The organism is Collinsella aerofaciens ATCC 25986, assembly GCF_964259375.1.
In the GTDB taxonomy this organism is placed as follows: domain Bacteria; phylum Actinomycetota; class Coriobacteriia; order Coriobacteriales; family Coriobacteriaceae; genus Collinsella; species Collinsella aerofaciens_BO.
Map to the genome: position 1 here is coordinate 1 of NZ_CAXVJM010000009.1, position 57,671 is coordinate 57,671.

Consider the following 57,671-nt stretch of genomic DNA (forward strand, 5'->3'; position numbering starts at 1 on the left):
CCCGTTGCCTCGCTTCTATGAAGCGTTGGCAACGGGGGCCTTCGCGCTGCGGAATGATTTTGGAAACTAAGTACGGGGACCCGCCCAAGCCGTCCTGCTCAATCGCCCTTGTGGCGTTGGAGCGGAAAGGGCGGGGCGCGCTGGGCGCTTTGTTGATGAGGGGCTAGTATGCCCGGGCTTGGTTGGGGAAGGTTTTGTCTAGGGATGCTTGGAGCTTTTCGAACGATGCTCGCAAGTTGTGGCTCTGGTTGGTTGAGCGTTTGGCTTTTGTGGTGGGGGAGTCGAGGAGGCCGTCTCTCTGTGTCGGGGGGAAGGAGAAAGGGTCTGCATGTTTTAGGGATGGCTGCTGTGTTGCGTCATTGGAAGAATGCATGCTTATGCGGCCTCCTCGATGTCCACCAAAAGGTTGCGCACGGGGTGTGCTGCTAGGTCCCGTGCGTTGGCAGTATTATGCCGCGGCTGCTGCAAAGAAGCGCTAAAGAAAGGCTTAACCTGGTTTGGTGTTACGATGAAACTGCAGGTCAGAGGTATCGAGTAACACTCTTGAAAGGTTTTGAGCTTAAGGGCTTTCTAAGGTTTGTGGCGCGGATGTGGCTCGCTTGTGTGGGGCGTGTGGATGGCTCGTTCCTAGCGCTGCGGCCCTGCGGCCCGCACCTGCTCGATGACCTTTTCCATGGTGGCGTCGATGCGGTCCTTTTTGAGTTCGCATTCCCAGATGGTTATGGGCGTCCAGCCCATTTGAGTGAGTGCTGCCACGGCAGCGCGGTCGCGCTCGACGTTGCGACGGAACTTTGCCTCCCAAAACTCAACGTTGCGCTTGGGCTGGCTCGGATTGCACTTAGGGCAGCGGTGCCAAAAGCAGCCGTTGACAAAGATGGCGATCTTGCGGCCGGGGAAGGCGATGTCGGGCTTGCCGGGAACCTTCCATTCCAAGCGATAACCCGTAAGGCCCGCTGCGCGCAGGCGCTGTCGTACGAGCAACTCGGGCTTGGTGTTGGCGCGCTTATTGCCCTTCATGGACTTTTTGATGGCGGCGCGACGGCGGACGAGTTCGCGCTCGTCAGCGGAGAGGTCCGAGGTGTCGATGCCGTCCAGCAGGCCGGGCTTGGGACGCTTTTTGCTGCGGCGCTTAGGTTTACGTTTGGGCTTGGTAGCAGATTCGTCTGCCGCGGTGGCCTCAGCGCCGTTAGCCTCAAGCCGATCTTCCTTTAATTCAATCAGAGCATCGATAAGCCCCTTGTCGGCGGGCATCCACTCAACGGTGGCAAGCGAGGTGCGCGGAATCCAGCGGATATCGAGCTGGCGGTCGTGCTTCTGGGGCTCATCGGATTCATCGGCGAGCGAGCAGTAGTAGCATTCCATGGAGAGATGAAAATCGGGGTAGTCGTACTCAACGGTATAGAAATCGCGTAGGTTGGTGACCTTCACCTGCAGCTCTTCCATAAGCTCGCGGCGCACAGCGTCCTCGGGCGTCTCGCCGCGCATGAGTTTGCCGCCGGGGAACTCCCAAAGTCCCTGCATGTCGCCATAGCCGCGCTGCACGGCAAGCAGCTCATCGGATCCTTCCTTGCGAATGATCCCAGCGGCAACATGAACAGTCTTCAACAGGAGTCCTCTCTCAACATCAACAAGTGACAGGCTAGCTACCCGTACCTTACACAACGGTAAGGCAAGCGTAAGCCATATCGATGGTAGCCGACTCGGCTTCTTGCGACTATAGATGCCGTAGACTAATCGCAAGAAAGGACTCGGTATGCAAACCACGCACATGGCGACCCCGGTACTGGAGGTCGCGCATCTCGAAAAGGTATATGGCGCGCTGGGCAATGTGACCCGCGCGCTCAATGACGTCAGCTTTACCGTCAACCGCGGCGAATTTGTTGGCATCATGGGCGCCTCGGGCTCGGGCAAGTCGACGTTGCTCAACTGCGTGTCGACCATCGATAGCGCCACAAGTGGCACGATCCGCATCAACGGGCAGGACGTAACACGCATGAAGCAGGCTAAGCTTTCGCAGTTCCGCCGCGAGGAGCTCGGCTTTATCTTCCAGGACTCCAACCTGCTCGATACGCTCACGGCACGCGAGAACATCGCCCTGCCGCTCACCATCGCCCGCACAAACTCGGCAGAGATCTCGACCCGCGTGCAGGATGTGGCCGCGCGTCTGTCTATCAGTCAGGTGCTCGACAAGTATCCCTATCAGATGTCCGGCGGCCAGCAGCAGCGCGTTGCCGCGGCTCGCGCGCTCGTCACCGACCCCACCATGATTATGGCCGACGAGCCCACCGGCGCCCTCGATTCCAAGAGCGCTCGCCTGCTGCTCGAGAGCCTGGAGGCCCTTAACCGCCGCCTACGCGCCACCGTGCTCATGGTCACGCACGACAGCTTTGCCGCCAGCTACACGAGCCGTGTGCTGTTTATTCGCGACGGCAAGATCTTCACCGAGCTGCGCCGCGGCGACACCGACCGCCGAGAGTTCTTCGACCGCATTATGGAGGTCGTTGCCATGATGGGCGGTGAGGGCTCCGATGCTCTGTAAACTCGCTTGGGGCAACGTCCGCCGCGCCGGCCGCGACTACCTCGTCTACCTTTTGACGCTCACCCTGGGCGTCACGGTCTTCTATGCCTTTAACACCATCTCGATGCAGGTCGACATCGCCGGAATCGATGAAGAGGGCTTGGCGCAGGTTATGGGCAGCATGCTCGGCTACCTGACGTACTTTTTGGCCGGTGTCATGGCCTTTTTGATGGTGTATGCCAATAACTTCATCATGAAACGCCGCAAAAAGGAGTTTGGCCTGTACCAGGTACTCGGCATGGGGCGTGGGCGCGTCGCCACGATCATGGCGCTCGAGACCGTGATAGTATCGGTCGTGGCCTTTGTCGTCGGCATTGTGCTGGGTGTGGGACTCTCCCAGCTCATGACATTCTTTACGGCCTCACTCTTTAAGACGCAAATCGCCAATTTCCACTTCTTTTTCTCGGTGCATGCGTTCAACCTGACCCTTGCCTGCATGCTCGTGATGTTTGTGCTCACGCTACTGCTGAACCTTCGCGCCGTGCGTCGTACCAAACTCATCGAGCTTATGGGTGCCGAGCGTCGCAACGAGAGCATCAAGACACGCAACCCCTGGATCGCGATTGCCATCTTTGCCGTGGGCGTGGTGCTTGTGGGCGTGGCCTATTACCGTCTGCTACGTGATGGGTTCCCGCTAACCGCGACGGACAGCAAGCTGCAAGAGGCCATGAACCAGTTTGGTATTACGACCGCTATGGTTACCGTGGGCACCTTTGCCCTGTTCTGGGGACTCTCGGGCATGCTTATCAAGCTGCTGCAGAGTCTGCGCAGCGTGTATTGGCGCGGCCTCAATATGTTTACCGTGCGTCAGCTTTCGGCCAAGGTCAATACGGTGTGCTTTTCGATGGGCGTCATCGCGATGATCCTGTTTTTGGCCATCACCTCGGTGACGTGCGGTATGTCTATTGCCAATGTGATGAACGAAAACCTGGAGCGCTATAACCCTGTTGACGTGTCTCAGACGTATGTCTATTACACGCCCGAAACGCTCGACTACTACAAAGAGTATGTCAATCCGTCTGAGGCCGATCGCATGGTGTTGGCCGATACAACGGTCGATTTGTACTCCGCATGGCACGGCGATCGTATCAATTCCGATAACGTTGCAGACGGTATTAAGGGCAAGTCGGCGGACAACAACGACGAGACCGGCAAGAAGGTCAATATCGCCGATGTTGCCGGTGAGCATGTGCAGATCGATTCGTATCTGAGTTACCCGCTTGGCGGCTCGGGCCCCTCGGTGGTGGCGGGTGAGATGTGCAAGGCCATGGGAGAAAAGCTCCCCAAGGCGCTCGAGGGAAGCAACGCCGATGCGATGGGTCTGTATGTGACGCCGGCGAGCCAGTACAACAAGCTGCGCCAGATGATGGGCGAGGAGCCGGTGAGCATTGGCCGCGACCAGTATCTGCTCACGTGTGATATGGGCGGTGAGCTGGGCGACCTGTACACCAAGTATATGGCTGGCGGCCATGCCCTTACCTTGGGCGGGCATACGCTCAAGCCCGCAACCGATAAGGCGGACGAGGACACGGCGGCCATCGCCAACTCGGCGATGGGCAGCAATCCCGGCACCGTGGTCGTAGCCGATGAGCTGCTGTCCCAGCTTAATCTGCAGCCGTATGCCAGTAATCTGCTCGTTAATTACAAACAGGGGATGGATACGACCGAGGCAGACGAGAGCATTAAATACACCTTGCTCGACGATCTGCTCGTTGACGGCAAGGAGCCGGGGTCGTGGGGAGTCTTCATCAAGCGCTCCGAGATGTATACGCAGGCGGCGCAGATGAACGGCATGATTAGCTATCTGGCCATCTACATTGGCTTTGTACTGGTCGTTGCATGCGCGGCGATTCTGTCGATCCAGCAACTCTCCAACGTGGCCGACGGCAGCCGCAGCTATCGTGTGCTGGCACAAATCGGCTGTGACGACCGCCAGATCCGCCATTCGGTGATGGCGCAGCAAGCGGTGTTCTTCCTGTTCCCGCTGGCAGTGGGCCTGGCGCACTCCTTTGTGGCGCTCAAGGTGATTATCGAGCTGGTGAGCATATTCGGAGATATGAGCATCGGCGGCACCGTGGGCCTCACCTGTGCAATCTTCCTGGCGGCCTATGGTGGCTACTTCCTGGTGACCTACCTCATGAGCGCCGGCATGGTACAAGCTGCCATCGCCACCCGCTACAGCGAGTAACAAGCGGACAAAACCGTCGCAAAACCAGTGCGAACAACCGCCGCGAAGGGAGTCCAGCCCCCCTTCGCGGCGTTTTTTTGTCTGACTGATGAGTCTCAAGGCCAAGTGAGTAGACTTTTTTGGATCTGTCGAGCACATCGCGGGTGGCGCCCAATAAAACCGCAGGTCAGAACTGTGGCGCATTTGGTCGTGCTTCGCCTCCTGCAAAAAGTCTACTCACTCAGTTTTTTCTGTTAGAAGATCGCCGCGAGGGAAAGCAGCTCTCCTACGGCTGTTGACGTTTGCCCAGATAAAACCTGCCAAAATAAACCCGTCCCTTTTTGGTCGGTGTGGGTTTTTGGACGCTTGCCCGACGAGAGTGGATAATCTCCCACTTTGAGCGCGAACATGGGCCAAAAACGGGAGATTATCCACTCTCGTGGTGAGCGGGCCCTTGTGTCGATTCATTCCCTTTTTAGTAGGCTGTGCTTGCACTTTAGCGTGCGACAGCGGATAATGCCGAGCACTCGACAATACGCTTATTGCTCTCTCTATAGATTGAGGAGGCCCCTATGGCCATGGATTTCAAACGCAGGCTGCCGATCCCCATGGAGATCCGCGAGGAAATGCCGCTTTCCGCCGAGCTTACCGCTAAGAAGCAGGCATTTGACGCCGAGGTCGCCAAGGTCTTTACCGGCGAGGACGCGCGCAAGGTGCTCATCATCGGCCCGTGCTCTGCCGATCGCGAGGATTCGGTCCTCGAGTACATGAACCGCCTGGCCAAAACCGCCGAGGAGGTCAAGGACAAGCTCATTATCATTCCGCGCGTCTACACCAACAAACCGCGCACTAAGGGTACCGGCTACAAGGGCCTACTGCACAATCCCGACCCCGAGGCGCCCGATGACCTGCTCGAGGGCGTCAAGGCCATTCGCCACATGCACCTGCGCGTCATCGAGGAGACCGGCTTCTTTACCGCCGACGAGATGCTCTACCCCTCTAACTATCAGTACCTTGTCGATCTGCTGAGCTACGTCGCTGTGGGCGCGCGCTCGGTCGAGAACCAGGAGCACCGTCTGGTGTCGAGCGGTATTTCGGTGCCTGTGGGCATGAAGAATCCTACTGCCGGTTCCACCACTGTCATGCTCAACTCCATCTACGCCGCTCAGGCGCATCAGAGTTTCATCTTCCGCAACTGGGAGGTCGAGTGCGACGGCAATCCGCTCGCGCACGCCGTTATGCGTGGCTACATCGGTCTCGATGGGCGCACCTACCCCAACTACCACTACGAGCACCTCGAGCGCCTGGCCGAGCGCTATACCGAGCACGCCGGCTATGCCAATCCGGCAGCGGTCATCGACTGCAACCATGACAACTCGGGCAAGCGTCCGCTGGAACAGTATCGCATTTGCAAGGAGGTGCTCGACAGCTGCCGCCGCAACGAAGCTATCTCCAGGCTGGTCAAGGGCTTTATGATCGAGTCCTACCTTGAGGACGGCAACCAGCCGGTCGACGGCGGCGTCTTTGGCAAGTCGATCACCGACCCGTGCCTGGGCTGGGAAAAGACCGACTACCTCATTCGCGAGATCGCAGAGCGTATCTAGGTTCCGCCGTTCTACCGAACGGCGGACCGGCCGACGCTGCGCGCCGCCCAGAGCGACAATTTGTCATTCAAAAGGCAAGGCATGACCAGAAGGTCTATGTCTTGCCTTTTTCATGCCAACTTGTTCGCTCTGGACGGCGCTCGCTGTCCGTTCTCCACCTGCGGCGTTGTCTTGCTCCGAGCACTCATTGGGGACGTAATTAAATGAGTAGTCGTTGGGGACGTTCTTGTTTGACTGGTCGTTTAAGAACGTCCCCAATGACTACCCTGTTGGCCTTCTCCAGGCCCTGTGGGCAAAAAATGGCAAATATGAGTACTGTTGCTATCGTAGTGCCATATTGCCGGCATAAGATAATAGACATAACAGAAAATATGTTCATTAACCTCAACACATATAGGCCCGCTATAGAGCTATTTGAGTAATTTAGGGGCGCTTGCAAGCCGTGTGGGCAGCATTTGGGGCTGTTTTGGTTGTTACTAAAAAGGTAACAGTACTCATATTTGCCCTTTTTTGCCCACGGGGCCTCGAAGGGGCTGTCAATCAGGTCCCAGGGGAGGCGGCTCAAGGGCCGCAGAACAAAAACGGGGGCGCAGGTTGTCCTGCGCCCCCGTTCTCGGGCGTTATTCGTTCCCTGCGGCAGAATTTACGCCGCCTCGTCGAACTGCGAGTTGTACAGGTCGGCGTAGAAGCCGCCCTGGGCGAGCAACTCGTCGTGCGTGCCCTTCTCGACGATGTCGCCGTCGCGGATCACCAAGATCACGTCGGCATTGCGGATCGTGGACAGGCGGTGCGCGATGACAAAGCTCGTGCGGCCCTGCATTAGCGCATCCATGGCACGCTGAATAAGCTCCTCGGTACGAGTGTCAACGTTGGAGGTCGCCTCGTCCAAAATCAGCGCCGGACGGTCGGCCAAAATGGCACGGGCGATGGTCACGAGCTGGCGCTGACCCTGCGACAGGTTGGTGCCCTCCTCGTTGATCGTAAAGTCGTAACCGCCGGCGAGCGTATGGATAAAGTGGTCGCAGCGTGCGGCGCGTGCGGCGGCCTCGACTTCGGCATCGCTCGCATCGGGGCGTCCGTAGCGGATGTTTTCGCGGATGGTGCCGTTAAACAGCCAGGTATCCTGCAGCACCATGGCAAACTCGCCGCGCAGTGCCGCGCGATCCCAGTCTCGCACGTCGACACCCTCGACGCGCAGCGAGCCGCCGTCCACATCGTAGAAGCGCTGCAGCAGCTTGATGAGCGTAGTCTTGCCAGCGCCGGTGGGACCGACGATGGCAATGGTCTGGCCGGGCTGCGCCTCGCAGCTAAAGTCGTGGATGATGGTCTTGTCGGGCGTGTAGCCAAACTTGACATGGTCGAACTCCACGTGCCCGGGGCGCTTCTCGGGAATCTGCGCGTCGGCCTTCTGCTCCTCCTCGGGCGCGGCCAGGAACTCAAAGACGCGCTCGGTGGCAGCGGCCATCGACTGCATCGTGTTGCTCACGTTGCCCAGCTGCTGTACGGGTTGCGTAAAGTTGCGAACGTACTGGATAAAGCTCTGGATGTCGCCGGGCGTGGCATTGCCGGTCAGCGCGAGCTGCGCACCCACCACGACAACGCCCACGTAACCCATGTTGCCCACCAGGCTCATAAGCGGCATCATCAGGCCCGACAGGAACTGCGAACGCCAGCCACTAATAAACAGGCGGTCGTTTTGACGGTCGAACTCCTCGATTGAGGCCTCGGCGCGGTCGAACACCTGAATGACGTTCTGGCCGGCAAAGTCCTCCTCGATAATGCCGTTGACGGCGCCCAGGACCTGCTGTTGCTCGCGGAAGTACGGCTGCGAGAAGTGAATCATTACGGTCAAGATAATCGCGGCGGCCGGCAGCGTGAGCACGGTGACGCCGGTAAGCGGCAGGCTGATCGACAACATCATGACGAGCACGCCGATAATCTGCGTGACGGACGTAATAAGCTGCGTCACGCTCTGGTTGAGCGACTGGCCGAGCGTATCGACGTCGTTGGTGATGCGGCTGAGCACGTCACCCTTGCTGTGACCGTTGAAGTAACTCATCGGTACGACGGCAATTTTGGCGGCGATCTCCTTGCGCATGCGGTAGCAGATCTTTTGCGTGACACCGGTCATGAGCCAGCCCTGGATGAGGCTGCAAACAGAGCTTGCCAGGTACAGGCAGAGCAAAAAGCCGAGCGTCTTGGCGATCCAGTTAAAGTCGACATCGCCGGTGCCGTTGACCTTGGCAACCAGGCCCTCAAACAGCTTGGTCGTAACCTGGCCGAGCACCTTAGGCCCCACGATATTAAAGATGACCGAGCACACGGCAAAGGCGACGGCGGCAAACACGGCAATCTTGTGCTGGCCAATATAGCCGAGCAGCTGCCTCATGGTGCCCTTAAAGTCCCTGGCCTTTTCGCCGCGGCCCATGCCACCCATGCGGCCCATGGGACCGCGCTGGCGGGTGGGCTTGGGGATCTGAGTCTTGGTTTCGTCTGCCATTAGCGCTCGCCTCCTTCCATAACGGCTGCAATTTCTTCTTGGGTGAGCCCCAGCTCCTTGGCGGAAAGCTGCGATTGTGCGATCTCCAGGTACGCCGGGCAGCTATGCAGCAGCTCCTCGTGCGTACCGGCGCCCACCACGTGACCGTCGTCGAGCACGATAATCTGGTCGGCGTGCATGATAGTCGCGATGCGCTGGGCCACGACCACGAGTGCAGCGTCAGTGACGTTTTTGGCCAGCTCCTCGCGCAGGCGGGCGTCAGTCTTGTAGTCGAGGGCGCTAAACGAGTCGTCGAACACCACGACCTCGGGCTTTTTGGCCAGGGCGCGGGCGATGGCCAGGCGCTGGCGCTGACCGCCCGAGACATTGGAGCCGCCCTGGCTGATGGGGGAGTCATAGCCGTCCTCGCGCTCGGCGATAAAGTCCTCGGCCTGGGAGATGCGTGCGGCCTCGTGCATGTCCTCGTCGCTCACCATGTCGCCGGCAAACTTGAGGTTACTCTCGACGGTGCCCGAGAACAGGCGCCCCTGCTGCGGGATGTAACCAATACGGCGGCGCAGCTCGGAAAGGGTCATGTCGCGCACGTCGATGCCGTCGAGCGAAATGCTGCCGCCCGTGACGTCGTACAGGCGCGGAATCAGCTGCACAAGTGTGGACTTGCCCGAGCCCGTGGAACCAATGATGCCGAGCATCTGACCGGCGTGCGTGGTGAAGTTTACGCCGCTGATGACGTCGGCGCGGGCATCGGGATACTGGAAGCTCACGTCGCGGAAGGTGAGCTCACCGCGCGGCGCGCTGGCCGCGGGCAGTTTGGGCGAGACAGGGTCGTTGATGCTGGTGGGGCAAGTGATGACCTCTTCCACGCGCTCGGCTGCGACCTCGGCGCGGGGCAGGATAACCGAAACCATGGTGAGGATCATAAACGCCATGACGATCTGCATGGTGTAGGAGATAAACGCCATCATGTTGCCGACCTGCATCACGCCGTCGGACACGCCCTGCGCGCCAAACCAGACGATAAGTACGGTGATGCAGTTCATGACGAGCATCATGAGCGGCATCATAAAGCTCATGGCGCGGTTGGTGTAGAGCTGCGTGGTCATCAGGTCGAGTGATGCCTTGTCAAAACGTTCGAGCTCATGCTCCTCGCGGTTGAACGAGCGGATGGGCATCAGGCCGTCGAGCAGCTCGCGGGCGGTAAGGTTCACGCGGTCCACAAAACTTTGCATCTTTTTGAACTTGGGCATGGTGAGGCCCATGAGCACGCCGACGACAGCCGAAACCGCGATGATGGCCACAGCGATGGTCCACTCCAGGCCGGTGTGGTTGGCCAGGACGCGCATGACGGCGACGATGCCCATGACGGGGGCCATGAGGCACATGCGGATAAACAGGGTTGCGGCCATCTGAATCTGCTGAATGTCGTTGGTGCAGCGGGTGATGAGCGAGGCCTGGCTAAACTTGCCCACTTCGGCCGGCGAGAAGTGCATAACCTTGTTGAAGGTCTCGCGGCGCAGGTCGCGGGCGATGGAGCAGGCGGTGCGCGAAGCCACGGCACCGGTCAGGATGGTGGCGACCAACGATACCAGACACAGACCAAACATCGTGGTCGCCATGCGGCCCAGGTAGGCGTTCTGCACGTCGGCGGGGTCGATACCCTGCGCCTTGTACTCGTCTTGCACATAGCTCACGGCGCGTTGGGTCACGATGGAGCCCGACATGGAGCCCATTTTGTCCGCCATTTCATTGGTGCCCTCGACGAGCTTGCTTTGGTCGATTAGGTCGCCTTCAACGCCTAGACGCAGACTCTTCATGGTGATCTTACCGCCGTCAGCATCAATCTGCTTTTGCATATTCTGCGCCGCTGCGGCCTTCTGCTGCATCTCGGCGAGCTGCTCGGGCGTCATTGCTGCCATCTGCTCGGGGGTGGGCATGGACGGGGCGGCGTTGTTGCCCTCCTCGCTGGACGTGCCCATCATGTCGCCCATGGAGCTGGCGTCGATGCCTTGGTTGAGCGAAAGGACGACGGTCTCGGGCAGGCTCATGATATCGGCGAGCTTGCTGCCGTCGGCGCGCTCATCCTCGGTTCCCCTGTACGTGCGAATGCCGTTTTTGTCTGCCTTGCCAAACGCAGCTTCTACTGTCTTGGCGTCCTTGGCGCTCATAAAGAGTTCGAGGTCGTCGAGCGATTCGGCACGAATGGTGTCGGGCACGGGCGAGGCGATGCCGCCTTGCTGCACGCCCACGTCGACGATGTCGCTCATATAGGTAGGCAGTGCCAGATCGGCGTTGCAGCTGATTACGATAAGTACGATAGCTGCGAACAGTGCTGGGACATGCTTTTTAAAGAGCTTGAGAATCCTCACTCGGCATCTCTCCTTTCTTGATTGCGGTCGATAATTTCGTTGGCGCGTCTTAGAAGGCGCACCATCTCTTGGGTATCTGTTTCGCCGAGCTGCTCGAGGAAGGCCGCGGTGCGGTTCTCGAATTCCCGACGTTTGCTTTCGAGACCTTGTCGGCCTTTATCGGTCACCGTGACGTGCACGCGACGACGGTCGGTTTTTGAGTGCTCACGCTCAACCCAGCCCTTGGTTTCGAGAGCGCGTAGGATATTGGCGATGCGGGCGCTCGAGACCCAGGCGCGATCAGCGAGTTCGCTCGGCGTGAGCGTGCCGCCAGCGAGTATGAGGGCGCGCATGACAGCCATCTCGCCGCCGAGAGCTTTGTCCGCAAAGCGCGAAATGCGCTGATGCATGCTGCCAAACTCAGCTAAGAGCTGACGCCCAAGCTCATGGAAATCGGTATCTTCCACCGAAAACCCCTAACACTAGAAACTATTTTCGGTGAAAGATGATACCATGTGCGCGCATCCTAACCGGCAGATTTTGAGGCATGTCCCAAAAATCTACGTGGCTGCCAGTCAATATAAAGAGCGTATAAAGACTTAAAATCATTCAATAATTGTAGCGTTTCAAAGAATTATCATGTACGCGGTTAGGCGAGGGGTTGTCACCACCATGACGACTGGGACTCATATAATCGCCACGTGCGATGCTCCAACTTCCCGCAAGGAGACACCTTATATAAAGGGGGATGGAGTCATGGCATTTGACTTCACGGGCAAGACCGCGATTGTCACGGGTGGCACTCAGGGCATTGGCCTCGAGATCGCCAGGGGCATCGTCGCGGGCGGCGGACACGTCGCGCTCATCGCAAGGAACGCTGCCAAGGGTGAGGCCGCCGTGGCCGAGCTTGGCGAGGGCAACAAGTTCTATCAGCTCGATGTTGCCGATGCGCCCAAGGCGCGCGAGACTGTCGAGCAGATTTTCACCGATTTGCCGCAAACCAACATCCTGATCAACTGCGCTGGCGTCATCAGCACCAAGAAGTTCGACGAGATCGATGACACCGAGTGGCGTCGTACCATCGACATCAACCTCAACGGTACCTTCACTATGATGAATGCTGTGTACCCGCACTTTAAGGCGGCCCATGCCGGCACTATCGTCAACGTGAGTTCCGTTGCGGGCAAGATCGGTGGCGGCCTGCTCGGCACCGCGGCTTACGCGAGCTCCAAGGCCGGTGTTAACGGTCTAACCAAGGCAGTCGCCAAGGAAGGCGGCAAGTTTGGCGTCCGCTGCAACGCCGTGTGCCCGTCGCTCACCCTTACCGATATGACCTCGATTCTCTCTGACGAGAACTCTCAGCGCATCATCAACGGTATTCCTCTGGGCCGTGCCGCCCAGGCAAGCGAGCCTGCGCAGATGGTGCTGTTCTTCGCTTCCGACCTCGCCAGCTTCGTGAACGGCGAGATCGGTGACTGCGACGGCGGTATCGTCCTGGACGGGTAATACCCCGCGGCGATCGTTTGGCGGCGACCCTGGCGACTCGGGGTTGTCGCCTTCTTTCTGACATAGGCGCGTGCGGCCGCGTGTCACACGCATCAAAAGGAGATATAAATGAGTGAATCGACTGCGGTGGAGGCGCCGGCGGCAAAGGAGCCGTTCTTTAAGATGTCCTCCATCCCGGGTGCCAATATTTTGGTGCCGCTTTTGCTGGGCTGCCTGCTCAACACGCTGTTCCCCGACCTGTTCAAAACGCTCGGCAGTTTTACGCTCGGCATGACCCAGCAGGGCGCAGGCCCGCTCGTGGGCGCTTTTTTGCTCATCGTCGGTACGACGATTTCGTTTAAGAGCGCTCCTGCCGCCGCTGCCCGCGGCGCCATCATCATCGCCGTCAAGCAGATCGTGGTCGTTGCCGTGTCGCTGCTCATCCTTTATGTGTTCAACGACAACCTGTTTGGTATCTCGGCCATGGTGATGCTGGCCGCTTGCACGGGTGCGAACAACGCTATGTACGCTGGACTGATGGGCACCATGGGCAATGAGGCCGAACGTGGTGCCGTCGCAATCACCACGCTGGTTGTCGGCCCTCCGGTCACGATGATCGTGCTCGGCGCTGCCGGTCAGGCTCCGATCGGCTGGTCGCTCGTGGGCGCCATCCTGCCGATCGTCGTCGGCATTATTCTGGGTAACCTCTTCCCGAGCTTTAAGAAGATGATGGCACCGGCACTTTCCGCCATCATCGTGCTCGTCTTCTTTGCCATGGGCTCGACCATGACCTTTGGCCAGCTTATCAACGGTGGTCTTCCCGGCATCCTGCTCGGCGTGATCTGCTCGGTGGTCTTTGCAATTCCCGTCATCGCGGTCGATAAGCTCACGGGCGGTACGGGTGTCGCAGGTGCGGCCATTTCGAGCTGCGCCGGAGCCAATGTGGCCACGCCTGCTGCCATGGCAAGCGTCAACGAGGCCATGTACGGCGGCGCGGTGCTCGCGACGGCTACGGCGCAGGTCGCAGCATGTGCTATCGTGACGGCCATTTTGACCCCGCTGGTCACCAGCTGGTGCTACAAGCATTTTGAGGGTCAGGGCCACAGCAAGGCAACGACCGACAAGGCCGCCGCAGCCGCCTAATGCCAAGCGGCAATCAAAGCTAAATAACTAACCATGCCACAGGGCGGTCCCGGGGGAAATCCCGTGGCCGCCCTGCAGTTTCTGCGGGGTCTCTGGGGCACTTTACTCTGCTAAAGCTGGCATAACAGCTAGAGCGAACGTCGTACAAAGGCAAGGAAAAATACCAAACAAATCGGTGAACGGTAGTTGCTCGCGCTCGCATTTCCTGCGGATTTGTTAAAAACGCCCTAATGGTATAAAAAAAGAAACATATAACAGCCCTGATGAAGGGGGTGGCTATGTTATCCTTCTCAAACGGGTGAAATCTTGGGTTTTGGGTTGCAGTTCCAAGGTGGACAAACGTTTTTCCCTGTACCAACGTGTGGTGAAGAACGGAAGAAGCCGGTAGTGCAAGCCGATAATTCAAGAATTCAATAAGCAGCGGTGTGAGAGAGCGCCGCATTACACGTAACTAGGAGCGTGGTTACACAATGCAGGAGGCATGGGAAGGCTTCAAGGAAGGCATCTGGACGGGAGAAGTTGACGTCCGAGACTTCATCCAGAAGAACTACACCCCCTATGAGGGCGACGAGTCGTTCCTCGCCGGTCCGACCGAGCGTACCAAGGAGCTGTGGGGCGAGGTTCTCGACCTGCTGCTCAAGGAGCGCGAGCAGGGCGGTGTCCTCGATATGGACACCAAGACTGTCACGGGTATCGTGAGCCACCCCGCTGGCTACATCGATAACGCCCACCGCGAGAAGGAGACCATCGTCGGCCTCCAGACCGACAAGCCGCTCAAGCGCGCGCTGCACGTCAACGGTGGTATCCGCATCGCTTGCCAGGCTGCCAGCCAGCACGGCTACAAGGTCGACGAGAACGTTGTCGAGCGCTACACCTTCGAGCGCAAGACCCACAACGCTGGCGTCTTCGATGTCTACACCCCCGAGATGCGTGCTTGCCGCTCGGCTCACATCATCACCGGTCTGCCCGATGGCTATGGCCGCGGCCGCATCATCGGCGACTACCGTCGTGTCGCCCTGTACGGTGTCGACTACCTGATCAAGGACAAGGAGGCCCAGAAGGCTTCCACCCCGACGGTCATGACCGCCGACAACATCCGCGATCGCGAGGAGCTGCAGGAGCAGATCCGCGCCCTCGGCGAGCTCAAGATGATGGCCGAGACCTATGGTTTCGATATTTCCAACCCTGCTACCAACACGCAGGAGGCCATCCAGTGGATGTACTTCGCCTACCTCGCTGCCGTCAAGGAGCAGAACGGCGCCGCTATGTCCATCGGCCGTACCTCCACGTTCATCGACATCTACGCTGAGCGCGACCTTGCCAACGGTACCTTCACCGAGGAGCAGATCCAGGAGTTCGTGGATCACTTCATCATGAAGCTCCGCATGGTCAAGTTTGCCCGTACCCCCGAGTACCAGGCCCTGTTCACCGGCGACCCGCAGTGGGTCACCGAGTCCATCGGCGGCATGGGTGTTGACGGCCGTACGCTCGTTACCAAGATGAGCTACCGCTACCTGCACACGCTCGAGAACATGGGCACCAGCCCCGAGCCCAACATGACCGTTCTGTGGTCGACCCGTCTGCCCGAGAACTTCAAGAAGTTCTGTGCCAAGACTTCTGTCGCCAGCTCCTCGATCCAGTACGAGAACGACGACCTCATGCGCGTTTACCACGGCGACGACTACGGCATCGCCTGCTGCGTGTCCTCCATGCGCATCGGCAAGGAGATGCAGTTCTTCGGCGCCCGTGCCAACCTGGCCAAGTGCCTGCTCTACGCGCTCAACGGCGGTGTTGACGAGGTCTCCAAGAAGCAGGTCGGCCCCAAGTACCGCGCCGTCGAGGGCGATACGCTCGATTACGACGACGTTGTGGCCAAGTACAACGACATGATGAAGTGGCTCGCTGGCGTGTACGTCAACTCGCTGAACATCATTCACTACATGCACGACAAGTATTGCTACGAGCGCATCCAGATGGCTCTGCACGACAAGCACGTGCACCGCTGGTTCGCTACGGGCATCGCTGGCCTTTCCGTCGTGGCTGACTCCCTGTCCGCCATCAAGTACGCCAAGGTCCACCCCGTCCGTGATGAGAACGGCATCATCGTCGACTTCGAGACCGAGGGCGAGTTCCCCAAGTACGGTAACGACGACGACCGCGTCGACCAGATCGCTCACGACGTTGTGCACCAGTTCATGGAGTACATCCGCATGAACGACACCTACCGCAACTCCGTGCCCACGACCTCGGTTCTGACCATTACCTCCAACGTCGTGTACGGTAAGAAGACCGGTTCCACGCCTGACGGCCGCAAGGCTGGCCAGCCGTTCGCCCCGGGTGCTAACCCCATGCACAAGCGCGATAGCCACGGCGCCATCGCTTCGCTGTCTTCGGTTTCCAAGCTCCCGTTCCGCGATGCTCAGGACGGCATCTCCAACACCTTCTCCATCATCCCGGGTGCGCTCGGCAAGGAGGACCAGGTGTTCTTTGGCGATATCGACCTTGATCAGCTGGGCGAGTAACTATTGTTAGTGCTATACTAACAATAACGATTACTGATTAGCGCGCCGGTTTCGGCCGGCGCCTATCGATCGAAGGAGACACATTATGAAGGTTTCTGAAGTTTCCGAGACTCAGGCCGATAACCTGGTCCACATGCTCGACGCTTACGCCGAGAAGGGTGGCCATCACCTGAACATCAACGTCTTCAACCGTGAGACGTTGCTCGATGCTCAGGCTCACCCCGAGAAGTACCCGCAGCTGACCATCCGCGTTTCCGGCTATGCCGTGAACTTCCACACGCTCACCAAGGAGCAGCAGGACGAGGTCATTTCGCGTACCTTCCACAACAAGTTCTAAAGGGATTTAACTCCTGTAGGATTACTGGGGCCGGTTTTGGGTTATTTTCCAAAACGTCCTCGGACATGCAAAGAGGCTCCGCTGCGCGCGTTGCGCGGCGGGGCCTCTTTGCGTCCTGCGGGATGTTTTGGAAAATAACCCAAAAACGGCCAAGCGGGGTTCTTCGGAGTCACCCTTTAGGCGGAACTCTCCTAATTAGTTGGATGAGTCGTTTACTTACTTGTGCTGTTACCGTCTTCCCGCTGTTGTTGGGGTATGCTTTGTTCGTATGTAAACGTATGACATGTTGATGGGGGAGGGTGCTATGGCTCGCGAGAGTGCTCGTTCTAAGGATACGGCTAAGCCTGGCATCAAGGAAGTTGCGGCGGTGGCGGGGGTTTCGCCTACTACGGTATCTCGCGTGCTTAATAATCGCGGCTATATTAGCCAAGAGACCCGCGATAAGGTCCATGCCGCGATGGAGCGCATCAACTATACGCCCAACGATATCGCCCGTGCCATGCTCAACGGTCGCCTGAATCTTATCGGTATGATCGTTCCCTTTGTGAGCAGCCCGTTCCATGCTCAGGTTGTGCAGGCGGTCGAGCGCACGTTAGCGGAAAACGGCTTTAAGATGTTGCTGTGCAACAGCGCCAATCGACCCGATCTTGAGCGTTCCTATATTGACATGCTCCGCCGCAATATGGTCGACGGCGTCATCGTCAACTCCCTCAATATCGGTGCCGAGGCATATGCCGAGATGGGCTTGAGCCTGGTTGGCATCGACTGCGATCTTGGCGAGGGCTCTGTCCAGATTGCAAGTGACAGCTATGGCATTGGCGAGCTCGCCACGCGCCGTCTGATTGATGACGGCTGCAGGCGTATCCTGTGCCTGCGCAGCAATAGCCGCATGCGCATGCCTGCCAATAAGCGTACCGATGCCTACCTCGATGTTGTTGAGCAGGCCGGTTTGTCCGCGCTTGTCCGTGAGGTTGAGTTCGTTAAGCCCGACGACGAAAAGGGCGCGGTCGTTGCGAAGATCCTCGATGAGAATCCCGATATTGACGGCATCTTTGCGGGAGACGATACGATGGCGGCCATCTGTCTCAACGTGATGAAGCAGCGCGGCTTGAGCGCTCCAGACGATATTAAGGTCGTGGGCGCGGATGGTGCCCGCCGAACTATGACGTTTATGCCTGACTTAACAACCGTACGTCAAGATATCGATCGCATCGGAGAGCTCGCGGCGCAATCCATCATCGCTCTTATTAACGGCGATAATCCCGAATCGAATATCAAGCTCCCCGTTGAACTCATTGAGGGCAAAACCGCGTAGTTCATCCCGTGCCAAAAGAATTCCTCAAACGCCTCTGATGACCGTTCATCGGCATATGTCAACCGTTTGCCGACGACTGGAACTGCGAAAAGACGTATTGGTGTGAAAACGTTTGACATATGAAAACGATTGACATATCTTGCCATTGTACCGAGTTAGTATGTCGTGGAAAGGAAGTCTCGGATGCACAAGGTGTATTACCAGCCTGAGGGAATTTGGGTAGGCGACATCATGCCGTACGGCGAGGACGGCACGTTCTATCTCTATCATCAGCGTGACACGCGTAACCCCGAACCTTTCGGAGAGCCGTTTGGCTGGGCACTCGCTACGACCAAGGATTTCGTCAACTACAAGGACTTTGGCGAGAGCCTTGAGCGTGGCGGCGACGAGGAAGTCGACCAGTACATTTATGCCGGCACGGTGTTTAAGGTGGGCGACAAGTACCATGCGCTCTACACTGGTTGCAATCGCGATAAGGTCCGCGCACGTTTGATGAAGCAGGTTCTTCTTCACGCAACGAGCGACGACGCCGTCAAGTGGGAGAAGAACATCGCCGAGACGCTGCTTCCGCCCCAGGAGGGTTACGATGACCGCAACTGGCGCGATCCCTTTGTGCTTTGGGATGAGGAGAACGAAGAGTACATGCTCATCCTCGGCACGCGTGTGGGCGAGGACAAGCGTCTGATGACCGGCCGCCTGGTCAAGTTCACCTCCAAGGATCTGACCAACTGGGAGTTCCAGGGCGACTGGTGGAACCCGGGCCTGTACACCATGTTTGAGATGCCTGATCTCTTTAAGATGGGCGACTGGTGGTACCTCGTCTTTTCCGAGTACAGCGACGGCAACAAGACCCGTTACCGCATGTCCAAGTCCATCAACGGTCCTTGGATTACCCCCGCTGACGACTCCTTCGACGGCCGCGCGTACTACGCCGCTCGCACCGCATTCGATGGCGAGCGTCGCGTTCTCTTTGGTTGGGTTCCTACGCGTGACGAGGGCGGCGACCCCAGCTCTTACCTATGGGGTGGCACCTTTATGCCCCTCGAGATCGTTCAGCGTGCCGACGGAACGCTCGGCACCAAGCTCCCCGACAGCATGCTTGGCGCCTTTGGCGAGGCTAAGGCAGTCGAGACCTTTGAGCTTTCCTGCGAGTCGGGCAAGGTCGAGCAGGTGCTCGCCGCGGATGCCGGCTCCACCTACTTGCTCGATGCCGACATTGAGCTCGGCGGTAACGCTGCCGGCTTCTCGGTCAAGTTCGCCGAGGACGCCGAGACCGGTCTTGCCTATGAGTTCCGCGCCAACCTGCGCGAGGGCAAGCTCGAGTTCACGCCGGCTCCCCAGTACCCGTGGTTCCAGGTCAACAACATGGGCCTCGAGCGTCCGTTGTTCTTTAAGGGCGAGGGCACTCACCATGTGCGTCTGGTCGTCGACGACGACATCGCGACCATCTTTGTCGATGATGTTGCGCTCAACGCTCGCTTCTGCAACAAGCAGGGCCAGGGTGTGGCGCTTACCGTCACCGACGGTGCGCTCAAGTGCGCAAACGCAACGATCGCGTCTCTGTAGCGGCAACGAACCGTTTTATGATTTAGAAAAGGAATGGAGAGGAACATGGACTACAAGGCAGTGTCCCAGCAAGTCGTCGACAACGTCGGCGGACTGGAGAACATCGAGGGCGCCACGCATTGCGTGACCCGTCTGCGTCTGGTGCTCAAGGATACGAGCAAATACAACAAGGCCGAGCTCGAGAACATCGATGGCGTCAAGGGCGTGCTGTACAACAGCGGCCAGCTCATGATCATCTTTGGTACCGGTACCGTCAACAAGGTTTACGATGAGTTTATGGCTCTGACGGGCGTCAAGGAGATTAGCGCTTCCGAGGTCAAGGGTGCCGAGGCGGACAAGAAAGGCAAGTTCTTCTCGGTCCTCAAGGTGTTCTCGGACATCTTTATCCCCATCATTCCTGCCTTCGTCGGTGCCGCTATCATCATCGGCCTTAAGTCGTTGATCGTTGCCAACGGCCTCTTTGGCATGGAGGGCAGTCTCGCCGATCACAGCGAGTTCCTCAAGAACCTCGCAAGCTTCTTTGCCATTATCGCCACCACGTTCGACTACCTGCCTGTCCTGGTTATGTACAGCGCGGTCAAGCGTTTTGGCGGTAACCCGATCCTGGGCATCCTCGTCGGTATCGTCATGGTTCACCCGAGTCTTATGAACCGTAACACGTTCGTTATGGACCCGACGGGTGCTGAGTACTGGAACTTCGGTCCGCTATCCATTCCCATGGTTGCTTTCCAGGGCGGTGTGTTCCCTGCAATCCTGACTGCCTGGTTTATGGCCAAGGTCGAAAAGATTGCCCAGAAGTACATCCCCGAGGTCGTCTCGTTTGTCTTTGTCCCGACCGTTACCCTGATTCTTGCTAACGTTGCCCTGTTCACCGTGTTCGGCCCGCTCGGCAACCTGATCGGCGACGTCCTCGCTGGCGTAATCGATGTCCTGTACAACAGAATGGGCGTCTTTGGTGCCTTTGTCTTCGCCGCGTTCCTGCAGCCGCTCGTCGTTACCGGTACGCATCAGTTCATCCAGGGTATCGAGGCCAACCTCGTTGCCACGACTGGCTTCAACTACATCCAGGCCATCTGGTCGGTTTCCATCATCGCCCAGGGCGGCGGCGCCATCGGCATGTACCTCATTCACAAGAAGCACTCCAAAGAGCGCAACATCTGCATGTCGTCCTTTATTCCGACGCTGGTCGGTATCTCCGAGCCCGCTATCTTCGCTGCAAACATGCGCTATTCGATCATTCCGTTCATCTGCGCATGCATCGGTGCAGGCTGCGGCGGTGCCTTCGTGAAGTTCTTTGAAGTGCGCGCTATCGGTCAGGGTCTGACCGGTGTGCTTGGCCTGCTCATCGTTACGCCCGAGACTCTCGTGTGGTATGTGGCTGGTAATCTTATCGCCTTTATCGTGCCGATCTTCTTGATCTTTGCCTACAACAAGGCAAAGGGCGTTCCGACCACCGATGAAGAGGGCGCTGGTGCTGGCTTCGATGTCAGCTTCTAGTTGAGCCGTTCAGCGTAATGTGCGGATAAGTCCATTTGAGGAAGGGCGCTCGGCTCGTGCGAGTCGAGCGTCCTTCCCTATAGACGAGAAAGTCAATGGCGATGTTTAATCAAAAAAATAAGGTGACACGCGCGGACTATGATCAGTGGCGTGCCGGACAGGATGAGACGGCTGGTCGCATCGCGTCCGACCCCGATAGGCTCCTGTTCCATGTGGAGCCTGAGCTTGGCTGGCTCAACGACCCCAACGGTTTGGTTCAGATTGGTGATACGTATCACATCTATCATCAATACGATCCGTTCGATGCTGCGCATGGCGGTCCAGTGCTTTGGAACCATCTGACGACAAAGGATTTTGTGACGTACGAGAATCACGGCCCTGTGCTGTTCCCCGATTCCGATTTGGATTCGAACGGAGCGTATTCTGGTTCTGCCTTTGTACGCGATGGCAAGATTCACTACTTCTATACCGGCAACGTCAAGCATTTTGACCGCGATGATTACGACTACGTGTTGACGGGCCGTGAGCAAAACCAGATTCATATGGTTGCCGAGAATCCCGACGAATTGGGCGAGAAGTGCATAGCTGTTGGACCGGTCGATTACCCCGACGATATCGGTACGCACGTGCGCGACCCCAAGATCCTTGAGCACGATGGTATCTACTACATGGTTCTGGGCGCTCGTACGAAAGACGACCGTGGCTGCGTGCTTGTCTATACCTCGCGCAATCTTGAGGACTGGAGCTATGCGACGCGCATTGAGTTGGGCGAGAAGTTTGGCTTTATGTGGGAGTGCCCCGATCTGTTTGAGCTCGATGGCGAGCTTATTCTCGTTTGCTGTCCGCAGGGTGTGCCTGCCGATGGTTGGCGTTACCGCAATCCGCATCAGTGCGTGTGGTTCCCCATCGAGGCCGATTGGGAGGCGCCGAGCTTTAAAATCGTCGGGCAGGGCATGCCCCCGATGGTCGATGCCGGTTTTGATTTCTATGCTCCGCAGTCCTTTGAGGATGCTGCAGGCCGGCGTTTGATGATCGGATGGTCGGGTTGCCCCGATGCGACGGCAGAAAACCCGACGGTGGCGCGCGGGTGGCAGTGCGCGTTGACGGTGCCGCGAGAGCTGAGCATGCGCGATGGTAAGCTCTGCCAGCAGCCGGCGCACGAGATTGAGAGGATGCGCGGCGACTGCGTTCGCGCGACAGGCGGTGAAACCGTTGAGGAGCCGGGACGCCTGTTTGATCTTGTGGTTTCCTGTGAGGGCGCCAAGATGGTCGAGCTCGAAATCCGCAAGGGTGTCTTTGTACGTTATGCGGACGGGATGCTTACCCTCGACATGGGTGACGAAGGCTATGGGCGCGACCAAAGGTCGATCGAGCTCAGCGAGCTTCGCGACCTGCGCGTGCTTTCGGACACTACGATGGTCGAGATTTTTGCCAACAGCGGCGAGGCGGCACTTACGAGCCGTACCTATTCGCCGGCGGTTTCGGCGATGGGGTTGCATGCCGAGGGTGCGGCGTCGATGGGTTTCTACCGCCTCGCGCATTAACCGTGCGTGGAGCACGATTGGACTTGCCGGGTGGAATGTGTCGCAGTTGCCGCAGCGAACTACCGTTTATCGTGTATAGCTACCGTTTGCGGAGTAAGTAACACTCATTTATAAACCGTGTAAAATCTCAGTTAAGCACGGAGTTTTCCAGGGAGACGCTGTCCTTTGCTATGTGCAAGGGACGGCGTCTCTTTGGCGCTTGGACGCTGTTGTGCAGCAGTGCGGCGGCGCGTGTCATGTATTGAAAAGCCAATGTCGAGATGGGTCGTGATAATAATGGGCAAGTACGTAATCGTGGTTGAGTCTGGGTCGGATGTGACGCCGGAGCTCTGCGAGCGCTACGGCATCGTGCGCGTGCCCATGCATGTCACGATTGGTGACGAGACCGTCGAGGACGGCTCCATCGATCCGCTCGAGATTTACTCGCGCTGCAACGAGTTTGGCGTGATGCCCAAGACCAGTGGCTGTGCGCCTGCGGATTTTGCTCACGTGTACGACCGCATTCACGCTGAGCAGCCTGACGCGACCATTTTGCATCTTGCGTATTCCGAGGCCACGACCTGTTCGCATCAGTCCTCTAAGATTGCAGCAGAGGGGCGCGACTACGTGTTCTCCATGGACACGCGCTTTGTCTCGGTGGGCCAGTCGCTCGTTGTCGTCGAAACCGCTAAGTATATCGAAGCCCATCCAGATGCTACCGTCGACGAGATCTTTGCTTTTACGAATTCCGTCATGGACCGTGTGCTGCTGGGCTTTGTTCCTACCGACCTAGCCTTCCTTAAGGCGGGCGGTCGTCTGTCCAACGTGGCATTCCTTGGCGCCCACCTGCTCAAGATAAAGCCCTGCATTGAGGTAACGGGCGGTAAGTTTGTGGCGACCAAGAAGTTCCGCGGCTCTATGCTCAAATGCGCCCGCGCCTTTATTGACCACATGGTTGAGAAGGGCGAGATTGACTACTCGCACATTGGCCTGGCGTATTCGGTAGGCCTTTCCCAGGAGCTGCGCGACGACATGGAAGTCTATGCGCACGACCTGGGCTTTAAGGACGTTACCTGGACTCAGGTCGGTGGCGTCATCTCGAGCCATTGCGGCCCGACCGCCTTCGGTGCGGTGCTCACGCTCAAGGCGTAAGGTCTGGCGTCTATCGATTTCTATTGCCTCGGCGGCGGGCGGGTTGCGACAACCTACCCGCCGCTCTTGCGTGGGGTCAAATAGAACAACCCAATTGACCGCTAAACCGTTTCGCCATCATGCATATGGGCTAGAATGACTCTGGCATTTATGTAGCTAAAACCAATGAGAGGCAAGGTAGCGGGAATGGCTGAGATGACGCTCGAGGGTGTGGACGCTCGTCCTGAGGACTCTGCGTTTGTCCTGGGCCGCGTGCATTCGATTGAGACGATGGGAACGGTCGATGGACCCGGCATCCGCTTTGTGGTGTTTGTTCAGGGCTGCCCCATGCGCTGTGCGTATTGCCACAACCCCGATACCTGGTCGGTTAACGGCGGCACCATGGTGACCGTCGAGCACCTGATGGACGAGTTCCAGAGCAACCATGAGTTTTACCGCAGCGGTGGTATTACGGTATCCGGCGGCGAGCCGCTCCTGCAGCCTGAGTTTTTGGCCGACCTGTTCCGCGCCATGCACAACAACCCCGATGGTCGCGTGCACACCTGCTTGGATAGCTGCGGCTATGCGTTCGACCCCTCGCATCCCGAGAAGTTCGATGCCGTGCTCAACGAGACCGATATGGTGCTGCTCGACATTAAACACGCCGATCCCGTCGAGCATAAAAAGCTGACCGGTTGCGATCCCGCACGCATCCTGGCGTTTGGTGATGAGCTTGCGCGCCGCAAGATTAAGGTCGTTATCCGCCACGTGGTGGTGCCGGGCATTACCGATACGGTTGAGGAGTGCGAGAAGCTCGGTCGTCTGATCGCTCCATGGCACAACGTGGTGGGCCTGGAAATGCTGCCGTATCACACGATGGGCGTTGTCAAGTATGAGCAGCTGGGCATTCCCTATAAGCTCGAGGGCGTGCCCCAGATGGATACCGCGCGCATGCCCGAGCTGCGCAACGCCGTCATGACGGGCATGAAAAAGCGCCGCGACGAACTCAAAAACGCCATCGGCTAGCGAGCCATTTTCAGGCACTCATTGGGGACAGACTTAAATGAGTGCCCCTGGGCACCAAGTTGATTGCCAAAGAGCCCCGTCCTTAAAAGACTGCTCTCTGGGTTGCGGTGAGATGCGCAACAGAATCGTGCCATTTGGATAAATACGCTTGTGGTTTCTTTAAAGACACCTTAAACGCCGCTGAATATCTTTGGAAAGAAATGCCTGCTCGGTATCATACTGCTCGTATATAAACGGTGGCAGTCAGGAGACCACGTGCGAAACATCGCATCGCGGGACGAGTATGTGCCGCAGCATGGCAGCAGATATAAGACGAAGGGCACGTCTTCGCGTGGCCTTGCCGGCGCTCGCATCCGCGTGAGGAAGATTGCCGCCATTGGGATGCTAACGTCGGCGGTTATTATCCTCGGAATTACCGTTAAAACCTACGCCTCGGAGCGAACGGTGCGCCCAGATGCGTCAACGGTACAGCTGCAAAACGAGAAGGTTTCAAAGTCCAAAGCGTCGGCAGATCAAGCTCTGTCGATGGCAGATCTCAAGACGAGACTTTCGAAGGCGGACTTCAACGATATCCCTTCGGGTGATACCGTTCGGACCTTCTCGTTGGTGGATAACAAGACTCCTGCCTTGGAGGATGAGAGCCTTGCCTCGCTCCAGGATGCCCTGTGTCGGGCGCAGGAGCTGGGCGACGTGGGTGTAGTGTTCTACGACCTATCGAGCGGTAGGGGCGTGACGTATAACGCCGATGTCGAGGTGTATGGAGCGAGCAGCTACAAAGCGCTGTATGCGCTCTATATTTGCGAGACGTTGGTCGAATCGGGGCGGGTGTCGCTCGATGGGCCTTTAGCCACGTATGGTGGTTGCAGCATGGGCTGGCAGACGGTGCGCGACCTTATCGAGAATGCCGTCGCCAACTCAGACAACGATTCGTTTATCGCGTTACGCGCGGCGTTTGACCATGATGGCTATGAGGATTGGATTGCCAATCTGGGTGTTGATGACGAAACGGCACTGGATCCGATGAGTGATTTTCCGACCTACTGCCCGCGCACTTCTGCGAGGTTATGGCGTGAGATGAGCGAGTATCTGAGCATGGATACCGAGACTTCACAGTGGTTGTCGGGCCTTCTGACATCAACATCGCGCTCGTTTATTCGCGATGGCATTGCGGACGAGCAGGTTTTGGTGCGCAACAAGGCAGGCTGGATTAGCGAGGACGGTTACTATTCGACATGCGATGCAGGCCTCATCGACATCGATGGCCGTACCTATGTCATGAGCGTCATGACATCGATGCCATGGAGTGACCGTTCGAGCGAGGTTACGGCCGCGATTGCAAAGGCTCTGTTTGATACGCGAGCTGCACTGGCTTAGCGTGTTCGTTTGGCGAGGTCAAACAAAATGCTGGTACCATACCTTGGTTGAGAATTTCGTATAGGTTTGGGGAATGGTATGGCTACCATCGCGATTATCGGTGCGCTCGAAAAAGAGATCATGCAGATTAAGGAAGAGCTGAGCGACGTTTGCGAGGCACGGGAGGCGGGCTTGACCGTTGTGAGCGGTGAGCTCGACGGCCTGACAGTTGTCGCCACAACGGCGGGCATGGGCACGGTGAACGCCGCCGCTGCAACACAGCACCTCATTAGCAAGTATGCTCCGCAGGCTGTTGTGTTTTCGGGCATTGCGGGCGGTTTGAACCCCAAGCTCCATATCGACGACGTGGTCATTGGCAAACGCCTACGCTATCTGGATACCGATACCGCGCTTATCGCCGAGTCCGCACCGGGGCTCGAGGAGTTTGGCTCGACGCCCGCGCTGGTCGATATTGCCGCCGAAGTGCTTGCTGAGCGTGGGTTTGTTGACGCTTCGACAAATGCAGTCGCTTCGAATGAGGGCACCAAGCAGTTCCTGGTCGGCACGATTGCCACGGGTAACCGCTTTGTGACGGGCGCCACCATGCGCAACGACGCTATCGAGGCGACGCATGCCGATTGTGTCGGCATGGAGGGCGCGGCAATTGCCCATGTCGCAACCAAAAATGGTGTCGATTGCCTGGTGTTGCGCGCTATCAGCGATAATTGTGACGAGGCGTACGATGCAATTTGCGAGCGCGAGTTCGATCTGTTCGAGTACGCGCGTGTCGCAAGTGACATCACGCTCGATATCGTCCACCGCATTGCCGCTGCGCAATAGCGCGTCTATTTGTAAGAACCTGCGACCAAGGAGTGTCCATGGCCGATTCCATTAACTATCAGCTTGCCAAGTTCGTCGCCAGCTACGGCAAGGTTTCGCAGATCCCCGAGTCCACCTGCCCCGAGGTGAGCTTTGTCGGCCGCTCCAACGTGGGCAAGTCGTCCATCATGAACAAGCTCTTTGGCCGCAAGAACCTGGTGAAGGTTTCGAGTACGCCGGGCAAGACGAGCAACATCAACTTCTTTGAGGCCGATGACGTGCATTTCGTGGACCTGCCGGGTTACGGTTTCGCCCGTCGTTCCAAGGCCGAGCGCGACCGCTGGGCCGAGCTCATCGGCGACTTCTTCGACTCCGAGCGCAGCTTTAACCTGGTTGTGTCGCTGGTGGACATTCGCCACGACCCCAGTAAACTCGACCATGACATGATCGACTACCTGCAGGGCAACGAGTTCAACTTTATCGTCTGCCTCACCAAGGCCGACAAACTCAGCCGCACCCAGCAGGCCCGCCAAGCAGCAGCCATCAAAAAGCAGCTCAACGTCCCGGCCGAGAATGTAATCATCACGAGCTCCCAGACCGGCGTGGGTATCGACGAACTAAAAAAGCGCATCGCCGAGGCCTGCCTCTAGTCAGGGTTAAACCGTCAAAAGCCCCCGTTCATATCACCCCAGTGATAGTTATTGGTAAACTATCACTGGGGTGATATTTTTTAGGAGGTCGATATGGAGCTTTGGCACGGGTCGGAGGTTGTTGTCGGGCATCCATCGTTGGATAAATGCAGGCAATTCAATGACTATGGGCGCGGGTTTTATTGCACACCGCATGAGGAAATGGCAATGGAGTGGGCATGTCGGACCGAGTCTGATGGCATTGCCAATCGATATGAGCTTGATTTAGATGGCCTTGCGATTTTGGATTTGGAATCAGGTGAGTTCTCGATTCTCAACTGGCTTGCAATTCTGGCGAATAACAGAGAGTTCAATGTTTCAACGCCAGTAGCACGCGAGGGGCTTCGTTATCTGCTGGATAACTGCCTGATTGATATTTCTCCCTATGACGTTATTCGAGGCTATCGTGCAGACGATTCCTATTTCTCGTTTGCAAGACAGTTTGTCAACGGCATGATCTCGCTCAGGCAATTGCAGCGCATTATGTTTTTGGGGGATTTGGGCATTCAATATGCGCTTATGAGTGAGCGTGCGTTCTCGGCGATTAAGTTCCGCGATTGGAAGCAGGCTTCGGGAGCTGAGTTTTATCCCAAACGATTTGAGCGAGAACAGAACGCTCGACGAAAGTACCTGGATACGGTAAACGGATTTGACTCTGATGGTGTCGACATTAGGGATTTGATGGCAGGGAGGGTTGATTTAAATGATCCAAGAGTTAACGGATCGTGGGCCGAGTAGGACATATCCCGTCTATTACCTTGAGGACGCAATGAACAACCTCGGGGATTGCTTCGACTATGCCGTTAACGATTACGGAGCAGAAGGATCGGAAGTTGCTGAACTCTTTTGCCTGAGCGGCGTAGCTCGCGAGTTCGAACGCGGCAACGCATGGGTAGTGTCGGGAAAGTCGGGCGTTGAACTATTTGCGCTCATCTCCGAAAGATCTGGTTACCAAACAGGGTCGATGCCAGATCGGACCTACCGATTTGAGAAGACACCAGAATATTGGACGGGCTGGATACTGGCATATTTGCAGTGGCGCCTAGGGGGATCGTTCGAAGATCTGCTTCATGTTGTTCCATTTGATGCGCTGCGAAACCTGTACTACCCCTGGCATGAGGCCTCGGAGGAGCGCGTGGCGCGCCTTGTCTGTGATATGGCGAAGAAGGCGCCGCGTCAGACTAAACTGGCGCTAGCAAGAAAGAGGATTAAAAAAACCCAACAAGACCTGGCATACGAATCGGGTGTATCGCTCCGTTCAATCCAAATGTACGAACAGCGCCAGCGAAACATCAACGAAGCCTCGGTAACGACAGTGAGGGATTTTGCAAAAGTCCTACACTGCAACATCGAAGACCTCCTAGAACCAGTCTTCGAATACAAAGAAACAAGCGCAGCGTAAACCAAGCGCACAGGCGAAGCCTGTCACTAGTAAGTGCCCCTACCTAGCAAGAGCCCCTACCAATAAAAAGCAACTATCAGCCCGGCGCTTTTACAAAGCGCAGGTCCCTGTAGCCGCCGTCAGCGAAGCTAACGTAGGGGAGGCCAGGGGCTTTGCCCCCAAATCTTTCCGCAGGACGGCAGGACCCCCGCCGCACGAAGTGCGCAGCGGGGGTCCTGCCATGTCCGAGGACGATTTGGGGGCAAAGCCCCTGGCCTCCCCGGCGAGTATACGGGACGGCGACTACAGGTATTCGATCTGGGCGCCTTCCGTGTCGCACGTCAGAATATGCGTATCGCACTTGGGGAACTGCTCGCGCAGCTTGACCTGCAGGAACTTTGCCACGATGGTGTCGTCGGTCACAGCCATGAGGGTCGAGCCCGAGCCGCTAATCCAGATGGTCTTAGCGCCGCCGTTAAGGCAGGTGTCGCGCACGGCGTTGTAGTCGGGAATCAGACGGCGACGATAGGGCTCCTGAATACGGTCGTCATTGGCGGCGGCAATCAGGTCCAGATCGCCGGTCTCGAGACCGCGCGTCATGCCGGCGATGCGGCCCATCTGCCATACGGCGGTGGAAAGCGGAATCTCCTGCGGCACGACCTTGCGCGCCTCACTCGTGTGTACCTCGTAGGGCGGAATCACGGTAATAAAACGCAGGCGATCGCTCACCTCGTAGCGCAGGCACTGGGGGAGCGAATCGGTCGGCGTAAAGGAGCAGACGGCGCCGCCCAGGATAGCGGGGGCGACGTTATCGGGATGACCCTCGACCTCGGTGGCAATGCGGACGAGTTCGGCGCGGTCGACGGTGTGGCCCGTCAGCGCGGCGGCGGCCATGATGCCGGCGACGACGCAAGTGGAGCTGGAGCCCAGGCCGCGAGCGACGGGCACGTCGGTTTGAATGTCGATGGCAACGGGAAAAGCCGGCTCGCCCCATGCGGCCAGTGCATCGACAAAGCTCACATAGACCAGGTTGTTCTCGTTTTGGAACTCCTCGGGGCATCCGGTGATGGTGAGCTTATCGGCGCGCTCAAAGGTAAAGTGCGAGTAGAGGCTGACGGCCATGCCGAGGGTGTCGTAGCCAATGCCCAAGTTGGCGCTCGTTGCTGGGACGGTGATCTTGATCATGTGGGTCCTCCTGGCGTGCCTGGCTGTTTAGTTCGCTGCTCGGACAGTCCTGCGCAAGACGGAAAGCACATTAAGTGCTTTCCTTTGCGTGCGGAACTCGCGACGAACTAAACAGCCAGGCACGCTGTGCGCGTTCGTCATCATCCCGGGGGTTATCTGATGAAAGAAGGTGCGCCGGCTTTCGCCGGCGCTTAATGAGGGATCTAGTTGGTGCTCATTCGTTTTGCTGCAGACTCGACGTAGCTTGCCATCTCATCGACGTCACAGACGTCTTCGAAGCGGACGGGTTTGGATTCGAGTTCGGCGAGCTGGGTCGGGGCGACCGTGTTGGTGGCCTGCTCGAGCACGCGCATGGCTTCAAAGTCGTCCTCGGGAACGTCGAGCCCCAGGGCGTCGCAGCAGGCGCGCGGGAACTTGTAGGGGCTGGCGGTCGAAAGCAGGACGCGGGCCTTGGCGCCCTCGGCGGGGGCGACCTGCTCAAAGACGTGATAGCCGCAGGCGGTGTGCGGGTCGATCACGTAGCCGTTCGCGTCCCAGCAGCTCTTGATGGCAGTGCGTACCTCGTCCTCGCTGGCCCAACCGCAGCCAAAGACGCTCTGAATCTTTGCCAGCAGGTCGGCGGGAACTTCGTAGCGACCAGTCCGCGCCAGCTGCTCCATAAGGCCGGCAACGAGCTCACAGTCGCCATCGGACAGGAAGTAGAGCATGCGCTCCAGGTTAGAGCTGATGAGGATGTCCATCGAAGGCGAGATGGTCGTGAAGAACGGGCGGTTGCGGTCGTAGACGCCGGTGCTCAGGAAGTCAGCCAGCACGTTGTTCTTGTCGCTCGCGACGATGAGCTTGGCGACGGGCAGACCCATGCGCTTGGCATAGTAACCGGCCAGGATATCGCCAAAGTTGCCGGTCGGTACGCAGAACTCCACGGCGTCGCCGGCCTCGATGGCGCCGGCGCGCAACAGCTGCGCATAGGCGGCAAAGTAGTAGACGACCTGCGGTACCAGACGGCCGACGTTGATGGAGTTGGCGCTCGAAAGCACCGTGCCTGCGGCCTCCAGACGCTCGGCAAGCTCCTTATCGGCAAAGATGCGCTTGACGGCGCTCTGGGCGTCGTCAAAGTTGCCGCGGATGCCGCAGACGGCGACGTTATCGCCCTCCTGAGTGGACATCTGCAGATTCTGTACGCGGCTGACTTTGCCCTCGGGATAAAAGACGGTGATGCCCGTGCCCGGGGCGTCGGCAAAGCCGGCAAGTGCTGCCTTGCCCGTGTCGCCCGACGTGGCGGTGACGATCATGATGCGCTCGGCGCCGCCGTCCTTGGCAGAGGTGCGGGCCATCAGGCGGGGGAGCATCTGCAGGGCGACGTCCTTAAAGGCGCTTGTGGGGCCGCCAAAGAGTTCCATCACATAGGTCTGAGGGGCATCGGCGCCCGGTGCGGCGTCGAGTTTGACGAGCGGCGTGACCTCTTCGCTCGCAAACGTGCTGCGGTAAGCCTCGTCGACACACGCCGAAATTTCTTCGGCCGTGTAATCATTCAGTAACATTCCCAACACATCTTGAGCGATTTCAAAGTACGATTTATCTGCAAGCGAGCTGATATCGAGTTGCTGGGTGCCCAGCTCGTCCGAGACAAACAAACCCCCGTCGGGAGCGATGCCGGTACGGATTGCCACCTTACTTGAGCACGATAAAGTGCGTCCTCGTGTACTATGATAAGTTCCCATATAACACTGCTCCTCGGATGCCTTGGTCCCAATCGGTGAAACCATGGTATCAGAGCGCGCAAAACAGGTTTGCAGAGGCTTTTAGAAAGGTAACCTCAAGCCCATGATTAAGATTGCCAAGTTTGGCGGCTCGTCGGTCGCCGACGCCGAACACTTTAAGAAGATCAAGGCCATTGTCGATGCCGACCCGGCCCGCCGTTTTGTGGTGGTTTCTGCCTGCGGTCGCCGCTTTAAGGGCGATACCAAGGTGACCGACCTGCTCTACTTGGTTAACGCACACGTTAAGTACCACGTGTCGTGCGAGGAGCTGCTCGAGGACATTGGGCAGCGCTATTTTGATATCGCTGACGAGCTGGAGCTCACCTATCCCATCCGCGAGGAGTTCGCGGCCTTTGCCGAGCGTGCCCGCTCGGGTGGCTACTCCACCGAGGAGCTCGTGAGCCGTGGCGAGTACTTCACCGCTCGCCTGATGGCCGAGTACCTGGGCCTGCCGTTCCTGGACGCCGCGACGGTCGTTGCGTTCCATCACGACGGTACGCTCAGCATGAACCGCACCTCCGAGCTGGTGCAGGAGTACGGTCAGCAGGGTGGCTTTGTCATGCCCGGTTTCTACGGCGCGACGCGTGAGGGCCAGATCAAGCTGCTCGACCGTGGTGGCGGCGATATTTCCGGCTCGATTCTGGCTAAGTGCCTGGGCGCCGACCTTTACGAGAACTGGACCGACGTCTCGGGCTTCTACTCTGCCGACCCGCGCATCGTACCCGAGGCTCAGCCCATTGCGCGCGTTACCTACGAGGAGCTGCGCGAGCTTTCGTACATGGGTGCAAGCGTCCTGCACGAGGAGGCCGTGTTCCCCGTGCGCGAGGCCGGTATTCCGCTAGTCATCAAGAACACCAACGCGCCGCAGGACCCCGGCACCATCATTAGCGAGACGGCCGACGAGGGCGAGGCGGAGCCCATCATTACCGGCGTGACCGGCAAGCGCGGCTTTGTCGCCATCAACGTGGCCCGCGACCGCACCAAGCCCCGTGTCGGCTTTATGCGCCGCGCGCTTTCGGTCTTCGAGCGCTATGACGTCTCCGTCGAGCACATGCCCACCGGTGTCGACCGCTTTGGCGCCGTGGTGCAGGAGCAGGACGTGCACGATTCGCTGTACTCGCTCGTGGGCGACATTCAGCAGGAGGTCGAGCCGCTCGAGATCGAGGTTGTCGAGGGCCTGGCGCTTATCGCGACCGTTGGCCGCAACCTGCGCGGTCGTGCCGGCATCTCTGGCCACCTGTTTGGCATGCTTGGCCAGGCCGGCGTGAGCGTGCGCATGATTTCGCAGAGCTGCGACGAGATCAACATCATCATCGGTGTCGAGGAGAAGGACTTTGACCTGGCGATTCAGACCATTTACCGTGCCTTCTCCGACGAAAATGGCATTGTGAAGGTCTCCGATCTGGAGGCTCCCGCGCCGGTCGATCCCGCCCTGGCCGCGCTCCACAAGTAGCTGCTATCTCGCTAGATTTTTGGGGCATGTCTCAAAAATCTACGGCGGGGCGTTTCGTTTCGGTTTCGTTTCGACGGGGCGGGTTTCGTGCCTGCCCCGTTCTTGTATACACTGGCAACAATAATCGGCCTGCTCGGCGTGCGGGCAAAAGCCACAACCTTTAAAGGGGGAAGCATGAAACAGTACACGGTTGCTATTTTGGGCGCGACGGGAGCTGTGGGCACCCAGATGCTTGAGTGCCTCAACGAGCAGGAGTTTCCGGTCGGTAAGCTAAAGCTGCTGGCGAGTGCGCGTTCCGCGGGCAAGACCGTTGAGTTCCGCGGTGAGCAGATCGTGATCGAAGAGGCTTGCCCCGAGGCCTTTGAGGGCTGTGATATTGTGCTCGGAGCCGCCGGCGACGATATCGCGAAGGAGCTACTGCCCGAGGCCGTCAAGCGCGGCGCCGTCGTGGTCGACAACAGCCATGCCTTCCGCATGGATCCCGAGGTGCCGCTGGTCGTGCCCGAGATCAATGCCGACGATATCAAGTGGCATCACGGCCTTATTGCCAATCCCAACTGCGCGACTATCATCGGCCTGGTTCCCACGTGGCCGCTGCATCAGCTCGCTGGCGTGAAGCGCATGATCGTCTCGACGTATCAGGCGGCTTCGGGTGCCGGCGCTCCCGGTATGGCCGAGCTCGAGGCTCAGCTGGCCGCCCTGGGCCGCGGCGAGGAGATTCCCGAGCCGCGCGCGTTTGCCGCCCAGCTGGCGAGCAACCTGATTCCGCAGATCGGCGGCGTCAAGGAGGAAGGCTTTACCTCCGAGGAGATGAAGCTGCAGAACGAGGGCCGCAAGATTATGCACCTGCCCGAACTGCGCGTGAACTGCACCTGCGTGCGCGTGCCCGTGCTGCGTTCGCACTCCGAGAGCATTACGCTCGAGTTTGAGCGTGACATCACGGTCGAGGAGGCTCGTGCTGCGCTGGCTGCCGCTCCCGGCGTCAAGCTGGTTGACGATATGGCTGCCGAGGATGCACACGACCGCTTCCCCATGCCGATGGATACGTCCGACCAGGACCTGATCTGGGTCGGTCGCGTGCGCCGCGATATCTCGAACCCCGAGGCTGCGCGCGGCATCACCTTCTGGTGCTGCGGCGACCAAATCCGTAAGGGCGCGGCAACCAACGCCGTCCAGATCGCTAAGCTGCTCTGCGAGTAGCCGTGGACCTGTCCGGCGGGGGCCGGGTTTAGTTTTCAGAACGTCCTCGACCATGTGTGGCGCCTTGTCCTGCTCCTTCGGAGCCGCGGACAAGGCGCCACACTGGTCTGCGGAGTGTTCTGAAAACTAAGCCCGGCCCCCGCCTGTGGTGACGCTGCTGCGAGTGGCCTGCGATGGGGTCGTTGTTGGTTGGGGCCGCTGGGCTGATGTGGGGGCGCGTGGCTGTTGCGGGCCCTGGTTCCGGCGGCGGCCCCGGCGCTTTGCGCCTGCCGCCTTGGGGGGCTGTGGGGCGCGGCCGGCAGCTGCGGCGCGTTGCGCCTGCTGCCTTGGGTGACTTTGGGGTCGATTGGGGTTGTCTGCACAATTCGCGGTATCATGGTGCGGAGTTTTGAAAGGAGCCGCTGGTGGTCACGACGACGTTTGCTTCGCCTTTGGGCGAGATCTTGCTTGCCGCTGATGACCGCGGTCTGACGGGGCTTTGGTTTGAGGGACAGGAGCACTTTGGCTCTACGCTGCTCAAAGAAGATGCGGAGCACGTTGAAGGTGCCGATGCGGTTTCTGGCGCCGGCGGTATGTCTTCGGTGAATCCGGCAAATGGCGCGGCTTCTTCGGTGCTTGAGCGTTCTTGGGCTTGGCTGAATGCTTATTTTGCGGGGCAGGAGCCTCGGTTTACGCCGCCGTTGCATATGATCGGCACGGCGTTTCAGCGTGAGGTTTGGTTTGAGCTGCTTTCTATTCCGCATGGCGAGGTCGCCACGTATGGCGAGATCGCCCAGCGTGTTGCGGCTCGACATCGTGTGCCGGGAAATGAAGCGCCCGTTGTATCTCCTCGCGCGGTGGGGGCTGCGGTTGCTCGCAACCCTATTTCGATTATCGTGCCGTGCCATCGCGTGGTGGCGGCCGACGGGTCGCTCAACGGATATGCCGGCGGCCTTGACCGCAAGGAATGGCTGCTTCGGCTTGAGGGCGCGTACGAGGAATAACGCTCGAACAATTTGCATAACTAGGACGCCGCGAAAGGACGAGTCGCTGTCCCTTCGCGGCTAACATGCGTCCAAGTACCCGGCACGTGCGCCTTAAGTTTGGCTAAGCCACATCCTGCGTATTTGAAAACGCGCAGGTTGAGCAGCTAAGGCTGCGCTAAGGCAGCTGACGGTGCGCTATCATCGGCAGTATCGAAACCTGTATTTCCATGCGCCAAAGGAGCAACTATGAAGCTGATGCTTGCCGAGGACGAACCCGGCCTCTCCCGCGCCCTTACCGCGATTCTTCAACATAGCGACTACGAGGTCGATACCGCACTCGACGGTCTGACGGCACTCGAATATCTACTCGCCAACGACTATGACGCCGCGATTCTGGACATCATGATGCCCGGCATGGATGGTATCGAGGTGCTCAAGCGCACACGTGAGGCCGGTAAACGCCTGCCCATCATCATGCTTACGGCCAAAAGCGAGGTATCCGATAAGGTCGAGGGCCTGGACGCTGGCGCCAACGATTACCTGACTAAGCCGTTCGCCGCCAAGGAGCTGCTCGCTCGCATTCGTGCCATGACGCGTGCCGCCACGGCGATTGACGCCACGACGCTCAGTGTGGGCAACGTGCGCCTCGACACGGCGGCTTGCACGCTTATAGGTCCCTTGGGCGAGGAACACCTAGCCAATCGTGAGTTTCAGCTTATGGAGCTCTTTATGCGCAACGCCGGCACGCGCATGCCCACCGAGCGTCTGATGCTCGATGTTTGGGGCGAGGACGCGCCCGAAGGTACCAACGTGGTGTGGGTCTATATCTCGTACCTGCGCAAAAAGCTGACGGCGCTGGGTGCCAACGTGGCCATCCGCGCATCGCGCAATCAGGGATATTCGCTCGAGGTTGTCGAGGGGGACGAGCAGGCGTGAGCGTACGCGCGTGGTGTAATCGCATGGCGGAACAGTTTCGTGCCGCCTCGAGCAGTACGGGGCGGGCAAATGCTGCTGACGCATTGGGCCGCCGCCTGCGTCGCAAGTTCATCCTGGTTGCCATGGGTGCTGTGACCGTGGTACTCACGCTCATCATTGCCGGCATCAACATCGTTAATTATTCGCATGTCTGTAAAATGGCCGATGCGCGCTTGGACTATATCCTGGCAGGCAAAGGCGGCATCGATTGGGAAGACGAGTCCAGGACCGATCCCGGCAATGGCGGGGACGCGAGCACCGGTATGGTTGCGGACGGCTATCGGGCGGGCGTTCGCGTGGGACATTTTGAAGGCATGACGGCGGAGTCCCCCTTCGACACGCGCTACTTTACGGTGACGCTTGTCGAAGGGCAGGTGGTCGATGTCAATACCGCCCGCATTGCCGCGGTGGGCGCCAAGCGTGCCGCCCGTATTGCCATGGGGCTGGATTCCAAGGGCCTGACCTCTGGGTTTTCTGGTAACTACCGCTATACGACCACAGCTCAAGGCGAAAAGACCACCTATGTGTTTGTGGACTGTTCGCGCGAGCTTGCAAGTTTCCATTCGTTTTTGAGCGCGAGTGTGGCAATCAGCTGCATTGGCTGGCTGGCGGTGCTGGCAATTGTAACGGTCGCCTCGGGCGCCGTGATTCGACCGATGGTCGAGAGCTACAGCAAACAAAAGCGGTTCATTACCGATGCAAGCCACGAGATCAAGACGCCGCTCGCTGTGATCGATGCCGCGAACGAGGTACAGGAGATTGAAAGCGGCGAGAGCGAGTGGACGCAGAGCATTCACGAGCAGGTGGCGCGACTGACGGCGCTGACGGAGCGTTTGGTATTTTTGGCTCGCATGGACGAGGGCTCGGCGGGCTTTACCATGGCGTCGATCGATCTTACTGAGGCCGTGGACAAGGCTGCGGCGCCGTTTAAGTCGGTGGCGGCTTCGCGTGGGAAGCGGCTGTCGACGTCGATCGCGAGCGGTGTACGGGCCCATGCCGATGCCGCGGCAGTGGCACAGGTTGTTGAGCTGCTGCTGGACAACGCCACACGCTATGCGAGCGAGGACAGCGTGATTGAGTTGAGTTTGCGTGCTGTCTCGCGCGGTCAGGGTAAGGGCGTCGCCGAACTTGTCGTATCGAACGCCGTGGACGAGCTGCCCGAAGGCGACCTGGACCGATTGTTCGACCGCTTCTATCGTGCGGATATGTCGCGCAGCTCCAAGACGGGCGGCTCGGGCGTGGGTCTATCCGTCGTGCGCGCCATCGCCGAGGCCCATGGCGGGTGCGCTTCTGTTTGCGGCAGCGGCAACCAGATCACCTTCACCGTCCGCTTCTAAAACCTACCAAAAAGGGACAGGTTTATTTTGGCAGGTTTTATCTGGGGAAACGTTGACGGAGGAGGCTGTGGGCTGAGGGTACGTTCCGGCGTGACGCTGCGGAGTGGGACGCACTTTCCTCTTGGGGCGCCTAGCGGAAACTGCATCCCGGTTTGAGGCTTCAGAACGGGACGCAGTTTCCCCTAGGGGATCGTTCCGGAAACGGTATCCCAGTTTGGGCCCCCGGAACGGGATGCGCTTTCCGAATGGCGTCCCAAGCGGAAACCGTGTCCCGGAATATAGCCTCAGAGTGGGACGCCGTTTCCGGTTGAGACCGCCTGCTTGGACATCTTTCTACGCTCGCTCTTGCAGGGTGTAGATCGATTTGTCCATGTTGAACAGATATGCCACAACGCAGACGATGAAGAACGCCGACAGATTGCCGAAACCGAAGACCTCGCAGCCAATGAGGATCGGCGCGAGTAGCGTGTTGGTGGCGCTGCCAAAGACGGCGGCGTATCCCAGCGCGGCGCAGAGCTCGACGGGCATGCCGAGAATCCCGGCGAGTACGACACCCAGGCTGGCTCCGATGGAGAACAGCGGCGTCACCTCGCCACCCTGATATCCTGCGGCAAGCGTGGCGATGGTGAGTTCGAATTTGAGCGCCCAGTCCCAAGGCATGATCGACGCCTCGCCGTTGTCACCCAGTGCCGCGGATATCAGGTTGGTGCCAAGGCCGCAGTATCGCCCCTGCCACAGCGCGAACAGAATCGCCGACAGCGCAAGGCCCATAACGGCAACGCGTATGTAAGGGCTGGGGAGCAGCCGCGCTGCAAGGGTCTTGGCATGGGCAAGGCACCAGGCAAAAGCTCCACCTACCATACCAAACGCGATACCCAACAACGCCAGCCGTCCAAGACCGGGGAGGTCGAGCGCATACGAGGCGGTAACGGCGACCTCAAACTTCTCGAGCCCCAGAGCGCCGGAGGTCATGCTTGCGGCGAGCGAGGCTGTAAGCGCGGGAAACAGCGCGCGGTATTCCATGCGTCCTGCGACCAGTACTTCGATCGCAAAGACCGTGGCGGCGAGGGGCGTTCGGAAGAGTCCGGCAAAGCCGGCGGCCATGCCGATAAGCAAAAACGTGTTGCCGGGTTCTCGGAAAGGTAGACGTCGGCCGATCCAATGCGAGACGGTTGCGCCGATCTGCACGGCTACGCCTTCGCGTCCCGCGCTGCCGCCAAAGAGATGCGTGGCCCACGTGCTCAGCATAATGAGCGGCACCAGACGCGGGGAGATGGCGTCCTCACGTCCGTGACCTACGTCGAATACTAAGCTCATGCCCCGATCGGTGCCTTTGCCCCAGGTGAGGTAGGCAAATACGATGGCCAAGCCCATGAGGGCGAGGAAGGGAAGGAGCAGTACGATGTGCTCGTCACGGAAGGCGCCGATTGCCAGGAGCACACGACCAAAAAGGGCACAGATGGCGCCAACGATAACGCCGATAGGGATTCCGACGGCGCCCATGAGCACGAGACCGCTATAGGTGTTGACCAGGCGTTTGATTCTGCTCGAAGCGCTGCTTTCTGACATTTTGCTTTCCGACACTTGCTCTCTTGATAGAAAAAGAGCTGGAGTTGCGCATCGTTGAGAGGCTTTCCAGCTTTAGCAAAACAAACTTATAAGATGCGACGGGCCGCGTCAAGATAATTACCGGACGGCCTAGGAGGCGGCTGGTTGGCTGGCTTAAAACCTAGCGCGTGAAATGACGCCCCACGCTATTCAGCGCGCTTGATAGGATGACGAACCACGGTCTTAAGTTTCTCCGGTGCGCATTTGCGTGGATCGGAGAGATAGATTTCGTGATGTAAACGGGTGTCTGAGAAGTCGGGAACATAGCCCAGCTCGGTCGTGTATTCATGCATAGCGTCTACGGTCGCCGGTTCGTTGTCGTAGGGCCCGGTGTGCATGCATTGAACGCAGAGACCCTCGTCAACTTTAAGCAGTTCGACGGCGGAAAAGTCCAGTTTCTTTTTGGTCGTGGCTTCCGCGACTGCCCAGTCAAAGTCATCTCGGGTGACGAAATCGGGCAGGCGGATGCACGAGATAAAGTTGAAATCGTCCTTGCGTACATAATCGATGTCGCCGCTTGGGGGGTCTTGCCACCAGAAACCCTCGAGCGGCGGTACCACAAAGTCGAAATAGCCCTCGATGCTCCTTGAGCCTTTCTTCGACATCTTGACGGTATAGGCGATGCCGTAAAGCAGCGGCAGGGCGTTTTGATACTCGCCACCTTCGGTATTTGGGTCGCCCTTTCCGCGAACGGCAACGTAGCTCATAGGCGGGACAGTTACGATACTCGGCTTGCTTGCAGGTTTGTAGAGCTCCTTGCATTCCTTCTTAAAGTCGAACGCCATGTTGGCCGCCTTTCTGCGTATTGGCCTACTTAGATAGTGGAATCATATCATAGAAACGAACAGTTGTTCGAATGATTTGGCTGACAGATAGAGATGCGTGCGTTGTGTTTGGCGGTCGGCCTGACCCCGTCGATGATTTCTCTGCCTCTCCGACGCCTCATCTATGGCTGTCGTTTCCCCATATAAAACCTGCCAAAATGAACCTGTCCCTTTTTGGTCGGCGTGAAATGGGTAATACTAAAGAGTTATCCGACCAGATGGGAACCGATCGATGGCCTATATCGAATTCAAAGACGTCATCAAAGCATACGGTGAGGGCGACGCCCGCATTCATGCGCTCGACGGCGCGAGCTTTACCGTTGAGCGCGGTGAGCTCGCCATTATCCTGGGCGCCTCGGGTGCCGGCAAGACCACGGCGCTCAACATCCTGGGCGGTATGGACACGGTAACTTCCGGCACCGTGACGGTGGACGGGCGTGACGTGAGCGCTGCCAACGAGGCGCAGCTCGTGGAATACCGCCGCGCCGACGTCGGCTTTGTCTTCCAGTTCTACAATCTGGTTCCCAACCTGACGGCCCTCGAAAACGTCGAGCTCGCGGCGCAAATCTGCCCCGATTCGCTCGATGCCGAACAGACGCTTCGCCAGGTTGGTCTGGGCGAGCGCCTCGCCAACTTCCCCGCGCAGCTTTCGGGCGGCGAGCAGCAGCGCGTGTCCATTGCCCGTGCACTGGCAAAGAACCCCAAGCTGCTCCTGTGCGACGAGCCCACGGGCGCGCTCGACTATAAAACCGGTAAGCAGATCTTGCAGCTGCTGCAGGATACCTGCCGCAAGCAGGGCATTACGGTCATCATCATCACGCACAACTCCGCGCTTGCGCCCATGGCCGATCGCCTGATTCGCTTTAAGAGCGGGCGCGTGGAGAGCGAGACGGTCCAGCAAAATCCCGTGCCTATCGAGACGATCGAGTGGTAGCGCCCATGGACCAAGATTGCCAAAACAGCCAAAACCACGATACGGAGCACGCGGGCCGCGACCGGGAGTTCGCGACCTACCGTACCGCTCAAAGCTCAAACGATATGGTGCCGACGGTTTTTCGCCGTGGCATCTACCGCACGATTCGGGGCAGTCTTAAGCGCTTCCTATCTATCGTGGTCATCACTGCGCTTGGCGTGAGCGTGATGTGCGGCCTTAAGGCGGGCTGCGAGGATTTGTGCGATTCGGTCGACGCCTATTTTGACCAGCAGAATGTCTATGACATTAACGTGCAGTCGACCTATGGCCTTACGCGCGACGATCTCGCGGCTATCCAAGAGGTCGACGGCGTCGAGACGGTCGAGGGCATCTACACCGAGACCGCCTACACCGCCGTGGGTACAACGCGCGAGCGCGTGGTCGTGCAGAGTCTCTCCAAGGAGAACATCGATCAGCCGGTGCTCGTGAACGGCGATTTGCCCGAGAGCGCCGATGAGGTCGCGGTGACTTCGAAGTTCCTGAAGGCTTCGGGCAAAAAGCTCGGCGATACGGTGAGTTTTGCCGCCAATGACGCGAGCTCGTCCAATCAAAGCGCCAAGGATCAGTTTGCCGCGGGCGATTACACCATTACGGCCGAGGTCCTCGATCCCACTGATGTGAGCTCCGACTCGACAGTCAACGCCTTTCGCGCTGCTTCGGCGGCAGACTATAAGTTCTATGTGAGCGAGGACGCCGCGACATCTTCTTCCTACTCCGCGGTCCACGTGATCGTCGAGGGAGCCAAGAGCCTCAACTCCTACTCGGATGCCTACACGGCAAAGATCAATGAGGTCAAGGGCAATATCGAGAAGATCCGCGAGGAGCGTGAAAAGGCGCGCGTCCAGGAGCTGACGGTTGACACGCCGGCAAGCTTGGATGCGGCTGAGCGCCAGGCCGCCATGCTCTTTGGGATTGAGCAGGATAGCATCAACCGCATGGCCGAGGGCAGCGAGGAGCGCGTCCAAGCTCAGGCCGAGTTGGACCAGCGCCGCGCCGCCGCCGATCAGCAATTCGCCGATGCCCGCGCCGAGCTTTCCAATCTGGGTGAATGCACTTGGTACATTCAGGACCGCGGTAACATCGCAAGCTACTCGAGCGTGGAAAGCGATAGCTCGTCAATTGAGGCCATCGCCACGGTGTTCCCGTTTATCTTCTTTATCGTCGCCGTGCTCATCAGCCTCACCACCGCCACGCGCATGGTCGAGGAGGAGCGCACGCTTATTGGCCTGTACAAGGCGCTTGGCTATTCACGCGAGCGCATCCTGTCCAAATACGTGGACTATGCGCTGTGGGCATGTCTGATCGGCGGCGTGCTCGGCAACATCATCGGCTTTGTGGGCCTGCCACTGTTCTTGTTTACGGTGTTCGACGACATGTACTCGCTGCCCCAGATGCTGCTTTCGTACGATATCGTGTCTTCACTCGTGTCGGTGGCGCTGTTTGCCGTGGGCGTGGTGGGCGCTACGATTATCGCCTGCCGCCACGAGATGGCCGAGACCCCAGCCTCGCTCATGCGTCCCAAGGCCCCGCGCGCCGGCTCGCGCATTCTGCTCGAGCATATCGGCTTTATCTGGCGCCGCATGGGCTTCTTAAACAAGGTCGCTGCACGCAACCTATTCCGCTACAAAAAGCGCGCCTTTATGACCATCTTCGGTATCGCGGGCTGTACGGCGCTTGTGATCTGCGGTATGGGCATCCGCGATACGTCGGTGGCACTTTCGCCCAAGCAGTACGGGCATATCACGCGCTACGACCTGCTGGCGGTCGCCAATCCCGACGATTTTTCACAGACGTGCGCGGCATTGGATGGGCGCAGCGCGTCCAATGATTCCAACGTGACCGTGACTTCGACGCTGCCGATTATGACCGACAACGTCACCTTTACATTTGGCGGCAAGAGCGAGACTGTGCAGCTGATCGTGGTGCCCGATGACCGCACGAGTGACTTGGGCGATTACGTGCGTCTGGAGGATGAGTCCAAAGAACCGCTGCCTTTGCGTGACGGAGACGTGTATCTGAGCAAAAGTTCACAGCTGGTGCTGGGGATTCAGCCGGGCGATACGGCTCACGTCCAGGATTCGTCGCTCAATGTTGCCAAGGTCAAAGTCAGCGACATTTCGCTTAACTATCTGGGCAACACGCTTTACATGACGCAGGGCACCTATGAGCGCACGTTCGGCCGAAGCGCGCGTCTTAACGGCATCTTTGCACTGCTCAAGGGTTCGTCGGCCGACCAGATTGCGTTTAGCAAGAATCTTAAGAGTGACGGTTGGCTTACGATTTCGAGTACGGCCGAGCATTGGGAAAACTATGAGGCGAACTTTACGATTATCAATTCGGTCGTGGTGCTCGTGACCTTTATGGCAGCGTGCCTATCGTTTGTGGTGGTGTTTACGCTGTCCAACACGAATATCTCCGAGCGCGAGCGCGAGCTGGCGACCATTAAGGTGTTGGGCTTCCGTCGCGGTGAGGTGCACCATTACGTCAACAAGGAGACGTTGATCCTCACGGCGATTGGCGCTGCGCTGGGCGTGCCGCTGGGCGGCTTGCTGGCCGAGAGTTTTACGTACATTTTGCAGATGCCGTCGCTGTACTTTGATGTCGAGGTCGAGCCGATAAGCTACGTGCTCGCCGTGGTGCTTTCCTTTGGCTTTACGTTTATCGTCAACCTCGCTACCAATCGTACCCTCAACAAGATCGACATGGTCGGCGCCCTCAAAAGCGCCGAGTAGCCTGTCCTGGGATTCAAGTTCTAGCGAGCTGCCGACGCGCCCGCAGCAGCATTTTTGTATAAACCGCCCCGCCAAATGCATACTTTGACGGGGCGGTTGCTTTTTGCCCACAGGTACCCCAGGGGGGGCGTGCAAATTCCGGAGTATTCAGCATCCCGGGGTCCGCGGGCGCGGGGGCGGGGGGTGCAAAACTGCGCTGAAAGCCCCGATTCTGAGCCCCAACGCCTCTAGAGCCGCTCGGTTTTTTTACAGGATGCGGCCCATGGTGCCTGCCTTTCGCCCAAAATCCAGTATGCAGGCACCCTCGGCTGCTGAATACTCCCAAAAATGCACGCCGCATCCTACCCTAGGCACCCGTAGCTACTCTGCGGGTGCGTGGCCTGATAGTAAGTTGCGGTGGAATAGTTCCTGTTTGGCATAGCAGAGCCATGAAACAGGAACTATTCCACCGCAACGTATTGAGAGGGCTCTTGGCTGTTATGCGTACTAACATTTGTCATGAAATGGCAGGCCATTAGGGGGTTGCTACTCGTAGTTGCGGTAGGGTTGGGGCAGATTCTAACTAGAAATGGTGGTCGCTACCGGTTATTCTCGGCATACTCGGCTCATTCGATTACGGTCGCCACATGAAAGGAACCACTATGGATCTTGCGATGGCACAGCGCCTCGTCGATCGCCGCAAAGCTGCCGGTCTTTCCCAGGAGGCTCTTGCTGCCCAGTTGGGCGTAAGCCGCCAAGCTGTCAGCAAATGGGAACGCAGCGAATCCTCGCCCGATACCGATAACCTTATTGCACTCGCCGCGCTGTATGGCGTGTCACTGGATGAGTTGCTATATGGGGAAGCGGCTAGCGATGTCGACACCTCGGCCGACGATGACGTTGACGCAAATAATTACGACGAGACTGAAGGCACCGAGTCTTCTACCGAGCACGTGGATCCTGACGGCAAGCCACTTGTCGACATTTCCCTTGCACGCGGCATTCACGTCGTCGACCCCAACAAAGGTGAAGAGGTTCATGTTGGTTGGAGCGGCATCCACGTGGCTAACGAGCGTAAGGGTGAAGAGGTCCATGTGGGGCCGGGCGGATTGCATATCGATACGCTAGAGGACGATGGACACAGCGTACATACCAATGCCGACGGCACCGTCACCATCGACGGCGAGACGTTTTCCAGCTGGAAAGAGGCACACGACAAGCTCGACCATCATGGCAAGCATTTCCACACCAAGATCGGTCGCGCATGGAACGAGTTTCCCTTTCCTGCACTTGTCGTCCTCGCCTATCTCGCGCTCGGCATCATCTGCGGCACGTGGGGTATGGGGCTCTTTCTGGTCTTTCTGATTCCCGTCTACGAGGCGATGGGCGACTTTATCGACCGACATCATCTCTCCAAGCTGATCGGCGTCGTCTATGCAACAGCCGCCATTGCCTGGTTCCTCTATATGTGGCTTTGTTTGGCACAGCCCCATCCCGCATGGGTCATCCTCATCACGATTCCCTTCATAGAGGCACTCATGTGCTGGTGCCGAAAGCAATGGAAGCGCCGCAAACAAGCCTAAGCCGTTCCAACCCGTCAACAATGCTTGGCCAACGCCGCTCGCCCCTTCCAAGTTGCGGTGAAATACGGACCGTTGAGGACCTTGGAGCGTCTAACAGTCCCGATTTCACCGCAACTCACGAATGGACAGGGCAATTCCAACACGGGAACTGGCATTTAACTCGCCGCATGCCAAGAAAAAGGCCGATTTACTACGATGAACTCGATGAGGCCGACCACACCCATCTTTTTCAAAAATCGGCAAGCTTTCTACCTGCGGTTTTACTTTCACCCTTTTCGGCATGGTCGAAGGCATTCGAATCATCGTAGTAATTAGGCGCATTTTGTAGCAAACGGTTCATTCAAGCTCGAACTCGAAGACCGGTGGTCCCCTCATCCACGGCTGTGAGCGAAAATACCAAATAGAATAAAAATCGAATGGCTAAGTCTGTTTGGTGAACGGAGGCAATATGGGCGAGGTAACTGAAAGCGACTGGAAGCTGTTTAAAGAGCTGCTCCCAAAATGGCAAGAAAGCTATATGGAAATGCTCATCGGCCAGTACATCGAGATACTGAACGGTGGCAGTGAAGCGTCCAGTAGATTTTGGGCGTTAGAAGAGCGTATCAATAGGGACAAGCTGTCCTCAGGAGTGCTTGTGAACGATATTCGCCGCAGCACCATGCGTTATGAGATAGCCAACTTGCTTTCCGATAACGTTATCACGCTCGACGACCTTGACGGTTTCACCGAAGACATTAAGGGCTACGCACGACGTTGCATCGGTCGGCAAGAACGCTGAGCGACATGCGCATCCACAGCCGCTGTACTGCATAAACCGCCCCGCCGGATGCATATTTCGGCTGGGTGGTTGCTTTTTGCCCACGGGTACCCCAGGGGGCGGCGTGCAAATCCCGGAGTATTCAGCATCCCGGAGTCCGCGGGCGCGGGAATGGGTGCACAAAACCGCGTTGAAAGCCTTGATTATGAGCCCTCGGCACCTCAAGGATCGCTCATTTTTACAGTATGCGGCTCATGGCGCCTGCTTTTCGCCCAAAATCCAGTATGCAGGCACTCACGGCTGCTGAAAACTCCCAAAAATGCACGCTGCACCCCACCCTAGGCATCCGCAGCAAGAAGACGAATAGCCTCGGCCTCCCTAGTTACCGCAGGAGCCCCCAGGGCTTACCTCCCAAATCTTTCCGCAGGACGGAAGGACCCCGCCGCGCGAAGCGCACGGCGGGGTCCTGACATGTCCGAGGACGATTTGGGAGGAAAGCCCCGGGGCCTCCGATGAGAGCAGTTCCAGCCGAGGCTATTCGTCGCCGAAGCTGATGCCCAACGCCTTGGCCTCGCGCACCAGATCGCTCTGGGGGTCGACAAACTTGAGCTTGCCGGCGACCTCCTCGAGCGGCATGTGGCACATCTTGCCGTCGCGCAGGGCGATCATGTAGCCAAACTCGCCGCGCAGGCAGCCAAGCGCGGCTTCGACGCCGCACTGGGTCGCAAAGATGCGGTCCTGAGCATCGGGCTGGCCGCCGCGCTGCGTGTGACCGGGGATAGCGACACGGGTCTCGCGACCGGTCTTGGCCTCGATCTCCTTGGCGATGTCGTAGACGATCGACGGGCTCGTGCGCTCGGCGAGCTTCTTCTTGTACTCCTTCTTGGACAGCGCCGCGTCCTCCTTGGAGATAGCGCCCTCGGCGACGGCCACGATGGTAAAGCGGCTGCCGGTCTCCATGCGATGCTCGATGGTCTTGATGACCTGGTCCATGTCGTAGGGGATCTCGGGAATCAAGATGACATCCGCACCGCCCGCGACACCGGCGTACAGCGGGATCCAGCCAACCTTGTGGCCCATGATCTCGATGACGAACACGCGGCCGTGGCTCGAAGCGGTGGTGTGGATGTCGTCGATGCACTTGGTGGCGACGTCGATGGCGCTCGTAAAGCCAAAGGTCATCTCGGTGCCCCAGGTGTCGTTATCGATGGTCTTGGGCAGGGCGATAACGTTGAGGCCCTCTTCGCGCAGGCGGTTGGCGGTCTTGGTGGAGCCGTTGCCGCCCAGCATAAACAGGCAGTCGAGCTGCAGCTTGTGATAGGTGTGGACCATCGCCGGCACCTTCTCGACGCCGTCGGCCTCGGGAGTGTCCAGACGCTTGAACGGCGTGCGGCTCGTGCCAAGGATGGTGCCGCCGCGGGTGAGGATGCCGCTAAAATCGGCGGGCGTCATGACACGGAATCTGCTGTAGATAAGGCCCTGGTAGCCGTCCTCAAAACCATAGATCTCGATAGGCTCTTCGCTATTGGTCATGAGCGTTTTGACGATGCCGCGCATGGTGGCGTTGAGCGCCTGGCAGTCGCCGCCACTAGTAAGAAGACCGATCCTAAGCATGGTGAATCCTTCCGGGCAAGTTATAACATGCGCATAAGTTTACCCCCGCACACTGTTGATGCGGGGGTAAAACGTGTTAGCTCAAGCGTATGGAAATGTAAGCAACGTCAGGCGAGCGTAAGGACGACGGTGCCAGCTCCTTACAGTGCGAAGGCGTCGACGTCGCCCCAGTGGCGGCGCAGCGTAATAGCGGCAGCGGGTTCGGTATTGTCAAAGACGACCGACCACTGCGTATTGCTGGTGATGTCTTCCGGATTGGGCTCTTGCGCCGCAGCGCGTAGGGCCTTCCAAGCGACTGCCTCGTCCTGGGCGCCGACATGGGCGTCAAGGACATCGGCGATTGCGACGGCGCGCTCTTTACCATGGCCCAGCTCGCCATTCTTTTGGTTGGGCAGCACTTCGTCACCATAGCAGGCATAGAAGTTCGTAACCTGGCGTACAGGAGTCACTTTGCATGCACGGTCGGGGTCGCGCGGATCCCACTCCACCACCCGCGCGTCACCGGCGGCGTCGTTGATAAAGAAGTGGTAATCGCGTCCTGCCATGGCGTGCATGTCGTAGGCAGAAAGCAGGTCGACGGCCTCCTGCGTGGTGGCCGCGCGGTCGAGCACCAGACGGATGGCGAGCGAAGTGTTGATGACGGGGCGCTGCGTGTCCTGGTCACAGGGCTTGGAATCCAGGGTGAGCACGGCAATGGACACGCCGCATTCGTTGACACCGTCGAGCTGGGCAAACGGGCCCATCAACGCCGCGGCGCGTCCGGCGACGGAGTCAAGTGGAGTGTTGGCGCCCAGGTTATTGAGGGCCGCAAAGCCGATGGAGGCATAGCCGTCGCGCGGGTGATTGCGCACCAGCAGCGCCGAGGTGTCGTCCTTAAAGTCGTAATTGCGACCGGTGCGCACGCGGCCTTCGGCATCTACGGCGACAAAAGCGCTGCAGGCAAACTGGGGCGCCTGGACATGTGCCGGCACGCCGGGGAGCACCTGCGCCACCACGGCATCGATGTAGGCCTGGTCGTCGCGCACGCCAGCGGCGATGATGCGGTCAAGGTCGTAGTCGTAGGCGATATCGATCGCGTACAGGTCGTATCCATCCGCATGGTCGGTCAAGCGTTTGAGCGACGCGACAGACTTGATTTGCTTGTGATAAACGATACCGGTGGCAGTGGCAAGGCCGACGGCGACTCCCGCGACACCGCAGGCGATGGCAATGTTACGTGGCTTCATGACGGCTCCTCTCGTCTTGTTAGCGCAATTGTCGCAAAAGGAGCGCGGGCATGATGGCTCAACTTGGTGAGCGGCGCGGAATTAAGCACGGAATGAAGAGTGCGGCGCTGGCGTGGCGGGGTATGCTGGAGGGGATCATCAGCCCAGCGAAAGGGGAGAACATGACGGATCGGGAAGCGCCCGAGCGCGTGCACGTGACGGCCGACGATATCGAGGCAGCCAACGACCTTATCGACTTTATCGAGGCATGCCCCAGCATGTTCCATACGGCGGCGACCATTATGGCCGAGCTCGACGAGGCGGGCTTTACCTACCTGCCCGAGAATGCGGCGTGGGACATAGAGCCGGGCGGGCGTTATTACACGCAGCGCAATACCTCGAGCGTCATCGCTTTTAAGGTGGGCGAAGACCTGGCCGCTACGTGGGGCGAGGACGGCGTTGCCGGCGACTATCATTTTCAACTCACAGCGTCACACAGCGATTCGCCGACGTTTAAGGTTAAGGCCGTGCCCGAGCTCGACGGCGCGGGCGAGACGCTGCGCCTGAACACCGAGGCCTACGGCGGCATGATCGACTACACCTGGTTCGATCGCCCGCTGGCGCTCGCGGGCCGCGTGTTGGTGCGCGAGGGTGACCGCATTGAGAGCCGCCTGCTTGCCACCGAGCGCGAGGTCGCTATTATCCCGAGCCTTGCCATCCATATGAACCGTGGCGTTAACGAGAGCTTTGCTCCCAGCCGAGCCGTCGACCTGTGCCCGCTCATCAGCGCCGGCGAGCTTAAGCAGGGTGACTTCGATGTCCTGATCGCCGAAGAGCTGGATGTTGAGCCCGAGCAGATTCTGGGCCGCGACCTGTTCCTGGTCAATCGACAGGATGCGCGTATTTGGGGCTGGGCCGATGAGTTTATCTCGACGCCCAAACTTGACGATCTGGCCTGCGCCTACACCTCGCTGCAGGCATTTTTGGGTTCCGAGAACGCGCACGACGTCTCGGTCTATTGCTGCTTCGATAACGAGGAGGTTGGCTCCGAGACCAAGCAGGGCGCCATGTCGACGTTCTTGGCCGACGCGCTGCGCCGCATCAACGGGTCGCTGGGCTTTGACGACGAGTCGTACCACCGTGCGCTTGCCGCTTCGATGCTCGTGAGCTGCGACAACGCGCATGCCGTGCACCCCAACCACGCCGAGAAGTGCGACGCCCGCAACCAGGTTGTGCTCAACGGCGGCATCGTCATCAAGGAGGCCGCCAACCAGCACTACTGCACCGACGCCTTTAGCCGCGCGGTGTTCCAGGCCATTTGCGATGACGCCGACGTGCCCACGCAGGCCTTCGCCAACAAGAGCGATATGGCCGGCGGCTCCACGCTCGGCAACCTGTCCAATATGCAGGCGAGCATGCACGCCGTGGACGTGGGCCTGCCGCAGCTGGCCATGCACTCGAGCTACGAGACCGGCGGCGTTCGCGACGTGATGTACGCCATCCGCGCCCTCACCGCCTTCTACGAGCGAAACCTAACCATCAACGGCGCCGAAAGTGTGGAGCTCTAAAACCTGCCAAAAAGGGATGTTAATTTTGGCAGGTTTTATCTGGGCGAATGCAAAGGGTGGAACCGAACTGGATCGGTGATACGTAGCCGCCGAGGTGCAGTGTGCCTCGGCGGCTTTTTGTGTACAGAGTACGGCTAATGCTTGTAAATGCTATACATGCTTTACGTATCTACCATAGAGTTTTATGATAGTTTTGAAGTATTAAGGAGGGGCCATGACCACAACAGCCGCTCAGATCAACGTACGTCTCGATGCCGATCTTAAAAGGAGTGGGGACGCCGCTCTCTCCAGGGCCGGTATGACGCCGAGCCAAGCGGTGCGAGCGCTCTGGCAGCTTGCGGCGTCGCTGGCCGATCGCCCCGGTGCGCTCGAGGATATCCTGCTGCCCAGTCGTGCCCGGGCGGAGCAGCGCGAGCGCGAAAAGGCCGCCAAGCGTAAGCTCGAGCTCATGGATCAGGGGTCGAAGCTGTTCGCTGCCGCTTGCTGTGAGTCGGGAATCGATATGGTCAAGGCTCAGCCATCGGACGACGAAGAGCTCAAACGGAATGCCTATGCGGATCGCTATGGCGAGGAGATGAGCTGGCTCTATGAGTGAGGCTCCAAAGCGCATCTTGGTTGACACCAACGTGTGGCTCGATTATTTCATTCCCTCACGACGTGGTCGTTCGGTGGCGATTGAGTTTTTACGCGATGCATGCACGGCGCAGGTGGATTTGCTGTATGCGGCGACATCGTCCAAAGACCTGTTCTATTTGATTTCAAGCGAACATAAGGCATGGTATCGGCGAGAGCATGGTTCGCTTTCCCAAGATGCCGCTGCGGCAGCGACATCGCTTGCATGGGATTGTCTTAGCGTGCTGTCGCAGCTTGCCACGCCAGTGCCCTGTGACCTGAGCGACATATGGATGGCGAGCAGGCAGCGTGAGCTCCATAGCGATTACGAAGACGATTTAATCATTGCGGCAGCGATGCGCGCTCAGGCGGATCTACTGGTCACCAACGATGCCAAGCTCTGCTCACACGCACCAGTCGCCGCAATGAGCGCAGAAGACGCAAAGAATTACTTAGCAACGCTCTAGCAATTTGAAGACCCCACAGGTTGGCCAAACGGCGGGCTCGCAGCGTCGAGGGGTTCCGGCGTTTGGTAAAATGCCGGAACAATCTAGTGCTCGATCCAACAACGTAAAGTCTCGCCGGCCTGCAGGTGACGCAGATTCTCCGCGGCAATGTCGACCACATTGTTGAGCGTAGCCTCCAAGTGGAACCAGCCCGAGATATGCGGCGTGATGAGCATGTTGGGCGCATCCCACAGTGGGCTTGTCTCAGGCAGCGGCTCGGGGTCGGTGACGTCGACCGCAGCGCCGGCAAGGTGCCCGGACTCGAGTGCAGCAACCAAGTCGTCGGCGACCACAAGATCGCCGCGGCCGCCGTTGGCAAAGAAGGCGCCCGGTTTCATCGCGGCGAAGAACTCGGCGTTCGCCAGGCCGCGGGTCTCGGGTGTGCTGGGCATAAAGGATGCGACGATGTCAGCCTCGGCCAGGCGCTCGGGGAGGGCGTCTATGCCGTCCATGTCTTCAAACACGATGGGGTAGACGAGCGGATGACGCTTGATACCGCGGACGTGCGCGCCCATGCTGCGGCAGAGCGTGGCAAAGTGGCCGCCGATATCGCCCGCGCCCAGCACCAGCACGTTGGCGTTTTTGAGCGAGGTGACCGGCCCCAAATCCTCCCAGCGATGCTCGCGCTGCAAGTCGTGATAGCCGGGCAGGCGCTTGATCATGGAAAGGACCATGGCAAACATGTGCTCGCTCACGGCCTGGCCGTAGGCGCCCACCGAGCAGGAAAGCTTGGCGTCGGCTGGCACAGTGCCGGCGGCCAAGTAATCGTCATAGCCCGCGGTCTGCAGTTGCAGCAGCTGGAGGTGCTCGCATGCGGTAAGCAGGGCAGGGTCTATGTTGCCCAAAATCACGTCGGCGTTGGCGACTTGTTCGCGCGTGGCGGCGTCGGCGCTCGTGTAGATAAAGTCCTCGCCCGGAGCGCTCGACTCAAGAATTGCGCGATGGCGATTGTTGACGGGCAACAAAACCAGGATGTTCACAAGCAGTCCTCTCCGCTCAACCTACCAAAAAGGGACAGGTTTATTTTGGCAGGTTATATCAGGCAAAACGTTCAAACAAAAACGCCGGACGCAAGACGAGCGTGCCCGTCAGCATCCGGCGCATCCACGGCTACCAGCTGAGCAGCTCGTAGCCGTCCTCGGTCACCACGAGCTGTACCTCGCACTGGGCCGAATCGCTGCCGTCCTTGGTGCGCACGCACCAGCCATCGCCCTTGCTGATCTTGATGTCGGGCGCTCCGGCGTTGACCATGGGCTCGATGGTAAAGACCATGCCCGGAGCCATGATGGTGTCCACATCGGGCGCCTCGGTGGTAAAGCCCACAAACGGGTCCTCGTGGAACTCCTTGCCAATACCGTGTCCGCCGTACTCGCGCACCACGCTAAAGCCGGCGTCCTCGACCGTCTTTTGCACGGCCTCGGCCATCACGGACAGCGGCAGCCATGGCTTGACGGCCGCCAGACCCGCCTCCACGCTGGCGCGGGTGACGTCGACCAGGCGCTGGCGCTCGGCAGAGACCTCACCGATGCAGAACATGCGGCTCGAGTCGCTAAAGTAGCCGTCTAGGATCGTGGAGCAGTCCACGTTGATGATGTCGCCCTCGTGCAACACGTCCGTATCGCAGGGGATACCGTGGCAGACCACATCATTGATCGAGGTGCACACGCTCTTGGGGTAGCCCTCGTAGTTGAGGTCGGCCGGCGTGCCACCGTGCTCGACGGTGTAGTCGTAGATCATCTGGTCGATCTGGTTGGTGGTCATGCCCGCGGCGATGTGCTCGCCCACGTAGTCGAGCACGCCCACGTTGATGGCGGCCGAACGCTTGATGCCCTCGATATCGGCGGGCGTTTTGTAGAGCGTGCGGGGCAGAACCTCCCAGCCTTCCTCCCACAGGCGCTCGAGGCGCTCGTCGAAGGCGCTGTGACATTTCTTATATTTCTTGCCGCTGCCGCACCAGCAAGCGTCGTTGCGGCCGGGTACGGGTCCTTTGTCATACATGGCTAACTTCCTTTCATCCGCAGCTAGTATAGCCCACCCGCAGACCAGCTCATTTGGGATGGGGCTAATTTAGCTGCTGGCGGGCGGCCGCGCTAGTAGCTCACCTGGCAGGGGATGCCGAGGGCGCGCACGCGCGCGGCAATGGCGTCGAGCACCTCGGGCGCTGCTTTGGCAAGGCCGGCGACCGGTGTCTCGCGCGCCACCGTGTAGATGGTCGCTTCTTGCGGGCGAATGCGCTCAAGCGCCGCGAGCCAGGGGGCAACGTACTTCTCGCCGGTGTTGTCGATGAGCTTGCCCTGATCCTCGCCGGTCAAAAAGATCGTCTGGATAATAACGTGACCATCAAAGCTTGTGAACGTCTCGATCTGGTGCTCGACGTTGTAGGGGCCAACAGGCTGGTCGAGCAGCTGGATAAACGCCGGGTCGACAGTATCGAGCTTAAGAATGTTGTCGTCGACCATCATGAGCGCGTCGTGCACCTCGGGGCGGTCGGCGCGTGTGCCGTTGGAGAGCACGGCGATCTTGGAGTTTGGGGCAAGCTCGTCGCGCAGCGCGACGGCGCCGGCGATGGCCTGTGGAAACTCCGGTGCGGCGGTGGGCTCGCCGTTGCCTGCGAAGGTGATTACATCGGGGAGCTCGCCCTCGGCTGCCATCTCGCGCAGCTTTGCCTCGAGCGCTTCGAGTACCACGGCAGCCGTGTTATACGGCTCATGGCAGGGGCGCTCGGCGTTGAGGCCGTTTTCGCAGTAAATGCAGTCGAACGTGCAGATTTTGCCGCTGGTCGGCATCATGTTGACGCCGAGCGAGAGACCAAGGCGACGGCTGCGAACGGGCCCAAAGATGGGGCTGGCATTCAAAAACGTAGACATAGGCATATGCTCCTCAAGACAATTGTGCCTAAGCATAGCATCGGCTCCAAAGCAAGGTGTGGGCTCTTGCTTTACAAGTTTCGTTTTTTCACGTCGCTCATGATGCCGTGCCATGAAAAGCCTCGGGTCGGGTAAAGTTAATCTGTTAACAAGGTGTAAAGCAATGCGGGTCCATCCAACCGTGCTGACGTGCAACTGGATGAGCATTGATGATGGGGGCACAACATGGATTTTACGGTCGAGAATGCGGGCACCACGATTGCCTGTCGCGAATATGCCGACCCGGATGTGTCGCCTGATGCTCCTGCCTTGGTGTGCGTGCACGGCGCTTGTGTCGACGGCACATTTTTCGACAGCATCGCTTGTGAGCTCAGTCGCAACTACCGCGTAATTGCCTACGACCGCCGCGGCTGTGGTGGCAGCAGCGATGCGGCAGACGGCAGCTATGATTTTGCCGCTCAGGCCGCCGATCTGCAAGCCGTGATCGAACACGTTGGCGCTCCGACAAATGTGCTTGCGCATAGCGCCGGTACGTTGGTGGCGCTGGAGCTTCTTCGTACCGAACCCCATCTCGTCGCCCGTGCGATTCTGCATGAGCCGGCTGTGTCGGCCGAAGGCGTCGGCATGGGCACAGCTCCGGTTTTGCTCGATATGATTGCGGCTGGAAAGGTTTCAAGGGCGCTCCGGCTTTTCTTGGGAGCCCTCGGCGACTTGGACCCCGAGGCTCCTGGAACGACCGAAGCAGAAGCCAAGCATGCCCTGCGCAACGGCCGCAGTTTCATGGCAAACGAATACGGGATTACTATGACCTGCGTTCCCGATTGGGATAGCGTTCGCGCGTCAAAAACGGTGGCCGCCGTGCTCCTGGGCGAGCTCTCGATTGGCACGCCCCGCGAGGCTGGTACGCGAGCGGCTGCCGAATATCTCGATTGTCTTCTCGTGACGATCCCGGGCGCGCATAACGGTCTGCGCGATCGCCCGGCAGCGGCTGCCCGGGCTGTCCGAGGCATCCTGGGGCTCTAACACCCGCAATGGCTAAAGCAGGCTTCACCCGCAAACGTTTCGGCCGTGTTAACAAATATGCTCAAAACCTCACGTCTGCGACTTCAATCGCGCCGCCTGCCAACTCATAAAACTGTAACAGCATTCACGTACTTACCTGCATCGACAAGGTGTTACCCTTGTAGCATTTGGAACCCACCGCTACCATGCGAAACTATCGAAAGGGCCCCATATGCTCAATAATCACGAGGTCAATCTAACCGACGAGGAGGCTGCCGCCGAGGTCGCCCGCGTCGCGAAGACCTACCCCGTGGTGCGTTTGCTGTCGGCCGATCAGATTAAGAGCGAGCCTAACTGCCTGCTCGCCGGCGATCGCTGCCCTTGTCTGCGTCAGTCGAGTCTTGAGGCCTTGGCAGATTCGGGTGAGGTGTCGGAGCAGCTGCTCAATGATGGTATTGAGTACCGCGCCCGTCTGCGCCCTCTGAAGGTCGAGGGCGAGCCTCACGTCTTGCTGATGGTGCGTCCGATCGATGAGCAAGAGGCCGCAGAAGAGGACCTTGTCTACACCGACGTGCTGACGAGTGTGCGCAATCGCCGATATTACGAGGAAAAGCTCCGAAGCGCCCACATGAATGCCGGCGTTGCGATGATCGACCTTGATGATTTTAGGGTCTTCAACGATACATGTGGCCGTCATGCCGGCGACCTTGCGCTCGGTGCTGTGGCGACAGCCATACGCAGCGGAATTCGTTCGACTGACGAGCTTGTGCGCTATGGCTGCGACAAGTTTGTGGTTGTCATGCCCAATATTCCCTCCGATGACTTCACCCGTCGCCTGCATCAGGTGTCCGATGCCGTTCGTTCCACGATTATTCCGGGCCATGAGTACGTGAGCTTGACGGCATGTGTTGGTGGCGTTCGCATTCATGGCGAGACGGTCGATGAGGGCGTTGGCCGTGCTGTCCAGTTATTGAGCCGCGCTAAGGCAAAAGCCGGTACGGTCGTGACCGATGCCGATTCCATCGAGGCCTTCCAAAGCGAAAAGCCTTTGGTGCTTATTGTCGATGACTCCGAGATGAACCGAGCCATTCTCAACGAGATGCTCAAGGACGAGTATTGCATCCTCGAGGCCGATAACGGTCGTATAGCGCTCGACATGGTCGACCGCTATGGCGATGAGTTGTCGCTCGTGATGCTGGACATTGTCATGCCGGGCATAAGCGGCTTTGAGGTGCTGGCCGATCTGTCGCGCCGAACGGGTATCGACAATCTGCCTGTCATCATGATTTCGAGTGAAGATTCCGATGATATGGTTCTGCGCGCGTACGAGCTGGGCGCTTCGGACTATATCAACCGCCCGTTTGACTCCCGTATCGTGCGCCGCCGCGTAAGCAACACCATCCGCCTGTACGCCAAACAGCGCCGCCTGACGAGCCTGCTGTCCCAGCAGTACAACGAGCGCGTCAAGAACAGTCGCATGCTCATCGACATCATGGCCGGCGTCATGGAGCTTCGCAACGGCGAGAGCGGCAGGCACGTTACGAACATCGAGAAGCTGACCGAGCTGCTGCTTGGCTGTCTGGTCCAGCGTAGCGGCACGGTCTCCCTCGACAATGAGGAACGCTCTACGATCGCCCTGGCTTCGGCGCTGCACGATATCGGCAAGATGTCGATTGACGATGCGATTCTCAACAAGCCCGGACGCCTTACGCCCGATGAGTTCGAGATTATGAAGACGCATACCACGATCGGCGCCGGCATGCTGCTTGAGCTGGGTAGCCATCACGCCGGTAATGCGCTTATGGAATATGCGTACCAGATTGCGCGTTGGCATCACGAGCGCTGGGACGGCAAGGGTTATCCCGATGGCCTTAAGGGCGACGAAATTCCCATTGCCGCGCAGGTGGTTTCGGTGGCTGACGTGTACGATGCGCTGACGAGCGTGCGCGTGTACAAGGACGCTATCCCGCACAAGGAGGCGATCC

The 57,671-nt window shown here is 58.8% G+C and carries 45 protein-coding genes (1 of these 45 running past the window's edge); 32 read left to right on the plus strand and 13 right to left on the minus strand.

Annotated features, from left to right (window positions below; translation table 11 throughout):
- Positions 1 to 627 precede the first annotated feature (627 nt).
- Positions 628 to 1,605: a DNA mismatch endonuclease Vsr gene (vsr, locus tag ACEXKH_RS05315; RefSeq protein ID WP_373573358.1), complete on the minus strand. Its 978-nt coding sequence runs from the start codon at positions 1,603 to 1,605 to the stop codon at positions 628 to 630.
- Between the two features lie 148 nt (positions 1,606 to 1,753).
- Here vsr and ACEXKH_RS05320 point away from each other — a divergent pair, with 148 nt between their 5' ends.
- From ACEXKH_RS05320 to ACEXKH_RS05330, 3 genes are all read left to right on the plus strand, one after another.
- Complete coding sequence (locus tag ACEXKH_RS05320) at positions 1,754 to 2,539, plus strand: ABC transporter ATP-binding protein (protein ID WP_006234847.1); 786 nt, start codon at positions 1,754 to 1,756, stop codon at positions 2,537 to 2,539.
- Complete coding sequence (locus tag ACEXKH_RS05325; RefSeq protein ID WP_373573359.1) at positions 2,529 to 4,766, plus strand: FtsX-like permease family protein; 2,238 nt, start codon at positions 2,529 to 2,531, stop codon at positions 4,764 to 4,766. Before ACEXKH_RS05320 ends, ACEXKH_RS05325 begins: the two co-directional genes overlap by 11 nt.
- Before the next feature lie 551 nt (positions 4,767 to 5,317).
- A complete protein-coding gene (locus ACEXKH_RS05330) occupies positions 5,318 to 6,349 on the plus strand; it encodes a 3-deoxy-7-phosphoheptulonate synthase (protein WP_373573360.1) in 1,032 nt (343 codons plus the stop codon).
- 643 nt (positions 6,350 to 6,992) lie between these two features.
- Here the strand turns inward: ACEXKH_RS05330 and ACEXKH_RS05335 are convergent.
- Genes ACEXKH_RS05335 through ACEXKH_RS05345 form a run of 3 tightly spaced genes read right to left on the minus strand, consistent with a single transcriptional unit; the run spans position 6,993 to position 11,661 of the window.
- Complete coding sequence (locus ACEXKH_RS05335) at positions 6,993 to 8,849, minus strand: ABC transporter ATP-binding protein (RefSeq protein WP_373573361.1); 1,857 nt, start codon at positions 8,847 to 8,849, stop codon at positions 6,993 to 6,995.
- Positions 8,849 to 11,215, minus strand: a complete 2,367-nt coding sequence (locus tag ACEXKH_RS05340; protein ID WP_373573362.1) for an ABC transporter ATP-binding protein — start codon at positions 11,213 to 11,215, stop codon at positions 8,849 to 8,851. The genes ACEXKH_RS05335 and ACEXKH_RS05340 overlap by 1 nt, the downstream gene beginning before the upstream one ends.
- Positions 11,212 to 11,661 (minus strand): MarR family winged helix-turn-helix transcriptional regulator, encoded by a 450-nt coding sequence (locus ACEXKH_RS05345; RefSeq protein ID WP_373573363.1) that lies wholly within the window; start codon positions 11,659 to 11,661, stop codon positions 11,212 to 11,214. The genes ACEXKH_RS05340 and ACEXKH_RS05345 overlap by 4 nt, the downstream gene beginning before the upstream one ends.
- Before the next feature lie 289 nt (positions 11,662 to 11,950).
- Between ACEXKH_RS05345 and ACEXKH_RS05350 the strand changes: the two genes are divergently transcribed.
- From ACEXKH_RS05350 to ACEXKH_RS05420, 15 genes are all read left to right on the plus strand, one after another.
- The gene (locus ACEXKH_RS05350) at positions 11,951 to 12,700 is read left to right on the plus strand and encodes an SDR family NAD(P)-dependent oxidoreductase (RefSeq protein WP_373573364.1); all 750 of its coding nucleotides are present in this window, start codon (positions 11,951 to 11,953) and stop codon (positions 12,698 to 12,700) included.
- 108 nt (positions 12,701 to 12,808) lie between these two features.
- Positions 12,809 to 13,822 carry a 2-keto-3-deoxygluconate permease gene (locus ACEXKH_RS05355; protein WP_117564719.1) on the plus strand — a complete coding sequence of 338 codons (1,014 nt, stop codon included), beginning with the start codon at positions 12,809 to 12,811 and terminating at the stop codon, positions 13,820 to 13,822.
- Positions 13,823 to 14,292: 470 nt separating this feature from the next.
- A complete protein-coding gene (gene pflB / locus ACEXKH_RS05360) occupies positions 14,293 to 16,344 on the plus strand; it encodes a formate C-acetyltransferase (RefSeq protein WP_117629918.1) in 2,052 nt (683 codons plus the stop codon).
- A gap of 85 nt (positions 16,345 to 16,429) precedes the next feature.
- Entirely contained in the window at positions 16,430 to 16,681 is a 252-nt protein-coding gene (grcA3, locus tag ACEXKH_RS05365) for an autonomous glycyl radical cofactor GrcA3 (RefSeq protein ID WP_055252439.1), read from the plus strand.
- Positions 16,682 to 16,985: 304 nt separating this feature from the next.
- Positions 16,986 to 17,996, plus strand: coding sequence for a LacI family DNA-binding transcriptional regulator (locus tag ACEXKH_RS05370; RefSeq protein ID WP_229090598.1), 1,011 nt, complete (start codon positions 16,986 to 16,988; stop codon positions 17,994 to 17,996).
- A 183-nt stretch (positions 17,997 to 18,179) separates the two neighbouring features.
- Positions 18,180 to 19,562 carry a family 43 glycosylhydrolase gene (locus tag ACEXKH_RS05375; protein WP_035137642.1) on the plus strand — a complete coding sequence of 461 codons (1,383 nt, stop codon included), beginning with the start codon at positions 18,180 to 18,182 and terminating at the stop codon, positions 19,560 to 19,562.
- Between the two features lie 45 nt (positions 19,563 to 19,607).
- Positions 19,608 to 21,059, plus strand: coding sequence for a PTS transporter subunit EIIC (locus tag ACEXKH_RS05380; RefSeq protein ID WP_055285415.1), 1,452 nt, complete (start codon positions 19,608 to 19,610; stop codon positions 21,057 to 21,059).
- A 101-nt stretch (positions 21,060 to 21,160) separates the two neighbouring features.
- On the plus strand, positions 21,161 to 22,603 hold the full coding sequence (locus tag ACEXKH_RS05385; RefSeq protein ID WP_373573365.1) for a glycoside hydrolase family 32 protein: 1,443 nt from the start codon (positions 21,161 to 21,163) through the stop codon (positions 22,601 to 22,603).
- A 276-nt stretch (positions 22,604 to 22,879) separates the two neighbouring features.
- Positions 22,880 to 23,734 carry a DegV family protein gene (locus ACEXKH_RS05390; RefSeq protein WP_229107990.1) on the plus strand — a complete coding sequence of 285 codons (855 nt, stop codon included), beginning with the start codon at positions 22,880 to 22,882 and terminating at the stop codon, positions 23,732 to 23,734.
- A 186-nt stretch (positions 23,735 to 23,920) separates the two neighbouring features.
- Entirely contained in the window at positions 23,921 to 24,739 is an 819-nt protein-coding gene (gene pflA / locus ACEXKH_RS05395) for a pyruvate formate-lyase-activating protein (protein WP_373573366.1), read from the plus strand.
- A gap of 255 nt (positions 24,740 to 24,994) precedes the next feature.
- A complete protein-coding gene (locus tag ACEXKH_RS05400; protein WP_373573367.1) occupies positions 24,995 to 26,113 on the plus strand; it encodes a serine hydrolase in 1,119 nt (372 codons plus the stop codon).
- Positions 26,114 to 26,191: 78 nt separating this feature from the next.
- Positions 26,192 to 26,932 carry a 5'-methylthioadenosine/S-adenosylhomocysteine nucleosidase gene (mtnN, locus tag ACEXKH_RS05405; RefSeq protein WP_373573368.1) on the plus strand — a complete coding sequence of 247 codons (741 nt, stop codon included), beginning with the start codon at positions 26,192 to 26,194 and terminating at the stop codon, positions 26,930 to 26,932.
- Between the two features lie 38 nt (positions 26,933 to 26,970).
- On the plus strand, positions 26,971 to 27,561 hold the full coding sequence (yihA, locus tag ACEXKH_RS05410; RefSeq protein WP_195362208.1) for a ribosome biogenesis GTP-binding protein YihA/YsxC: 591 nt from the start codon (positions 26,971 to 26,973) through the stop codon (positions 27,559 to 27,561).
- Between the two features lie 93 nt (positions 27,562 to 27,654).
- Positions 27,655 to 28,338: a DUF3990 domain-containing protein gene (locus tag ACEXKH_RS05415; protein WP_373573369.1), complete on the plus strand. Its 684-nt coding sequence runs from the start codon at positions 27,655 to 27,657 to the stop codon at positions 28,336 to 28,338.
- A complete protein-coding gene (locus ACEXKH_RS05420) occupies positions 28,304 to 29,002 on the plus strand; it encodes a helix-turn-helix transcriptional regulator (protein ID WP_373573370.1) in 699 nt (232 codons plus the stop codon). The genes ACEXKH_RS05415 and ACEXKH_RS05420 overlap by 35 nt, the downstream gene beginning before the upstream one ends.
- A 282-nt stretch (positions 29,003 to 29,284) precedes the next feature.
- On the opposite strand, the gene thrB is transcribed toward ACEXKH_RS05420, so the two are convergent.
- Entirely contained in the window at positions 29,285 to 30,166 is an 882-nt protein-coding gene (thrB, locus tag ACEXKH_RS05425; RefSeq protein ID WP_006234874.1) for a homoserine kinase, read from the minus strand.
- Positions 30,167 to 30,369: 203 nt separating this feature from the next.
- Positions 30,370 to 31,887 (minus strand): threonine synthase, encoded by a 1,518-nt coding sequence (gene thrC, locus ACEXKH_RS05430; protein ID WP_373573371.1) that lies wholly within the window; start codon positions 31,885 to 31,887, stop codon positions 30,370 to 30,372.
- Positions 31,888 to 31,990: 103 nt separating this feature from the next.
- Between thrC and ACEXKH_RS05435 the strand changes: the two genes are divergently transcribed.
- The 5 genes from ACEXKH_RS05435 (at position 31,991) to ACEXKH_RS05455 (ending at position 37,856) form a co-directional block, all read left to right on the plus strand.
- Positions 31,991 to 33,379, plus strand: coding sequence for an aspartate kinase (locus tag ACEXKH_RS05435; protein ID WP_117743714.1), 1,389 nt, complete (start codon positions 31,991 to 31,993; stop codon positions 33,377 to 33,379).
- Positions 33,380 to 33,553: 174 nt separating this feature from the next.
- Complete coding sequence (locus tag ACEXKH_RS05440) at positions 33,554 to 34,579, plus strand: aspartate-semialdehyde dehydrogenase (protein WP_117766544.1); 1,026 nt, start codon at positions 33,554 to 33,556, stop codon at positions 34,577 to 34,579.
- Positions 34,580 to 34,983: 404 nt separating this feature from the next.
- Positions 34,984 to 35,562 carry a methylated-DNA--[protein]-cysteine S-methyltransferase gene (locus ACEXKH_RS05445; protein WP_373573372.1) on the plus strand — a complete coding sequence of 193 codons (579 nt, stop codon included), beginning with the start codon at positions 34,984 to 34,986 and terminating at the stop codon, positions 35,560 to 35,562.
- A gap of 228 nt (positions 35,563 to 35,790) precedes the next feature.
- On the plus strand, positions 35,791 to 36,480 hold the full coding sequence (locus ACEXKH_RS05450; RefSeq protein ID WP_373573373.1) for a response regulator transcription factor: 690 nt from the start codon (positions 35,791 to 35,793) through the stop codon (positions 36,478 to 36,480).
- 23 nt (positions 36,481 to 36,503) lie between these two features.
- On the plus strand, positions 36,504 to 37,856 hold the full coding sequence (locus ACEXKH_RS05455; RefSeq protein ID WP_373573374.1) for a sensor histidine kinase: 1,353 nt from the start codon (positions 36,504 to 36,506) through the stop codon (positions 37,854 to 37,856).
- 333 nt (positions 37,857 to 38,189) lie between these two features.
- Here the strand turns inward: ACEXKH_RS05455 and ACEXKH_RS05460 are convergent, their stop codons facing one another.
- Positions 38,190 to 39,425: a chloride channel protein gene (locus ACEXKH_RS05460; protein ID WP_373573375.1), complete on the minus strand. Its 1,236-nt coding sequence runs from the start codon at positions 39,423 to 39,425 to the stop codon at positions 38,190 to 38,192.
- 185 nt (positions 39,426 to 39,610) lie between these two features.
- Complete coding sequence (locus ACEXKH_RS05465; RefSeq protein WP_373573376.1) at positions 39,611 to 40,249, minus strand: GyrI-like domain-containing protein; 639 nt, start codon at positions 40,247 to 40,249, stop codon at positions 39,611 to 39,613.
- A 271-nt stretch (positions 40,250 to 40,520) separates the two neighbouring features.
- Between ACEXKH_RS05465 and ACEXKH_RS05470 the strand changes: the two genes are divergently transcribed.
- The 4 genes from ACEXKH_RS05470 to ACEXKH_RS05485 all read left to right on the plus strand — a co-directional run bounded on the left by ACEXKH_RS05470 (position 40,521) and on the right by ACEXKH_RS05485 (position 46,333).
- Positions 40,521 to 41,222, plus strand: a complete 702-nt coding sequence (locus ACEXKH_RS05470; protein ID WP_055310763.1) for an ABC transporter ATP-binding protein — start codon at positions 40,521 to 40,523, stop codon at positions 41,220 to 41,222.
- A gap of 5 nt (positions 41,223 to 41,227) precedes the next feature.
- Positions 41,228 to 43,993 (plus strand): FtsX-like permease family protein, encoded by a 2,766-nt coding sequence (locus ACEXKH_RS05475; protein ID WP_373573377.1) that lies wholly within the window; start codon positions 41,228 to 41,230, stop codon positions 43,991 to 43,993.
- A gap of 641 nt (positions 43,994 to 44,634) precedes the next feature.
- On the plus strand, positions 44,635 to 45,555 hold the full coding sequence (locus ACEXKH_RS05480; protein WP_118227328.1) for a helix-turn-helix domain-containing protein: 921 nt from the start codon (positions 44,635 to 44,637) through the stop codon (positions 45,553 to 45,555).
- 448 nt (positions 45,556 to 46,003) lie between these two features.
- On the plus strand, positions 46,004 to 46,333 hold the full coding sequence (locus ACEXKH_RS05485) for a multidrug transporter (RefSeq protein WP_118227329.1): 330 nt from the start codon (positions 46,004 to 46,006) through the stop codon (positions 46,331 to 46,333).
- A 513-nt stretch (positions 46,334 to 46,846) separates the two neighbouring features.
- On the opposite strand, the gene ACEXKH_RS05490 is transcribed toward ACEXKH_RS05485, so the two are convergent.
- Both ACEXKH_RS05490 and ACEXKH_RS05495 read right to left on the minus strand, forming a co-directional pair.
- Entirely contained in the window at positions 46,847 to 47,926 is a 1,080-nt protein-coding gene (locus ACEXKH_RS05490) for a 6-phosphofructokinase (protein ID WP_373198296.1), read from the minus strand.
- Positions 47,927 to 48,066: 140 nt separating this feature from the next.
- The gene (locus ACEXKH_RS05495; RefSeq protein WP_373573378.1) at positions 48,067 to 49,152 is read right to left on the minus strand and encodes a carcinine hydrolase/isopenicillin-N N-acyltransferase family protein; all 1,086 of its coding nucleotides are present in this window, start codon (positions 49,150 to 49,152) and stop codon (positions 48,067 to 48,069) included.
- Positions 49,153 to 49,313: 161 nt separating this feature from the next.
- On the opposite strand from ACEXKH_RS05495, the gene ACEXKH_RS05500 reads away from it, so the two are divergent.
- From ACEXKH_RS05500 to ACEXKH_RS05510, 3 genes are all read left to right on the plus strand, one after another.
- Positions 49,314 to 50,699: a M18 family aminopeptidase gene (locus ACEXKH_RS05500; protein WP_373573379.1), complete on the plus strand. Its 1,386-nt coding sequence runs from the start codon at positions 49,314 to 49,316 to the stop codon at positions 50,697 to 50,699.
- Between the two features lie 214 nt (positions 50,700 to 50,913).
- Positions 50,914 to 51,294: a translation repressor RelB gene (locus ACEXKH_RS05505; RefSeq protein ID WP_117746430.1), complete on the plus strand. Its 381-nt coding sequence runs from the start codon at positions 50,914 to 50,916 to the stop codon at positions 51,292 to 51,294.
- Complete coding sequence (locus ACEXKH_RS05510; protein ID WP_373573380.1) at positions 51,287 to 51,778, plus strand: type II toxin-antitoxin system VapC family toxin; 492 nt, start codon at positions 51,287 to 51,289, stop codon at positions 51,776 to 51,778. Before ACEXKH_RS05505 ends, ACEXKH_RS05510 begins: the two co-directional genes overlap by 8 nt.
- 83 nt (positions 51,779 to 51,861) lie before the next feature.
- On the opposite strand, the gene ACEXKH_RS05515 is transcribed toward ACEXKH_RS05510, so the two are convergent.
- From ACEXKH_RS05515 to ACEXKH_RS05525, 3 genes are all read right to left on the minus strand, one after another.
- The gene (locus ACEXKH_RS05515) at positions 51,862 to 52,797 is read right to left on the minus strand and encodes a D-2-hydroxyacid dehydrogenase (RefSeq protein ID WP_373573381.1); all 936 of its coding nucleotides are present in this window, start codon (positions 52,795 to 52,797) and stop codon (positions 51,862 to 51,864) included.
- A gap of 130 nt (positions 52,798 to 52,927) precedes the next feature.
- Positions 52,928 to 53,815, minus strand: a complete 888-nt coding sequence (gene map, locus ACEXKH_RS05520; protein ID WP_055286839.1) for a type I methionyl aminopeptidase — start codon at positions 53,813 to 53,815, stop codon at positions 52,928 to 52,930.
- A gap of 92 nt (positions 53,816 to 53,907) precedes the next feature.
- A complete protein-coding gene (locus tag ACEXKH_RS05525) occupies positions 53,908 to 54,684 on the minus strand; it encodes a radical SAM protein (RefSeq protein ID WP_373573382.1) in 777 nt (258 codons plus the stop codon).
- A 225-nt stretch (positions 54,685 to 54,909) separates the two neighbouring features.
- Here ACEXKH_RS05525 and ACEXKH_RS05530 point away from each other — a divergent pair, with 225 nt between their 5' ends.
- Entirely contained in the window at positions 54,910 to 55,707 is a 798-nt protein-coding gene (locus tag ACEXKH_RS05530; RefSeq protein WP_373573383.1) for an alpha/beta fold hydrolase, read from the plus strand.
- Positions 55,708 to 55,918: 211 nt separating this feature from the next.
- Positions 55,919 to 57,671 carry the 5' portion of a diguanylate cyclase gene (locus ACEXKH_RS05535; RefSeq protein WP_373573384.1) on the plus strand. The gene runs 128 nt beyond the window's last position, so only the first 1,753 of its 1,881 coding nucleotides appear in the window; it begins with the start codon at positions 55,919 to 55,921; the stop codon falls past the right edge of the window.

Coding starts and splice junctions, on each gene's coding strand:
- ACEXKH_RS05465 (WP_373573376.1), bottom strand. CDS start 40,249: ATGGCGTTCGACTTTAAGAAGGAATGCAAGGAGCTCTACAAACCTGCA.
- ACEXKH_RS05450 (WP_373573373.1), top strand. CDS start 35,791: ATGAAGCTGATGCTTGCCGAGGACGAACCCGGCCTCTCCCGCGCCCTT.
- ACEXKH_RS05350 (WP_373573364.1), top strand. CDS start 11,951: ATGGCATTTGACTTCACGGGCAAGACCGCGATTGTCACGGGTGGCACT.
- ACEXKH_RS05485 (WP_118227329.1), top strand. CDS start 46,004: ATGGGCGAGGTAACTGAAAGCGACTGGAAGCTGTTTAAAGAGCTGCTC.
- grcA3 (WP_055252439.1), top strand. CDS start 16,430: ATGAAGGTTTCTGAAGTTTCCGAGACTCAGGCCGATAACCTGGTCCAC.
- pflA (WP_373573366.1), top strand. CDS start 23,921: ATGGCTGAGATGACGCTCGAGGGTGTGGACGCTCGTCCTGAGGACTCT.
- ACEXKH_RS05525 (WP_373573382.1), bottom strand. CDS start 54,684: ATGTCTACGTTTTTGAATGCCAGCCCCATCTTTGGGCCCGTTCGCAGC.
- thrC (WP_373573371.1), bottom strand. CDS start 31,887: ATGGGAACTTATCATAGTACACGAGGACGCACTTTATCGTGCTCAAGT.
- ACEXKH_RS05435 (WP_117743714.1), top strand. CDS start 31,991: ATGATTAAGATTGCCAAGTTTGGCGGCTCGTCGGTCGCCGACGCCGAA.
- ACEXKH_RS05415 (WP_373573369.1), top strand. CDS start 27,655: ATGGAGCTTTGGCACGGGTCGGAGGTTGTTGTCGGGCATCCATCGTTG.
- ACEXKH_RS05455 (WP_373573374.1), top strand. CDS start 36,504: ATGGCGGAACAGTTTCGTGCCGCCTCGAGCAGTACGGGGCGGGCAAAT.
- yihA (WP_195362208.1), top strand. CDS start 26,971: ATGGCCGATTCCATTAACTATCAGCTTGCCAAGTTCGTCGCCAGCTAC.
- ACEXKH_RS05370 (WP_229090598.1), top strand. CDS start 16,986: ATGGCTCGCGAGAGTGCTCGTTCTAAGGATACGGCTAAGCCTGGCATC.
- ACEXKH_RS05495 (WP_373573378.1), bottom strand. CDS start 49,152: ATGAAGCCACGTAACATTGCCATCGCCTGCGGTGTCGCGGGAGTCGCC.
- map (WP_055286839.1), bottom strand. CDS start 53,815: ATGTATGACAAAGGACCCGTACCCGGCCGCAACGACGCTTGCTGGTGC.
- ACEXKH_RS05380 (WP_055285415.1), top strand. CDS start 19,608: ATGGACTACAAGGCAGTGTCCCAGCAAGTCGTCGACAACGTCGGCGGA.
- ACEXKH_RS05325 (WP_373573359.1), top strand. CDS start 2,529: ATGCTCTGTAAACTCGCTTGGGGCAACGTCCGCCGCGCCGGCCGCGAC.
- ACEXKH_RS05335 (WP_373573361.1), bottom strand. CDS start 8,849: ATGGCAGACGAAACCAAGACTCAGATCCCCAAGCCCACCCGCCAGCGC.
- ACEXKH_RS05505 (WP_117746430.1), top strand. CDS start 50,914: ATGACCACAACAGCCGCTCAGATCAACGTACGTCTCGATGCCGATCTT.
- mtnN (WP_373573368.1), top strand. CDS start 26,192: ATGGCTACCATCGCGATTATCGGTGCGCTCGAAAAAGAGATCATGCAG.
- ACEXKH_RS05355 (WP_117564719.1), top strand. CDS start 12,809: ATGAGTGAATCGACTGCGGTGGAGGCGCCGGCGGCAAAGGAGCCGTTC.
- ACEXKH_RS05490 (WP_373198296.1), bottom strand. CDS start 47,926: ATGCTTAGGATCGGTCTTCTTACTAGTGGCGGCGACTGCCAGGCGCTC.
- ACEXKH_RS05530 (WP_373573383.1), top strand. CDS start 54,910: ATGGATTTTACGGTCGAGAATGCGGGCACCACGATTGCCTGTCGCGAA.
- ACEXKH_RS05510 (WP_373573380.1), top strand. CDS start 51,287: ATGAGTGAGGCTCCAAAGCGCATCTTGGTTGACACCAACGTGTGGCTC.
- ACEXKH_RS05390 (WP_229107990.1), top strand. CDS start 22,880: ATGGGCAAGTACGTAATCGTGGTTGAGTCTGGGTCGGATGTGACGCCG.
- ACEXKH_RS05320 (WP_006234847.1), top strand. CDS start 1,754: ATGCAAACCACGCACATGGCGACCCCGGTACTGGAGGTCGCGCATCTC.
- ACEXKH_RS05460 (WP_373573375.1), bottom strand. CDS start 39,425: ATGTCAGAAAGCAGCGCTTCGAGCAGAATCAAACGCCTGGTCAACACC.
- ACEXKH_RS05480 (WP_118227328.1), top strand. CDS start 44,635: ATGGATCTTGCGATGGCACAGCGCCTCGTCGATCGCCGCAAAGCTGCC.
- ACEXKH_RS05440 (WP_117766544.1), top strand. CDS start 33,554: ATGAAACAGTACACGGTTGCTATTTTGGGCGCGACGGGAGCTGTGGGC.
- ACEXKH_RS05385 (WP_373573365.1), top strand. CDS start 21,161: ATGTTTAATCAAAAAAATAAGGTGACACGCGCGGACTATGATCAGTGG.
- pflB (WP_117629918.1), top strand. CDS start 14,293: ATGCAGGAGGCATGGGAAGGCTTCAAGGAAGGCATCTGGACGGGAGAA.
- ACEXKH_RS05330 (WP_373573360.1), top strand. CDS start 5,318: ATGGCCATGGATTTCAAACGCAGGCTGCCGATCCCCATGGAGATCCGC.
- ACEXKH_RS05475 (WP_373573377.1), top strand. CDS start 41,228: ATGGACCAAGATTGCCAAAACAGCCAAAACCACGATACGGAGCACGCG.
- ACEXKH_RS05375 (WP_035137642.1), top strand. CDS start 18,180: ATGCACAAGGTGTATTACCAGCCTGAGGGAATTTGGGTAGGCGACATC.
- ACEXKH_RS05500 (WP_373573379.1), top strand. CDS start 49,314: ATGACGGATCGGGAAGCGCCCGAGCGCGTGCACGTGACGGCCGACGAT.
- thrB (WP_006234874.1), bottom strand. CDS start 30,166: ATGATCAAGATCACCGTCCCAGCAACGAGCGCCAACTTGGGCATTGGC.
- ACEXKH_RS05470 (WP_055310763.1), top strand. CDS start 40,521: ATGGCCTATATCGAATTCAAAGACGTCATCAAAGCATACGGTGAGGGC.
- ACEXKH_RS05420 (WP_373573370.1), top strand. CDS start 28,304: ATGATCCAAGAGTTAACGGATCGTGGGCCGAGTAGGACATATCCCGTC.